Here is a 56,841-nt window from a genome sequence, read left to right on the forward strand (position 1 = left end):
ACGCCCGCCGGATCGCCCCGGTGGCCCTGACCCTGTACGCCTCGGGTCTGGGTGCCGCCGCCTGGGCCGCCTACGGATCGGTCCGGTCGCACGACCGTGGCGGCCTGACCGCCACCGTCGTCGCATGCCTCACCACCGTCGCGGTCCCGGCACTCACCGCCGGGGTCGTCCCGCTCCACATGGGGATCGCCCAGGAACAGGTCACGAGACCCCGCATCCGGACCCTGTTGGCCTCGGACCGGATCCGCACCGGCCTGGCCGCGATCGGGGTGGCGGCCGCCGCCCAGTCACTCAGCAGCTGACGGTCACTGCAACTGACAATCACCCCGCCGCTGACGGTCCACTCCCCCGGCCCGGTGGCCGCATCCGGGCCACCGCCAGCAGAGCACCGACCGCGATCACCGAGACCACCACCGACATCAGGTGGAAGGCGGTGGTGAGGCCGACGACCTCGGACAGCAGGGCCGCCACCACCGCGGGGATCCCCAGCGAGAGGTAGGCCACGACGAACAGGGCGGAGAAGACCTCCCCCCGGGAACTGTCGGGGGCGTTCTGCGCGACGAGCGACGTGCCCATGAGGAACAGCAGCCCCATGCCCACTCCCGTGACCGCCGAACCCACCACGAGCCCGGGCACCGACGCCGCCGCGAGCGCCAGGGAGGCCGTGGCCAGCCCCACGACGAGCGTCACGCCGCCGATCGCGACACCCCTGCGCCACTGTTCCTGACCCGCGCGCAGGTTCCACACCAGCTGGGCCACCGCGGCGGCGGCCTGCAGGCAGGCGACCACCAGGCCGGTCACCAGGTAGTCCGACCGGCCGACGAGGTCCTTGGCGATCGCCCCACCCAGACCGAGGAAGACCCCGCCCACGGACCACGAGGCGATCACGCACACCGCGGCGAGGGCGAAGGCCGGACGAGCCGCGGGGGGCACCGCGATCCGCTGGACGCGCACGGCGTCCCGGAGCGTCTGGGGGCCGGCCCCCGACGTCTCGGGCACCAGGACGACCACGCCCGCGAGCAACGCGGCCAGGGCGACGCCCATCACCACGTACGGGTGGACGAGGGGCGACGACGACGAGGTGGCCACCACACCGGCCAGGAGCACTCCGGCCGCGATGCCGAAGTTGGTCGTGGAGCTACTGGTGAGCGCGCCGACGCGGGCGTTCCTGGTGGGGTGCAGCTCGATGATCGCCGCCGCCGCCGATCCGGTGACCAGCCCGACGCCCAGACCCTGCACCACCCGCGCGGCGATCAGCCAGGCCACCGAGGGCGCCGCCGCGAGCCCGGCCATGCTCAGCACCAGCAGCACCAGGCCGGTGATCACCACCGGCCGGCGGCCGATCGCGTCCGACAGTCGTCCCAACAGAAGTAGCGGGACCAGGACGGCCAGCGCGTACACCGCGTAGACGACCGTGATCATGGCGCCGCTGGTCCCCCAGGCCTCCTGGTAGTCCACGTACAGGGGGGAGGGCGTCGCGCTCGACATCAGCGCCGCCGTCACGACGAGCGCCATCAGGACGAACGGTGTCCACGAGCGGGAAGTGCTGTCCACGGGCGGTCCTGGGGTCGGTCCACCACGGCCCGACACCCGTCGGGCGGGGAGGGGGACGCGGGAGGGAGAGGAGTGGAGCCTAGGGGATTCGAACCCCTGACATCTGCCTTGCAAAGGCAGCGCTCTACCAACTGAGCTAAGGCCCCGTGCCACAAAGCGTGAACGCCGGACCGCGGCTAGCGATCCGGCGTCTGCCATGCGGGGGTGGGCCTAGGAGGACTTGAACCTCCGACCTCCAAATTATCAGTTTGGCGCTCTAACCACCTGAGCTATAGGCCCTCGTACCGAAGCGTTAATCTACCCGACGCGCGCGCCGCCACCCAAATCGGGAGTCCCGCGGCGATGACGGGACCCCCGAACCGGCACCTCAGTTCCGGCGATCGCTCAGCGTCACCTGCACGCCGCCACCGGTCAGCCCGGCGGCGAGGTTGTAGATGAACACCGCGAGGGTCGTCAGGATGGCCAGCAGCAGGACATTGAGCAGTCCCACGCCGCCGCTGTAGAGGAAGATCGTCGACGGCCCGATCGCGGCCGCCGACTCGTCACCCGCGACCCCGGAGAGCAACCCCCCGAGCCGGTCCCACACCCCCATGCCGGAGAGCAGGAGGTAGGTGACACCGATCGCGACCATCCACACCAGGTACAGGGCGAACATCAGCCCGAGCACGGTGGTGAACGCCGACCACGGGTCGATGCGTCGCAGGACTAGCACCGACTCCATCGGCCCCCGCCGCTCCGTCGGCGGAACCATGGGGGCCGCGCGACCGGCCGCGCCACCCGAGTGCGCGGTCGCGACACCGCCGGGCAGTCCCTCGGCGCGGTGCTGGGTCGCCGCGGGGAACGACGCGGTCGCGGTCGCGTCGTCGGGGGTGGTCTCCACGGCGGGGGACTCCGCCCCGGTCGTGGAGCTGGCCGACCCGCCGAAGCCCGGCGCAGGGGTGGAACCCTTGGGTGCCGGGCCGCTCTCGGGTCCGTCGCTCGGCTCGGTCATCGCCTTCTACTCCTTGTCGGACCCGGCGTCGAGCCGGTCGTCGTCGTCGGGCTCGTCGGCGTTGCGGGCGATCGCCAGCAGCGAGTCGCCCTCGGCGAGGTTCATCAGGCGCACGCCCTTGGTCTGCCGGCCCGCTTTGCGCACCTGCTTGGCGAACGTGCGGATCACGCCACCGCTGGACGTGATGGCGTAGAGCTCGTCCTGCAACTCCACGATCGTCGCACCCACGAGCTTGCCGCGCTTGGGATCGAACATGAGCGTGAGCACGCCCTTGCCGCCCCGGCCCTGGGCCGTGTACTCGGCCAGCGCGGTGCGCTTGGAGTACCCGCGCTCGGTGGCCACCAGCAGGAAGAGCTGGTTCTCGTCCATCTCCGAACGGACCACCGACATGCTGAGCAGGGCGTCGCCGTCGTTGAACCGCATCCCCATGACACCGGACGTCGCACGGCCCATCGGGCGGAGCGTGTCGTCGTTGGCGTGGAACCGGATCGACTGTCCCTTCTCGGAGACCAGGAGGAGGTCGTCCTCGGGGCCGGCGAGGGCGGCACCGACGAGCTCGTCGCCGTCGCGGAGGTTGACGGCGATGAGACCGCCCGAGCGAGGCGAGTCGTAGTCCTCGAGACGGGACTTCTTGACCAGGCCGTTGCTGGTGGCCAGGACCAGGTACGGGGCGTCCTGGTACCCCTTGATCCGGATGACCCCGGCGATCCGCTCCTCCGGCTGGAACGCGAGGAGGTTGGCCACGTGCTGGCCCCGCGCGGTGCGGCTGGCCTCGGGCAGCTCGTAGGCCTTGACGCGGTAGACCCGGCCCTTCGTGGTGAAGAACAGCAGCCAGTCGTGCGTGGAGGAGACGAAGAAGTGCCGGACGATGTCGTCCTGCTTGAGCTCCGCACCCCGCACACCCTTGCCGCCCCGCTTCTGGGCGCGGTAGAGATCCGTGCGGGTCCGCTTGGCGTAACCCGTCTCCGTGATGGTGACGACGACGTCCTCGCGGGCGATCAGGTCCTCGTCGGTGACGTCGCCGTCGGCCGGGATGATCACGGTGCGTCGGTCGTCGCCGTACTTCTCGACGATCTCGCGGAGTTCGTCTCCGACGATCGCCCGCTGCCGCTCGGGCTTGGCCAGGATGTCCTTGTAGTCGGCGATCTCGAGCTCGATGGCGGCGAGCTGGTCCACGATCTTCTGTCGCTCCAGGGCCGCGAGGCGGCGGAGCTGCATGTCGAGGATGGCCTGGGCCTGGTCGTCGTCGATGTCGAGGAGGTCCTTGAGACCCTCGCGGGCGATGTCGACGGTCTGCGACCGACGGATGAGCGCGATGACCTCGTCGAGAGCGTCGAGCGCCTTGACCAGCCCGCGCAGGATGTGGGCCCGCCGCTCGGCCTCGTCCAGCAGGTACTGGGTGCGCCGGACGATGACCTCGATCTGATGCGTGACGTACAGCCGCACCAGCTGGTGGATCGGGAGCGTGCGCGGCACGCCGTCGACGATCGACAGCATGTTGGCGCCGAACGACGTCTGCAGCTGCGAGTGCTTGTAGAGATTGTTGAGGACGACCTTGGCCACGGCGTCGCGCTTGAGCGTGATGACGATCCGCAGGCCCACACGATCGGACGACTCGTCGTCGATCCTGGAGATGCCGGCGATCTTGCCGTCGCGCAGCTGCTCGGCGATCGACAGGATCATGTTGTCCGGGTTGACCTCGTAGGGCAGCTCGGTGATCACGATGACGGTGCGGTTGCCGTCCTCCTCGATGGAGGTCTTGCCGCGCATCCTGATCGAACCGCGCCCGGTGGTGTAGGCGTCCTTGATGCCCTGGTCCCCGACGATGAACCCGTGGGTCGGGAAGTCCGGCCCCTTGATGAAGCCCATGCAGGCGTCGAGCGCCTCGTCGTCCCCGGCGTCCGGGTTCTCCAGAACCCAGTAGACGGCCTCGGCGACCTCGCGGAGGTTGTGCGGCGGCATCTTGGTGGCCATTCCCACCGCGATGCCACTGGAGCCGTTGATCAGCAGGTTCGGTACCCGGGACGGCAGAACGACCGGTTCGGATGTCTTGCCGTCGTAGTTGGGCTGGAAATCGACCGTGTTCTTGTCGATGTCCCGGACCATCTCCATGGCGAGCGGGGTCATCTTGCACTCGGTGTAGCGCATCGCGGCCGCACCGTCGTTGCCGCGCGAACCGAAGTTCCCCTGGCCGTCGACCATCGGGTAGCGCATCGCCCACGGCTGGGCCAGACGGACCAGGGTGTCGTAGATGGCCGAGTCACCGTGCGGGTGGTAGTTGCCCATGGTGTCGGCGACGGGCTTCGCGGACTTCACGTAGCTACGGTCGGGCCGGTAGCCGTTGTCCCACATCGCGTAGAGAATGCGACGGTGGACGGGCTTGAGCCCATCCCGGACGTCCGGGAGGGCCCGCCCGACGATGACGCTCATCGAGTAGTCGATGTAGCTTCTCTGCATCTCCGCCTGGATGTCGACCGGTTCGATGCGGTCGTGTCCCCCGGCGTCGGGCGGCAACGTCGTGTCCGTCATGGGCTCCTCTTCGGTTCCTCGTCGCGCTGGCTTCTCTCGCAGACGATGTCGCGGGCACGCGCGTGCTCTGACGGCGGCCGTACGACCCGCCCAGTCTATAGGTCCTGGGGAAACGGGTTCGAGGGCACGCCTCGGGCACCCTATTATCTGCGAATGGAACAGGTCCTCGAGCGGGTGCGCCGCCGGGTCCTCCGGGCGTCACCGCTCCCGGACCCGGTCCTCGCTGACCCTGTCCGCTCGCCTGGTCTCGGGCCGCCTGGTCTCGGGCCGCCTGGTCTCGGGCCGTCTCGACGGATTGCCGTGCCCAGATGATGTGACGCACGTAACATTTCCGTCATGTCGCGCCTCCGTAGTGAACCCGGCCACCGAAACCGTCGTCTTGTGGCCGTGGCGGGAGCCTCTGTCTTTGCGCTCGTCAGCGGCCTTGCAGCCCCTGCCGGCGCGCAACCGGTGACGCAGCCGACCGCGAACCGGGACGGCGTCCAGTTCGACCAACCGGGCGGTTTCTACGACACCCGGGGCCTCGCACCCTCGTCCCCGGGCGCCGTCCTCCGTGCGCAACCGGCCGACCTACCGCTCGCGGTATCCGTCCCCGGACTGCCTCCGCTTCCCTCCCCGCTGCCGGCGGTGGCTCAGCGTGTCGTCTACCAGACCCTCGACGTCGACGGTCGACCCGTGGCCACATCCGGCGCGCTGTACGACTCGACCGCACGGTGGAACGGTCCCGGTCCACGACCCACCATCGTGATCGGGCCCGGTACGCAGGGTCAGGGCGATGCGTGTGCCCCGTCCCGGAATCTTGAGACGGCGCTCGGCGTGAACCCGCAGACCGGGGGCGCGGTGCCCTCGTATGAGCAGGCGTTCGCGCTGGTCCTGGCCGCCCAGGGCTTCCGGGTGATGGTGATCGACTACATCGGGCTCGGCACGCCCGGCGTGCACACCTATTCCGACCGGGTGGAGCAGGCCCACGCCATGCTGGACGGTGCCCGGGCCGCCCGCGCTCTGAGCGGGGACGCTCCCGTGGTGTTCTGGGGTCATTCCCAGGGTGGAGGTGCCTCCGCGGCCGCTGCCGAGCTCGCCCCCGTGTACGCCCCGGATGTCGACCTGCGGGCGGCCTACGCGTCCGCTCCCCCGGCGGATCTGCTGGCGGTGCTCGACCACATCGACGGCTCCACGCTCACCGGTGCGATCGGGTACGCCATCAACGGCATGTCCCAGCGCTTCCCCGCCGTCCAGCAGGTGGTCGACAGGCAGGTCAACGGCGCCGGTCGGGCCGCGCTCGCAGACATCGCCGGCCTGTGCACCCTCGACCTGCGCTCGGCGTACGGGATGCGCACCACCAACGAGTGGACCCACTCGGGCCGCAGCCTCGGAGAGCTGATCCGCTCCGAGCCCGAGGCCTTGCGGGTCCTCGATCACCAGCGGATCGGCCGACTCCGACCCGAGGTCCCGGTGATGGTCGCCGGGGGTGTCAACGACGACATCATCCCGCTCGGTCAGGTCGAGCAGCTCGGCCGGGACTGGTGCGACCAGGGAACGGCCGTGCACTTCCGTTATGAGACGACCCCGCCCGTCGCCGGCGTGACGCACGCCGCGGCGGCCGTGACCAACTTCCCGGCGGCCCTGGACTTCGTCACCCGCCGGCTCGCGGGAGAACCCGCGCCGAACGACTGCGGGAGCCTGTAGCCCACGGGTCGGCGGGCATCTCGCGGGCGATACCGCTGCCCTCCCTGCGAGATGCCCGCCGACCGGGGGCGCGGATCAGACGTCGAGGAAGCGGACGTCCCGCGCGTTGCGGGTGATGAAGTTGCGGCGCGCGTCGACGTCCTCGCCCATGAGGATCGAGAACAACTCGTCGGCGGCCGCGGCGTCGTCGAGCGTGACCAACCGGAGGGTGCGCACCGTCGGATCCATGGTGGTCTCCCACAGCTCCTTGGGGTTCATCTCACCGAGACCCTTGTAGCGCTGGATCCCGTCCTCGACGTTGATCTTGCGCTTCTTCTCCAGACCGATCTTGAGGAGCTCGTCGCGCTCGCGGTCCGAGTACGCGAAGTCGGGCTCGCCCTTGCCCCACTTGAGCTTGTACAGCGGCGGCTGCGCCAGGTAGACGTTCCCGTTCTCCACCAGCGGCTTCATGAACCGGAACAGGAGGGTGAGCAGGAGCGTCGAGATGTGCTGACCGTCGACGTCGGCGTCGGCCATCAACACGATCTTGTGGTAGCGCAGCTTCTCGAGATCGAACTCCTCGTGGATACCCGTGCCCAGGGCGGTGATGATCGCCTGGACCTCCGTGTTCTTGAGGACCTTGTCGATCCGGGACTTCTCGACGTTGATGATCTTCCCGCGCAGCGGCAGGATCGCCTGGAACATCGAGTCCCGACCGGACTTGGCCGAGCCGCCGGCGGAGTCGCCCTCCACGATGTACAACTCGGACTTGGCCGGGTCCTTGGAGCGACAGTCGGCCAGCTTCCCGGGGAGCCCGCCGATATCGGTCGCCGACTTGCGGCGGACCATCTCGCGGGCCTTGCGGGCGGCGACGCGGGCCTGGCTCGAGGCGATGCCCTTGTTGACGATCACCCTGGCCTCGGCCGGGTTGGCCTCGAACCAGTGACCGACGTGCTCCGAGACCTGCCGCTGGATGAAGCCCTTGACCTCGGTGTTGCCCAGCTTCGTCTTGGTCTGACCCTCGAACTGGGGGTCGGAGATCTTGGCCGAGATCACCGCGGCGAGGCCCTCGCGGATGTCGTCACCCGTGAGGTTGGGGTCCTTCTCCTTGAGCAGCTTCTTGTCGCGGGCGTACTTGTTCACCAGTGAGGTCAGCGCGGCGCGGAAGCCCTCCTCGTGGGTGCCGCCCTCATGGGTGTTGATCGTGTTGGCGAAGGTGTGGACCGACTCCGAGTACCCGGAGTTCCACTGCATCGCGACCTCGACCTCGTGGCCCGTGCCCTTGCCCTCGAAGTAGAGGATCGTCTGGTGGATCGCCGTCTTGGACTTGTTGATCGCGGTGACGTAGTCCTTGAGGCCGTCCGGGTAGTGGAAGGTGCGCTTGCGCTCACGGACCTTGACCGGCTCGGCGGGCTCGGTGGTCTCGACGGCCCCCTCGACGAAGGCCTGCTCCGCGTCCACGGCGTGCTCGATGTCCGACCCCTCGTCGGAACCGGGCGCGGAGTCGGATCCGCGACCCTCGCTGTCCGCGATCGCGTCGAGCTCCGCTGCCTGTTCCGCCCGGGACCGTCGATCGGTCAGGGTGATGGTCAGGCCCTTGTTGAGGAACGCCATCTCCTGGAGGCGACGGGCCACCACGTCGAAGTCGTACTCGGTGGACTCGAAGATCGACCCGTCAGCCCAGAAGCGGACCCTGGTGCCGGTTCCCTCGGCGGGCCCGGCGTCGACGAGCTCCTCGGGGACGGCCATGTTGAAGTTCTGCTGCCACAGGCGTCCGTCCCGCTTGATCTGCACCTCGACCCGGGTCGACAGCGCGTTGACCACCGAGATGCCCACGCCGTGGAGACCACCGGAGACCGCGTAGGAGTCGGAGTCGAACTTGCCGCCCGCGTGCAGCTGGGTCATGACGACCTGCACGGTGGGCATGCCCTGCTCGTGCATCTCGACGGGGATGCCACGGCCGTCGTCGATCACCTCGACGCCGCCGTCCTCCAGCAAGGTCACCTTGACACCGGTCGCGTGGCCGGCCATTGCCTCGTCGATCGAGTTGTCCACCACCTCCCAGATCAGGTGGTGCAGACCGCGCGTCCCTGTGGAGCCGATGTACATACCCGGACGCAGCCGGACGGCCTCGAGTCCTTCGAGAACGGTGATCGATGACGCACCGTAGTCGTTCGTGCCCTTCTTGCTGGCCTTGCTCTTGGCGTCCGCCACGTGCGAACTCCTCGCGTCTCGGGGGTCTGGGACCGGCCCAGTCTACCTGCGACAACCCGCGCGCGGCCCCCGGGCTCGCCAGGACGGGCCCGATGGCCACCCGGGTGGCTCCGCCCCTCAGCCGTAGGTGTCCCGCGGCCCACGACCGGACACGTGCAACGGGCCCTTCCGCCAACTGGGTTTCTCGGGGCCCTCGATCTTGAGGCGACGCACGTGACCCGGTCCCATGGCCGCGGCGATCTTGCGGAGGATGTCGGCCGCCACGAGCCGGAGTTGGGTCGCCCACGCGGTGCTGGAGGCGCGGACGTACAGCACGCCCTCCTCGAGTCGCTCCGGGGTGGCGTGCGCGGACATGTCCTCGCCGACGATGCGGTCCCACTCCGCGAACAGCCGACCGGTGGTGACCTTGTCGTCCCAACCCCGTCTCTTGGCGACCTGGCCGACGAGTCGCCCGAGCGGCTGGGGATCCCAGGGGTCGGCACCCGACCCGGTCCAGCCACGTTTGCGCAGCCGCTTCCCGCCTCCCACCGGACCGGTCCGCCCGCGACCGACCTGTTTGCCGTCCGCACGAGCCCGTGTGCGCGCCTCCTCGAGGGCCTGCCTCGCGATGTCATAACCGCGTTGTGGCGGGTCGGACGGTGTTATCGGATCCCTCCGCTGATCGTCGGTCACCTGTGGACCTCCCTGGTCGAGGGTGCGGTGTCGTCGTCTCCGTCGTTCTGGTCGTCGTCCATAACCTCGTCGTGACGTCCGGCGGCGCGGCGCGACACCGTGATGTCCGAGTGACGACCCGCGCCCTCCCCCGTCATCACCACGTCATGACGGACCCCCCGCAATCCGTCCGGGACGTCCTCGCCGACCGCCGCGGTCACCAAGACCTGTTCGACGCCGGTCGCCGCCGCCGCGAGGGCGGCACGGCGGTGGCGGTCGAGTTCGGCGAACACGTCGTCCAGGAGCAGGACGGGCTCGATGCCGTCCGCCCGGAAGAGTTCGAGCGATCCGAGGCGCAGGGCGAGGGCGAACGACCACGTCTCGCCGTGGCTGGCGAACCCCTTGGCGGGCTCGTCACCGAGCGACAGGACCACATCGTCCCGGTGAGGTCCGACGAGGGACATCCCCCGGTCGATCTCGTCCTGGCGTCTCCTCCCGAGCTCGGCGAGCAGGACAGCCTCGACGAGCTCGGGGTCGGCCAACTCGGACTCCTCCGGCGCGGCGCCGACCCGGAACCGGTACGCGAGATCGGCCGGACGGGACTCCGGCGCCAGACCGCGATAGGCATCGACGACCAGTGGTCGCAACTCCTCGAGCAGGAGGACGCGCCCCGCGACGATCCTCGCCCCGAGTTGGGCGAGACGACCGTCCCACACGTCGAGCGTGTCCAGGGCCGCCTCCGCCTCCTCCCCCCTCCCGCGCCGGAGAACGCCGGAGGCGGATTTGAGGAGGGCCGACCGCTGTCGGAGAACAGAGGAGTACTCGGCGAGGTCGCCCCCGTGGGCGGGCCGACGTTGGACCAGGAGCTCGTCGAGCAGTCTGCGACGCTCGGCCGGTTCCCCCCGGACCAGGGCCAGGTCCTCGGGTGCGAAGAGCACGGACTGCACCACCCCGAGGATGTCGCCGAGGCGGCGGCAGGGCGAGGTGTTGAGCCGCGCCCGGTTGGGCCGCCCCGAGTTGAGGGCCAGCTCCACGGTGAGTTCACGTCCGGCGTTGTGGGCGAGGGCGGCGATCATGGCCGTCTCCGCGCCCGTGCGGATCATCGGTGCCTCGGCTGCAACCCGGTGCGATCTCAGGGTGGCCAGCACCCCGACGGCCTCGAGGACGTTCGTCTTCCCGTGACCGTTGCGCCCCACCAGTGTGGTCACCCCGGGCTCCAGCTCCAGCTCGAGCAGAGGCCAGGATCGGAAATCCAGGAGCCTGAGGTGACGCAGGTGCATGCCGGGCGGCTTCGGGAGAGCCGGGTCAGCCCGGCAGGCGGACCGGCATGAGCAGGTAGGTGTGGTTCGAGTCGACGGGGGCGATCGCGCCGTCGGCGTCCGGGGAGGGCAGTTCCTCGGGAGCGGGGCGCAGGACCGCGGGACGGCTGGCCTGGGTGAACCCGAACGCGACGCGCGCCGAGTGCATGCTGCCGAGCCCGTCCAACAGGTAACCGGGGTTGAACGCGATGGTCAGGGGCTCACCGAGGAAGTCGACGGGGAGGGTCTCCGAGGCCTGGGCCGCGTCATCCCCGCCCGCGGAGAGCGCCAACTCGCCGTCGGAGAACGTCATCCGGACCTGCACTCCCCGGTCCGCGACCAGCGCGACGCGCTTGATGGCCTGCACCAGCGCGTCGACCTGGACGACCGCCATCGAGGTGTGTTGGGTCGGCAGCAGCTGGCGGACCTTGGGGAACTCGGCGTCGAGGAGCCGCGTCGTGGTGCGCTGCCCGGAGACCAGCACGCCCATGATGCCGTCCGCCCCGACCTCCGAGCCCGCGCCCAGGCTGAGGTCGACACGCCCACCCTGGCCCGCCGACCGGGTCACGTCGGACAACGTCTTGGCCGGGATCAGGACCTCCACGGCCACGTCCTCGCGAGCGGGTTCCCACTCCAGATCGCGGATGGCCAGGCGGAACCGGTCGGTCGCGATGAGGGTGACCCGGGGTCCCTCGATCTCCATCCGGATGCCGGTGAGCATCGGGAGCGTGTCGTCCTTGCCGGCCGCCACGGCGACCTGGGCCACGGCCTCGGAGAACGCGTCGACCGCGGCCGATCCGGTCACCCCGGGCATCGCCGGCAGCTGCGGGTAGTCCTCGACCGGCATCGTGGGCAGGGTGAACTTGGCGGTGCCGCAGTTGATGTACATCTTCTGGGCGCTCACCGTGACCTCGACCGGACGGTCCGGGAGCGCGCGGGCGATGTCGGCTAACAACCGACCGGACACCAGGGTGCTCCCCGGCTCGGACACCTCGGCCGGGACGGAGACCTGCGCGGAGGTCTCGTAGTCGAAACCCGAGATGGTCAGACCGGAGTCCGCCTCGAGGAGAACCCCGCCGAGGATCGGGACCGACGGTCGAGACGGAAGGGTCCGCGCCACCCAGGCCACCGAATCGGCGAAGTCCTCGCGGGTGACGCGGAACGTCGGATCCGTGATCTCCATCGGTGACCTCTTTCTGGGCGGGGCGCGTACCGCCGGTATCTGGACGAGTGGTCTGTTCGCGGCTGCGGTCTCGGGCGTTCTCTGGCGTCCGACGGGGTCCGCCGGATCATCTCCATGAGAGTAACCGCTCCCGCCGACAGCGGGAACACGGAGTCCTGTAACCCGGTCAAGCAGGCTCGCCGTTCCACATACCTACTTCTTACAAGAACTCTCTAGAGAGATAAGTAGTAGTAGTAGGTCCTGTGAAATTGTGAGCCGACGCCTGTCTACGCAGTTCAGGGTGCGATTGTGGCTGTGGACCGAATCGGCTCATCCTGTGACTTGCGAGCGGCGCGGGTGGAATCACAGATTTCGGTCCACCGTCTGTCCACCGCCGGTCCACAGGAACCCACAGAGTTGTCCACAGGTGTGAAGGGTGTGGCACATGGTATGAGGGGGGTCACATTTACATGTCGGAACGGTCACACGACTCCGCCTCTCGAGAACCGGGGGTGGTCCGTGGGGCGGGCGTGTGCGGCGCCGGGCCACTCGGGGGGCGGCCCGACGAGGAGCCACGCGGAACCGAGCGGTCCGGCCCGACGAGGGCACGGACGAAGGCATCGGCGAGCGCACGGACGAGCCGCCGCAGGAGCAGCAGAGGGATCGCGTGGGTGTGCGGCCGGGGGGACGGGTCGGAGAGCCGTCAGAGAGACCGCGAGCGTTCCTTGATCCGGGCGGTGAGCTCCTGGATCTGGTCGTACATGCGCCGGTCGTCCTTGATCTCCTTGAGGATCTTCCGCTGGGCGTACATGACCGTGGTGTGGTCCTTGCCGCCGAAGGTGACGCCGATCTTGGGTAGCGAGAGGTCCGTGAGCTCTCGACAGAGGTACATCGCGATCTGGCGGGCGCGGGAGAGAGACCGGGTCTTCGACGTCCCGCAGAGCTCGTCGATGCTGGTGGAGAAGAACTCCGCGGTCACCGCCATGATCGTCGCGGCCGAGATCTGGAGGGAATCGTCGTCCGAGACCACGTCGCGCAGGACCACCTCGGCCAACGGGACGTCGATCTCGTGTCCGTTGAGGGAGGCGAACGCGACGACCCTGATCAGCGCACCCTCGAGCTCGCGGATGTTGCGCTGCACGCGTGTGGCGATCAGCTCCAGGACATCGCGGGGGACCACGTAGTTCTCCGACTTGGCCTTCTTGTCGATGATCGCGATTCGCGTCTCGAGCTCGGGCGGCTGGATGTCCGTGATGAGACCCCACTCGAAGCGGGTACGCAGCCTGTCCTCGAGGGGCTGGAGCTGCTTGGGGGGCCGATCGGAGGAGATGACGATCTGCTTCTGGGCGTTGTGGATCGTGTTGAAGGTGTGGAAGAACTCCTCCTGCACCTGCTCCTTGCCGATGAGGAACTGGATGTCGTCGACCAGGAGGATGTCGGCCTCGCGGTACCGCTTCTTGAACATGTTCTGGCGGCCGTCGCGGACGGAGTTGATGAAGTCGTTGGTGAACTCCTCGGTCGAGACGTACTTGACCTTCTGTTCGGAGTACATCCTCAGGGAGTAGTGCCCGATCGCGTGGAGCAGGTGTGTCTTGCCGAGCCCCGACTCGCCCCAGATGAACAGCGGGTTGTAGGCGCGCGCCGGGGCCTCCGCGACCGCGAGCGCCGCCGCTCGGGCGAACCGGTTGGAGTTCCCCTGGACGAACGCGCTGAACGTGTACCGCTCGTTGAGTCCAGGCGCGGTCGCCGCCGACAGGGCCTCGTCGCGGTCGCTGCCGTGCAGCAGTCGTTCGGCCGCGATCTGCTCCTCGGTCATGCGGACCGGGCGCGAGGTGGCCGGTGGATGGGAGGCCTCCGGCTCGGGTCGGTGTATCTCGTCGACGTCGATCCGGGGATCGTCGGCATCGGAGTGGTGGTGCCGGCCGGCGAGGGAGGTGTCGACCTTGACCGCCAGATCGACGGGCTCCCCGAGTTGGGAACTGAGCGCGCGGGTGATCGGCCCGCGCAGGATCGACTCGATGTTGTCCCGGGCGAACGCGGACGGCGCGGCGAGCATCGCGAACCCGTTGACCACGGCGATCGGTTGGACGAGACGCAACCAGGCCTGCTGCTGGCGGGACAACGCGGGATTGTCGTCGCTGGCCAGAGACGGGTCGGTCAGCTTGTCGAGGACCGCGCTCCACACGTGTTCGAGGTCAGGAGACACGGTGGGCGGTCTCCTCTCGTCGGTGTGAAGCGGTTCCGGGTGGCCGACCCTCTCGGCCCGGCCGGGCACCACACTCTATCCACAGGCTCCGACCCAGGTCCAACGCGGTATCCACATGGTTGTCCACAGCTGTGGAAGATAGACCGGCCCCGCGGTGGCGGGTTCGGTCTCCAGTGCGTGAGGGTGGGGTCTGCTGCGTCGTGATTACGTTAGGCGGCCCGGGTGGGGCTCGATGATGAATGACCGTAACAACACCGTGAACTCGTGGGCAACCCTCAAGATCAACTGGAGGGCGGATGTCAAGCATCCGGCGTCCCGGCGTGTTGCCGTGGCCTGCAGGGTGGTACCGATGGTGCGGATGTGATTACACGGTTTGGTGGCGAGGCCATCGTGCGCGTAATCTTGAGCAGTCTGTCGCGCGCCCGTGAGGCGTGCGGCGCGTCGTGGTACCGCCCGTCAGTGGTGTTTCGACGACATCAGGAACTCGATCGGGCGCACGAGTGGCGCCTACTTCACGTGAGGAGCCAATCATGGCCAAGGGCAAGCGGACTTACCAGCCGAACAACCGTCGTCGTGCCAAGGTGCACGGCTTCCGTCTCCGGATGCGCACGCGCGCCGGACGCGGCATCGTCGGCGCTCGCCGCCGTAAGGGCCGCGCCTCGTTGACGGCCTGATCCGGGCCGGGGTGGCGGGTGCTTCCCAGGACCCACCGGCTCCACCGTTCCGCTGACTTCGCGGCGGTGGTGCGGAGGGGTGCGAGGAAGGGCCGCCGGACGATGGTCGTACACGCCCACGTGGACTCTTCGGACGTCCGCGTGGGCGGTCCTCGTTTCGGCCTGGTCGTCAGCAAAGCCGTCGGTGACTCGGTGACCCGCCACCGTGTCAGCCGGCGGCTTCGTCATATCGCCGCCGAGTTGCTGGCGGAGCTCGATCCCGATCTCCTGATCGTGGTCAGGGCCAATCCGGCCTCTGCGGCGGCCTCCCATGACGATCTGGTCCGCGATATGCGTTCCGGTCTGTCCTCCGCGGTGCCGCGTGCTCGTGAGGAGCGGTCATGACCGAGGGCCGCCACGGCCCCGTGGCCCGGGTCCTTCTGTGGATGCTCGACTTCTACCAGAAGGGGATCTCGCCCCTGACCCCACCGAGCTGTCGGTTCGAACCCACCTGCAGCAGTTACGCGGTCGAGGCCGTTCGAGTGCACGGCGCCTGGTACGGGACGTGGCTCTCGGTGTGGCGGTTGTTGAGGTGTGGTCCCTGGACTCCCGGCGGGTGGGATCCGGTCCCGGAATCCCGTTCCTCCGAGCCCCGCGCCCCCGACGATCCCGCGGATCATCCCCACGAGCATCCCGACAACTCCGAACGAAGCTAGGACTCCACCACCGATGTCGTTCATCACCGACCCTCTGGTCTACTACCCGATCTCCGGGATCCTCTGGTTCTGGCACAAGATCTTCGCGTTCCTCGGGGGCTTTCTTCCCTGGGTGGAGTCACCCGACTCCAACGGCGCCATCTGGGCGCTCTCCGTGATCTTCCTCGTGGTCACCCTCCGCATCCTGCTGTTCTGGCCGGCGGCCAAGCAGATCCGCTTCTCGCGGAAGATGCAGGAGATGCAGCCGCGGATGAAGGAGCTGCAGAAGCGGTACAAGAACGATCGCGAGAAGCTCGCCACCGAGACGCGCAAGCTCCAGAAGTCCGAGGGGTTCAATCCGGTCCTCGGTTGTCTGCCGATGTTCATCCAGATCCCCGTCTTCCTGGGTCTGTTCCATGTGCTCCGGTCCTTCAACCGGATGGGCAACAACTTCGGTGCGCTCGGTATGAGCGCGGAGGAGACGCGGAACACCGGCAACTACGTCTTCAACGCGGACGAGGTCCAGAGCTTCCTGGACGCGCGGCTGTTCGGCGCTCCCCTGTCGTCGTTCATCTCCCAGCCGATCGAGCAGTTCCAGGCGTTCGTCGACCCCGGGGCGGCACTGGACTTCGAGCGCTGGAACATCATCATCGTGGCCATCCCGCTGATGATCGTCTCGGCGGTCACCACGCACCTCAACGCCAGGATCTCGCTGTCCCGCCAGTCGCCTGAGGCCGCGGCCAACCCGCAGGCCAAGATCATGAACCAGTTGATGCTGTGGGCCTTCCCCATCGGCATCCTGGTCACCGGCGCGTTCTGGCCGATGGCGATCCTCGTCTACATGGTCACCAACAACCTGTGGACCCTCGGCCAGCAGTACTACCTCTTCGAGAAGATGGCCAAGGAGGACGACGTGGCCGCCCTCAAGCGCCGTGAGGAGCAGAAGTCCCTCGCCCCGAGGGTCGGCGTGAAGCCCGTCAACCCCAAGAGGGGCCGGGGTGCCCCGACAGGTACCGCCGTGGCCTCCCAGGAGACGGTGGCCGGTGTGACGTCGGATGACGACGACGACCCGGACGCCGCCCCGGCGGTCGCTCCCGCGCCCTCTCCGGGCGCGGCTCCTCGGCCGGGTCAGAGACCACAGCAGCCGGGCGGTCAACGGACGCGCCCCGCACAGAAGAGCGGCGGGGGAAGCGGTAAGGGCAAGAAGAAGAAGCGTAAACGCTGACCGCAGGTCAGTCAGACCACCGACAAGGTCCCCGATGCCCCGGCATCGGGGACCTTGTCCCATACTTGGGGTGAGTACTCGCCGGCCAGGACGGGCGCGGCGATCGGCGGCGATGACGGAGGCAGATCCATGTCGAAGAAGAACATCGAGGTGTCGGAGGAGCGTCTTGTCGAGGAGGGCGAGGTGGCCGGTGACTACCTCGAGCAGCTCTTGGACATCCTGGACTTCGACGGGGACATAGATCTGGATGTCGAGGGCGATCGTGCGATCGTCAGCATCGACGGGAGCGAGGATCTGGATCGCCTCGTGGGTTCCGACGGTGCGGTTCTCGACGCCGTGCAGGAACTGACCCGGTTGGCCGTTCAGCAGGAGCTGGGAGATCGCAGCCGGTTGATGTTGGACATCTCCGGGTGGCGCGCTGCCAAACGCGAGGCGTTGACCGAGGCCGGTCGGGTGGCCGCACTGCGGGTGCTCGAGTCCGGCGAACCCGAGGAGCTCGAGCCGATGACCCCGTTCGAGCGGAAGGTCATCCACGATGCGATAGCGGAGATAGAGGGAGTGTCCTCGGACTCGACCGGGGCCGAGCCGAATCGGCGGGTCGTGGTCCTGCCGACCTGACCGAGCTGCCGGACTGACCGAGCCGGTTCGAGTGCCGGACAGCGAGACTAACGGGGGCGCGGGCGTGGAGCCCGCGCCCCCGGCGTCATGTAGGGGTTGAGCGTGGTGCGGACACGGCTACTTACATCGATGTTATTCGGGGGATGTTTCACGTGAAACCAGAGGCGATTCGCGCCGGAAGAGGACGACGGTGACATGAACGAGGACACAGGGCACGAAACGACACGTGACGAGGTCGATGCGTCCACAAGCGATGACGCCCGGGACGATACGAGTGAGACGTCAATGGTCGAGACTCCCCCGGAACCTCCCGCCGGCGCGGGTTCAGTGTTCGGCGACCGTCTCCCCCTCGCGGCCAGGTACGTGGAGATCCTCGCGACCGCCGGTCTGGAGCGGGGGCTGATGGGACCACGCGAGCGCCCGCGGCTGTGGGACCGACATGTACTCAACAGTGCGGCGGCCGCCGTCGGGTTCATGGAGAACGAGTCGGTGGTCGACATCGGCAGCGGCGCCGGCCTACCGGGCATCCCGCTCGCGCTCGCCCGACCCGATCTCCGCATCACTCTGGTCGAGCCCCTCCTCCGTCGGTCGACCTTTCTGCTCGAGGTGGTCGACCAACTGGGACTGGATGTTCGTGTGGTGCGCGGTCGTGCCGAGGAGAAGGGCGTGATCGCAGACGCCGGCGGTGCTGACGTGGTGACGTCGCGGGCCGTCGCTCCGCTCTCGCGGCTCGCCGGATGGTCTGCGCCGTTGCTCAGACCGGGTGGTCGGATGGTGGCGCTGAAGGGTGCCTCCGCCGCGGACGAGATCGAACGAGACGAGCGGGCCCTCCGGAAACTGGGCTTTGATGGTGCGCGCGTCGAGGTCGTGTCCGCGCCGGATGCGGAGGAGACGAGGCTCGTCATTGCGACGCTCGCGACTAGAGTGGGTAGCCGTGGCTCCCGCTCTCGCGCACGCGGTTCACGGCATCGGTGATGTCCGTCGGAATCGCAGCGGGCGATGTCGGTTTCACGTGAAACACTGGCGGCAGGGGCATCGGGACGATGCGCTGAGTTGCTCTGACAGGTAGTTGAAAGGTGACGGATGTCCGAAGACGAGACCCCGATCTTCGCGGCCGCACGGCAGGCGAACGAGGTACTCCACGGCGACGCCCCCGCGTTGCCGAGGCCCCCGCATCCGCGGATCATCACCATCGCCAATCAGAAGGGTGGGGTGGGTAAGACCACCTCGACGGTCAATCTTGCGGCGTCTCTCGCCCTCGGTGGTCTCGGTGTCCTGGTGATCGATATGGACCCGCAGGGCAACGCCAGCACCGCGCTCGGAGTGGATCACCGGGAGGGAACCCCGTCGAGCTACGAGCTCCTCATGTGGGAACACGCCCTGGAAGACCTCATGCAGAGCAGTCCCCATGCCGAGCGTCTGTTCTGTATCCCGGCGACGATCGATCTCGCGGGATCCGAGATCGAATTGGTGGGCCTCGACCACCGGGAGCATCGGCTCGCCGAGGTGCTCAACAGCGAGGACCTCGTGTCGTTGGGCATTGACTATGTCCTGATCGACTGTCCCCCCTCGTTGGGACTGCTCACGGTGAACGCGATGGTGGCGGCGAGTGAGGTGCTGATCCCTATCCAGTGCGAGTACTACGCGCTCGAAGGGGTCGGCCAGTTGCTGCGCAATGTCGAGTTGATCCAGCAGCACCTCAACCGGTCGTTGGAGATATCCACCATCATGCTGACGATGTACGACGGACGGACCAAGCTCGCAGAGCAGGTCGCCGGCGAGGTCCGTACCCACTTCGGTGACACGGTGCTCCGTACCGTCATCCCGAGGAGCGTCAAGGTGTCGGAGGCTCCCGGGTACGGGATGACCATCCTCCAGTACGACGCCGGATCCCGCGGCGCTCTCGCGTACCTGGACGCGGCGAAGGAGCTCAACAGCCGCGCGGATCGTCTGCACTCACACGTGGAGGACGGCCGCGTGTCCACCGGCACGGAGGAGAGTCGATGAGTCAGCAACGCAGGGGTGGTCTCGGCCGGGGGCTCGCCGCCCTGATCCCCACGGGGCCGGACGAGGGTCCACGTCTGGGCAGTGATGCAGCCGACGTGATCCTGGGTCCGAGGGGCGGTGGTCCGCGGACCACTCCCCCCAGGCCGAGGTCCAGCGGTCCGGGGACGTCGGCAGCGAGCAACGTCTCCGTCGACGACGCCTATCGGACACCCCGTCCGGACGGTGCGAGGGACGACGATGTTTCACGTGAAACCGACGACCTCGTGGATCCCGGCGCGGTGTATCGCGAGATCCCTCCGTCGGCGATCGAGCCGAACCCGAAACAGCCCCGAACCCATTTCGACGAAGAGGCGCTGGCCGAGCTGGCTCACTCCGTCAAAGAGTTCGGGCTCCTCCAGCCGATCGTCGTCCGTGAGATCGCGGCCGGCCGATATCAGCTCATCATGGGCGAGCGACGCTGGCGCGCGAGCCAACGGGCCGAGCTCCCGACGGTCCCGGCGATCGTGCGGCAGACCGACGACGAGGATCTCCTCCGGGACGCGCTTCTCGAGAACATCCATCGGGTCCAGCTCAATCCCCTCGAGGAGGCGGCGGCGTACCAACAGCTCCTTGAGGAGTTCGACGTGACGCAGGCCGAGCTCGCGACCCGGATCGGTCGGTCGCGTCCGGCCATCACCAACAGCATCCGTCTGCTCCAGTTGCCGACCGCTGTCCAGCGCCGAGTGGCGGCCGGTGTGCTGTCCGCCGGCCATGCCCGAGCACTGCTGGGCCTCGAGGCCGGGGCGCCCGCCCAGGACGAGCTCGCAGCGCGAATCGTGGCGGAGGGCCTGTCGGTCCGGGCCACGGAGGAGATCGTCACACTGTTGAACCGGGAGGGCGACGGTACGGCGTCGAGGCCCTCCCCCGCGCCACAGGGTCGCCGACGGGATCCTGAGTTGGAGGCGGTGGCGGGTCGACTGTCCGATCGCTTCGAGACGTCGGTGTCGGTCACCATGGGGCGGCGAAAGGGGCGCATCACGATCGACGTGGGCGACGCCGATGACCTGAACCGGGTCCTGACGCTACTCGAGGGCGGGACGCCCGGATCGCCGCGATGAACTCGATCCGGCCGCTCGACCTCTCCGCCGTGGACCAGCTAGGGCCCCGGGCTCGCAAATGTGTGTACTGGCAGACTGACGGGCAGGTCGGCCAGGACGAGCCGGGGGATCCCGAGTTCGAGAAGGAGGCGTGGATCTCCCACGTGTCCCTGGAATGGGGTGTGTGTGGTCAGATAGCCAGCTATGGTGACCGCTCGACCGGGGCGGCGTTCTACGCGCCCCCCGGGATGGTGCCGCGTGCGGCCTGCTTCCCGACCTCCCCGGTGGGCTCGGACGCCATCCTCCTGGCGGGGTTGAGCATCGAGCACGGGGCGCCCGGCGGTGCGCTGACCTCGCTCCTCGATGCGGTGGTGGTGGATCTGCGCCGACGCGGAATCAAGGCGATTGAGGCCTTCGGGGTGACGTCCGGGGACACCGGGGACGTACTGTCACGTGACACGTGTGGTTCGGAGTCGTGCATCGCTCCGACCGGCTTCCTCGTGGAGCACGGGTTCACCGTCGTGGCCGAGCACGAGACCCATCCGAGACTCCGACTCGATATCGAGAGTGAGCATCTCTGGAAGGCCGACGTCGAGAGGGCGCTCGATCAGCTCTTCGCGGAGCGGGGATTCGCCACCAGGAGGCTGGGGGTGTTGTCCGGGGCGACCGCCCGGCACACGGTGGACCCGCGGGCGGGACGTCAGTCCCGCTGACGCTGTTCGTAGTCGATCAGCTCGTTGACGGACATCGACCCGGTGGGGTGATCGTCCTCGTCGAGTAGGTAGAGGCGCTTCACCCCCACGAGGATGGAGTCGATGATGGTGTCCTGTGCGGTGCGGTCCCCGAGGATGGAGAGATCGCGGGGATTGTAGGCGTACCCCAGGACGATCTGGATGGACGGCATCCGGGTCATCCGGAGAAGGGGCCAGCTCCGCCCGTGGGTGCGACAGTCGCGGAGACTGGTGCGACTGACGATCTCGCGCTGGATGAACCCGGACAGCGCCTCCCCGAGCATCGACTCGGCACCCAGGGAGTTGCCGAAGTAGAAGGTGGCGACACCGTTGCCCACCGGGTTGGGATGCCGGTCCAGGCGGAGCGAGATCATGAGATCGGCGTTGAAGGCGTTCGCGATCTCGGCGCGCTCGGGGTCGGTCGGGATCATCGCCTCCGGCCGGGAGAGGAAGACCTCGACCCCCGCCTGGTTCATCCGCTCGGACAACCGCCGGGTGATGTCCCAGAGCAGCTCGGCATCCGTGATGGTTCCGTGCGGGGTGTCCATGCGGATCGGGTTCTCCGAACCGCTGGGGCCGGGGTCCAGGACGATCCGCTTGCCGGCGAGCATCGGGCCGGAGGTCCGCGCCCGCTCGCGCTCGACCAGCGAGGAGACGTCCCCACCCTTGAACAGGGTGGAGAACCTGTTCAGGGTGTCCAGGGTCTCGGCTCCCACGACGCCGTCCGCGGGCAGGCCGCAGTCCCGCTGGAAGTCCGTCGCCGCGGCATGGGTGAGGGGACCGAAGGTGCCGTCGACCAGTCCCGCGTAGAAACCGAGTTCCCCGAGCCGACGCTGGAACTGCGCCACGTCGTCTCCCGCCATGGGCCTGGAGACGATGTAGCTGAGATCGCGGGTCCCGAGGACGTGGGTGGCGTCATGGAGCGCCGCCTGGGTCGACGGACCCACGATGCCGTCCGAGATGAGCCCACGGGCCTGCTGGAAGGCCAGGACGGCCGTCTCCAGGTCGGCGTCGAACACGGCGTCGGTCCGGGCCAGGATCGATCCGGTCTGGGGTTCGGTGACCCCGACGGACTCGATGTTGTGCAACAGGCCCATTCCCGCGAGGGTCGCCCGGATCGAGGCCACCTCGGGCCCACGGTCACCGCGTCGCCACGCCATGGTTCTCCTCCGCTCCACTCGACTGGGTACCCGGATGAACTTACCGCCTCCGGCGCGGACGTGCCCGGAGCGCACCCGAGTGGGCGGGGCGTCTAGAGGACGTCCCCGAGCTCGGTGCGCAGCGCCGACTTGGACTTCGCTCCGGTGATGCGCTTGACCGGCTTGCCCTCGGAGAACAGCAGCATCGCCGGGATGGCGGTGATCTGGTACTCGGCGGCGAGCTCCTGGTTGGCCTCCACGTCGACCTTGGCGACCGTGAGCTTGTCGGACTCGGCTCCGGCGAGCTCGTCCAGGACCGGCGCCATCATGGTGCAGGGGCGGCACCACGTGGCCCAGAAGTCCACCAGGACGGGCTTCGACCCGCTGGCGGCGAGCACGGCCTCGGCGAAGTCGTCCTCGGTCACGTCGATGATGTTAGGGGTGTTCACGGCCATTGTGGTGGGTCCTTTCGGGGTGGGGGTGTGGGCGTCCCGGGTGTCCCGCCCGCGCGGATCGGGTCCGCCCGGTGGGGGTCAGGCCTGCTCGGCGAGCCAACGCTCGGAATCGATCGAGGCGGCGCACCCCGAACCGGCGGCCGTGATGGCCTGCCGGTAGCGGTGGTCCACCAGGTCGCCGCAGGCGAAGACCCCCGGGATCGAGGTCGCGGTGGTCTGGCCGGTGAGGACGTACCCGTCCTCGTCGACCTCCACCTGGTCCCGGACCAATTCGGAGCGCGGGTCGTGACCGATCGCCACGAACATCGCGGCCGTCTCGAGCTCGCTCGTCTCACCGGTGACCGTGTTGCGCAGCTTGAGGCGCTCGACCGATCCACTGGCACCCGAGAGCACCTCGTCGACCGTGGTGTTGAGGACGAACGAGATCTTCTCGTTCTCCTTGGCCCGTTCGAGCATGATCTTGGAGGCGCGGAACTCCTCCCGCCGGTGCACGATGGTCACCGAGGAACCGAACTTGGTGAGGAAGGTGGCCTCCTCCATGGCGGAGTCGCCGCCGCCCACCACGACGATCGGCTTGTCCCGGAAGAAGAATCCGTCGCAGGTGGCGCAGGAACTCACGCCACGGCCGAGGTACTCCTGCTCGCCGGGGACGCCGAGGTAGCGTGCGGCGGCGCCCATGGCGAGGATCACGGCGCGGGCGCGGTGCTCCTCCTCCCCCACGCGGACGATCTTGACCTCGCCGGCCAGGTCCATCGAGGTGACGTCCTCCATGCGGAGGTCGGCGCCGAAGCGCTCGGCCTGCTCCCGCATCTGCATCATCAGGTCTGGGCCCATCATCCCCTCGGCGAAGCCCGGGAAGTTCTCGACCTCCGTGGTGGTCATGAGCGCACCGCCGAACTGCGAACCCTCGAACACCACCGGCTTGAGCTCGGCCCGAGCGGAGTAGATGGCGGCGGTGTACCCGGCCGGGCCGGATCCGACGATGATGACGTCGTGGAGGGTGTCGCTCATGGGTTCTTCGGACTCCTTGGCGGGTGGGGAACGTGGGCCGGGACGATCTGCGGATCCACACGATCTGCGGAACCACTATGCCGATCGATGGATCTACTAAGGCGACAACACCCGGCGGGTCGGTGTTGTTCCCTCAGTCGGTGAGGGTGACCCCCGCGAGCAGCACGCTGAGCTTGGCCCGCCCGCGCGAACACCGGCTCTTGATGGTGCCGGGGCGGGCGTTGAGCAGGTGGCACGCCTCGGCCACCGTGCAGCGCAGCATGTCGACGACGACGACCGCGTCCCGCTGGTCGGTGGGCAGCTCCGCCAGGGCCTCGGCGACGATGATCGCGTAGGCGGGGTCCTGGTAGAAGTGGTCCCGCAGCGAGATCTCCTCGTGGAGTCTGGGAGTGAGCTCGGAGTGGGTGCGCAGGCGTTGTGACCGCATCTTGTCCAGGCAGGCGTTGACCACGATGCGGTAGAGCCAACCCTGGACGGGGCAGGCGTGGCGGAAGGAGTCGGCCTTCCGGTACGCCGAGATGAGGGCGTCCTGGAGCGCCTCGGCGGCGTCCTCACGGTTGAAGGAGGTCCGTATGGCCAGCCGCCACAGGTAGTCGTAGTGGCGCCGGACGAGGGCGGAGAACGCGTCCGGGTCGCCGGCGATGTGCGCGTCGAGCAGTTGGACGTCCGAGAGCGCGGACCCGGCCGTGAGGCGCGACCCGGCGGTGAGCGGGGAGCGTCCCGTGACCGTGGAGAGATCGTCGACGGCGCTGGTGTTCACGGCGGTGACGTTAACGCGGCGGGGACCGCCGTGGGGCTGTCACCTCGGGCCCGGGAGCGGGCAGCCGGCTCGACCTCGCTCGCGACCTCGCTCGCGACGTCGCTCTCGTCGTCGATGCGGCCGGGAGGGCTCGGCCGTGGCCGGGCCGGATCACCGGGTGAGAAGGATCTCGCTGATCGACGCCGCGTACGACTCGGGGCCGGAGGTACCGAGCCGGGTGAACCACACGATCAGGTACCGGGACTCCTCGGGCTCGTCGATCGTCACGGTCCCCGAGCCGTCCCGGATCGTCCCCTCGCCGAGCAGGGTGGTGTCCTCGAGAGAGTCCGGGGACGCACTGTCGGCGACCCGGACCTCGAAGCGCACACCGTCGTCGTCCGAGTGGACCACCACGCGCCGGGTCTCCTGCTCGCCGTCGAGGGTCAACAGGAGGCCCACCCCGGGCTTGTACGCGGCCCCGCCGTCGCCGAGCTGGTTGCGGTAGGTGTCGGTGGACCACGAGGTCGACCTGTCACCGTCCGCGACGTTCGGGGCGCTCGAGGAGTTCTCTGCGACCCCCGCCGACCCGACGGGCTGCCACGAGGTGACGTCCGAGACCGTGACGGGCGTGGACGGTGCCTCACGGGTGGGCTCGGTCTCCCCCGGGCCCGACTCGTCCGATGCGGGCTCGGTGGTCGCGGCGGACCTGCTGGCCTGGGCGGCCCGTTCGATCGCGTCGAGTTGCTGGGACAGGGGGGTCTCGTCGCCGCCACCGGCCAGCGCCCCGAGTAGCCACGCGGACAACAGCGCGATCACCACGACGGCCGCCGCGCTGGTGCCGGCCATGATCTGCCAGCGACGTTTCTGGGTGGCCTCGTCCGGCTGTGGGTAGGCCTCGTCGATTCGGTCCGCGTCGTATCGGTCTGCGCCATACCGGTCCGTATCGAGCCCACCGTGGGACTGCCGGTCCGGACCGACGCCGCGTACCGCGTCCCCCGTCCCGTCCCCCGCCCGGTCGCGCGGACCGGCCACGGGGTCACCGTGTCCGGGTGCTGCCGGAACGGCGTGTCCCCTCGAGGACGCGACGCGGACCGGCCCGCCGACGCGGTCGGAGATCATCGACCGCACGGTGGCGGCCGAGCTCACCGACGACCCGTCGAGGGAGCGCATGGCCAGCACGGCGGACTCGGGCGGGACGCCGGTACCGACCACGGTGGGGTCGAGCGGCTCGTCGTCGTCGTCCACAGGCGCGGACGCGGGGCGACCGTCCCGTGGCTCGTGGAACTCCGACCCCTCGGGCAGGGGTCCCGGCCACCGGCCGGTGAGCAGCGTGTACAGGACCATCCCCAGCCCCCGCACGTCACTCCGGGTGTCGGTGTCGCGGGGGACGCCGGGGAACGCCAGCAGGGCGCGCCCGTCCTCGGTGACCCGGATGCGGTCCGGGGAGTCCACCCCGAGGATCAGGCCGTGCTCGGCCGCGCGGGTGGCGGCGTCGGCCAGACCCCACATCGCGGCCACGGCCGAGTCGGGATCGGGGTCGCCGACGGCGGCGGCGAGGCTGAGCCCGGGGACCCATTCGCTCACCACGATGCCCCCGGCGCGGCCACGGATCACGTCGAGTACGCGGGCGAGGCCGTCCGAGTACACGCTGGTCAGCGCCACGGTGCGGTCGAGGACGCCCGTCGCCGAGCCCGGGGGTTGCTCGCCGGGCAGCGGATCGACGAAGGTCAAGGCGACCTCGCGACCAAGGCGCTTGTCGCGGGCTCGCCAGAACGCCTGACCGGCGACCCCGCCGTGGGGTTCGAGGAGTTCGTACCGCCCACCCGAGACCAGTCCCCCGGCGGTCAGGCGCGGTGGACCCGAGGGCGAACCCTGCGCCGGAACACCGTTGGCATCGCCCACCCGTCGACCTCCTCGATGACGCGGCCGTCCAGCCGATCCGCCCGCTCCTGACCCCCCGAGTGTACGGTTCGCCCGGCCCGGGACGACTATCGCCTCAGACGCCCCACGAGGCCCCGGAGGACGGGCGTGACGGCGTCCAGCTCCGGGAGTCGTGACCGCGACAGGATCAACCCGGTGACCACGAGGGTGATGACCGCGGCGAGCCCGGCCCGGAAGACGTAGCCGATACTGCCGACCGAGTCGGTGAGCAGGTCCAGGGGCAGGAGGGTGTCGACGGCGAGGGCGACGAGCGCTCCGGCAGCCGACGCGCCGAGGGTCCAGACCGCCGACCTCGCGGTCTCCCGCCCTCGCAGGGAGCCGAGCCTGCGGCGCAGCAGGATGTACCCGGCCACCGCGCCCACGACCCAGCCGATCCCGTTGGCCAGGGCGAGGCCGATCACCACGTGGGAGCGTTCGTTCGCGACCAGCGGGACGATGAGCGACAGGACCACGCGGACGATGGTGATCGCGAGGATCATGACGGTCGGGGTCCAGTAGTCCTCGCGGGCGTAGAACACCCGCTGCTGGAGCAGGACCACCGCGTACGGCACCAGGGTGAACGCCCCGAAGGCCAGGGTGAGGCCGAGGATGTCGGCGTTCTGGGCGTCGAAGTTGCCGTACCGGAACAGGCCGGTCGCGATGGTCGGGCCGAAGGCGGTCATGAAGGCGATGATCGGCAACAGACCGAAGAGGGACAGCCTGGTGCCGAGCGAGATGTCGCGCACGACCGCGTCCGTCCGCCCGGCGACGCCGTTGTCGGCCAACCGCGGGTTGATGGCCGTCAGGAGGGTCACACCGATGATCCCGTAGGGCACCTGGAGCAGCAGCCAGTACGTGCCGTAGATGGCGATGGCCGCCTCGTCGGCGGCGGAACCGATGCGGTTGGTCATGACCAGACCGACCTGCGAGATGAACACGTAGGACAACCCGGCGAGGGCGTTGCCCCCGAACTGGCGGATCCGGGGGTCCAGCCCCCACTGGGGACGCAGGACCACGCCGGCACGGCGCAGCGCGGGCAGCAGGACCGCGGCCTGCACCACCACGCCGAGGGTCGTGCCCAGGCCTAGCAACAGGATCGGGGCGCTGAGGAGGTTGACCGGGGCCGCCGGGTCGATGCCGCTCCCGACCACGGCGAACAGGGCCAGGGTCGCGATGGCCACCAGGTTGTTCCAGACCGGGGCCCACGCACCGGGTCGGAAGATCCCGTTGTAGTTGAGCACGGCGAGCATGACCGAGAAGACGCCGTAGAAGAAGATCTGCGGCAGCAGCAGGAAGGCGAACGCCGTGGCGAGGTCCGTGTTGACCTCACCGTCCCCGAGGTTGAGTTCGGTGAGCAGGGGCGCACAGGCCACCGCCACCACCGTGGCGACCAGCGCCAACAGGGAGGTGGCCGTGAGCAGGCGCCGGATGAACGAGACCCCCCCGTCCGGATCCTCCTGGGCCGCCCTGGCGAGCAGGGGCATGAACATGGCGGTGAGGACCGACCCCAGGACGAGCTCGGTGATCATGTTGGGCAGCGTGTTGGCGGTGTTGAACGCCGAGGCCACGGCGGGGCCGAGAATGGTGAGGATGAGGATCATCCGGACGAAACCGGTGATCCGGCTGGCGAGGTTGGCCACGGCCATCGACCCCGTGGACCGCATCACCGAGGCGTCGGACGAGTCCCGCGTGGTGGTGCCGGTCCCCCCGCCCCGGGTCGCCGGGCCCGGTGGGATCGGGACCACGGGGTCGACGGGTACCGAGTCGGGCGCGAACGAGTCGGCGACCGGTGGCGGCGAGACGGGGCGTGGCGAGACGCAGCTCCCGGATTCGCGGCGGCGGCCCCGCAGCCCGGGATCCGGTCTACGCAGCCCGGGTTCGGGGGAACCCTGCTCGTCGTTCACGGTCGGTGCCCTTCGTCCGCGGGGTCGAGGATCCCCCGACGGTAGCGCAGGTACCGGCGGCCTCCCAGGACGAGGGCGAGTGCGGCCGCGGCGATCGCGAAGCCCTGCGCGACGGGATACCCACCGGACTGGACCGAGAGTTCGACCGGGTCGGACAGTCGCGTCCCGTCCGGCCCGTGGAGGGCGAAGACCACGGTGTGGCGGACCCCGCCCTCGGAGTCGGACTGGGTGGGGACCTGGAGGGTGCGGGAGCCCGCGGCCGGGATCTGGATGAGACCGACCGGGTCGACGGTGATGTCCTCGGGCGCGGTGACGGTCACGTCCACGCGCACGGGGAACGGCAGCGCGTTACGGGTCACCAGCATGAGCGGACTGTTGGGACTCGCCATGGTGAACACGCTGCCCGGGGTCAGGAGATCGACGCGCGCCAGCGAGGCGGTCACCGTCTCCCCGAGCCGCGCCAGGCGGGTCGCGCCGCGGTCCCGGGCGGCAACACCGGTCCCCGTCTCGAAGGTGAGACCGTCCCCGCCGGCGCGTCGACCGGTCTCCGAGATCGCCCGGAGGGCGTCACCCACCAGCGGGTCGAGGTGTGCGGCCGCATCCGCCGAGGTCGGGTCGGAGGTGTCCACCAGCGATCGGAGGGTCCCCGTCCCCGAGAGCGCCCCCGCCAGTCGTCGGACGGTGTCCCCCCCGGGGTCGTCCGCGAAGGGATCGGCGAGTCCGGGGTCCACCGCTCCGGTGGGGTCCTCGGCGAGGCTCCCCTCGGGGATCGTGACGGGACCGGTCAGGCGTTCGGACAGCGGCACCGCACGCATCCGGCCTGTGGAGAGCTGGTCGCCGAGGGTCTCGAGCAGTGAGTTCGCGGACTCCTCGTCGACGCCCCAGACCTGGGGGGGAACCGCGAGGACCCCCTGTCCGGCCACGGCGGTGTCGTCTCCCGCGGCGGCGGAGGAGTTGGTGGCCGAACCGGTGGCGGCGTCGATCACCGGGGCCAGCAGGGCCGCCCGGGCGTCCTGCAGGCGGGCGACCGGGGAGTCGGCGGCGAGCCAGTACCGGGTGGCCGGGTCCGAGTAGCGGGGGTTCTCCGGCATCTCGCCGGTCGCGGCGAGCGAGGCCCCCACGGTGGCCGAGTAGGTGAGCGCCCGCCCGCCGTCGGGCCCGGCCAACCCGACCACCCCGGTCGGCGGGACCAGCCCGGTGTCGGTGCGGGTCGACGGCGCGGCGACGATCGCCGTCCCCCCGCTGGCACCCAGCCTCTGCGCGGTGCCGGGAGCGAGCGTTCCCGAGGCGGGGATCAGCACATCCGGGACCGGGGCCACGTCGAGGATCCGCTCCACCGAGGCCGATCGATCGAGCGCGGCCGAGGTCAGGGAGGTGGAGCCGACGGCGGAGACCACGTCGAGATCGGCCTGCGCGGCCGGCAGGGTCACCACGCACCCGCCCTCGGCCAGTGCCCGCAGCTCGTCCAACCACCGGGAGGCATCCCCCACCACGGCCTCGTCGACGGTGGCGGACCCGGCCTCGCCGTCGACCGGTTCGCCGCCCCCGGGATCGCGGGATCCGTTCCCCTCGTCGATCACGACCGGGCGACCCTCCGCGATCTCGGTCACGGTTCCGAGGAGATCGGGGTCGACCGCGAGACAGGTCGCCCGGCGCAGGTCCCCACCCCCGGGACCGTCGAAGGCGGCCGACGCCGCCCGGACCAGCCCGCTGAGCCGCCCGTCCTCCGAGAGGTCGCGGAGCAGCGATCCGTCGGTGAGGGCCACCACCGGTTCGGGGCCCGCCTCGCCGGGGACGAGGGCGATCCGGGAGGGCGAGGCCGCCAGCGGCCACAGCACGGTCAGCGGGAGGGGTGCCGGGCCGGGCACGTCCGCCGGCGCGGCGGCGCCCACCTCGTCGTCGTCGTCGGGGAGCGGCGCGGGAGGTGGCGCCTCCAGGACGGGGAGCAGCGTGCGTGCGTCGTCGAGACGCGCCGGCGACCCGCCCTCCGGGGTGCCGTTGACGTTGACGAGGAGCGGGTAGACGCCCGGCTCCGTGAGCTGCAGGTCCGGACCGGGGTCGCCGGGGATCTCGCGCGCGGGCAGGGAGACCCGGTACGGCACCGACTCCCCCGGGGCGAGGGTCACCGCCGCCCTCAGGAACTCCCCCTGGACGGGGAACGACGGTTCCGACCACACCAGGGGCTCGCGGACGGACTCCGCGTCGGGAGCGCGGGGGCCTCGTTGGAGACGGACGTCCACCGACTCGAGCGGGACGTCGCCGACGTTGATGATCGTGCCCGACACGGTGACGGTGGGCACCCCGGCCACCGTGCCGACGGCCAGCTGCCCGCCGGCCCCTGCGCCGTCGAGGACCCGGGGCGTGACGTCGTCGATCGTGATCCGCGCGAGCGCCGGAGCCGGGTTGGGGACGTACCCCGCGTCGATCGCCTGCTCGGGGGTGACGGCGCGGACCGGTGGGACACCCCACAGCGGGGCCGATGCCAGAGCCGCGCACAGCGACACGGGGACGACCGCCCTGAGGAGCCGTCCACCCGGCCGCCGGTTCACGGCCGTGACTCCTCCGGATCGTCCCCGCGTGGCCGGCCACCGCGCCCGCGACCCGACCCGGGTCGGATCTCGCCTGCCTCCGCCGGGGTCCCGGCGCTCGCGGATCGGCGGACCGGTTCGGGGCCGCCCGCGCGTCGGGACGGGTCCACGACCTGAGAGTTCTGCGGCACAGGGGACTCCCCCGCCAGCTCGGCTCGGGCGAGGTCCGGCAGCAGCGACCGCGCGGACTCCACCAGCCGCCGTTCGTCGGGATAGGCGAGCCGCCTGGGGAGATGGTCGAAGGCCACCCAGGCGACCTCGGTGATCTCCGGGTCCTCGTCGCACAGCTCGCCGTGGTCGTAGCGGATGAGGTGGTGGTGGACGGTTTTGTGGATCCGGCGGCCCTCGGCGACGAACCAGTAGTCGATGGTGCCGAGCGGGGCGAGCACCGTCCCGTCCACGCCGGTCTCCTCGAGAACCTCGCGACGGGCGGTCTCCTCCACGGTCTCGCCCGGCTCGATGTGCCCCTTGGGCATCGACCACAACATGCGGTTACGTCGGTCGAGGCGTCCGATCAGCGCGACCTCCAGGCGCGAGAGGTCGGGCTCCGATCCCGCGGCGGCCGCCTGTTCGAGCCCACGCACGACGAGGCCGCCCGCCGAGGTCTCGAGCACCGTCCGCAGACGTTGACCGTTCCGCGGGTGCCGTCCGCCCGCGCGACCGCCCCGGGGGTTCTTGGTTCCGGTTCCCTTCGCGCCGGGCACCTTCGACCCGGGCACCTTCGACCCGGGCTTCCCGCCCGGCTTGGACCCGGACTTGGCCGAGTTCTTGGTCCCCGACTTGGCCGGAGCGGCGGCGCGGGAGGGGTTCGAGGTCGCGGACTGGGCGGGTCCGGTCCTGGGTCGGTTCTGGGTGCGGGGGTGTCGCGGGGACTGGCGGGCCGAGGTGGCGCCGGCGGTGCCGTCCCCGGACCTGACCGTCTGGATGGACTGCGTGGGGGTGTCGTCGCCCTGACCGGTGTTGTTCTGCTGGGTCTCGGGGGTCCTACCCTGGCCGCCCCGCCGGCCCCGCCCACCACGACGCCGGCGCCGACCCTGACGGGCCTGACCGCCACCGGGCTGGCCGGACTGGCCGGACTGCGCGGGTTGACCGGACTGGCCTGACTGGCCTGACTGCGCGGGCCGGCCCGACTGGCCCGATTGGCCCGACTGCGCGGGCCGGCCCGACTGGCCCGATTGGCCCGATTGGCCCGACTGCGCGGGTTGACCGGATCTGCCGGACTTCTGGCCCTGGCCGCCCTGGCTGCTCCGGTGGTGCTGGGGCTTGTCCTGTCCCTGCGCGGTCCGCTGGCCGTCGGAGCGCTGGCCGGAGCTGCGCTCGGAGCCCTGACCAGCGGAATCCGAGGTGGGCGTCACGGATCCGGCGGCCCGCCGTGCACGACGCCGCCGCGGCGGGTTAGCGCGCGGTTCGACGGGGCGTTCGGCTTCGGACACCCATCGATGCTACCGGCCGATGTCGCGTGTTCCGTAAATCGTCGGCGTGCCGCCCGCGGATACGGTCAGGTCAGGTGTCAGCGGGCGGGCCACGGCTAGAGTCCGCGACATGAGCTCAGGATCCGCAGGCCACGCCCTGGTCCTCCGTCACCGGGCCAAGCCGGGGCGGCGGGACGAGCTGGTCGAGGTGTGGCGCCGGCACATGCCGGACGCGGTGCAGGCGAACGACGGGCACCGGGCGTACGTGTTCTGCGCGTCCCACGCCGACCCCGATGTCCTGCTGGTGTTCCAGCAGTACCGCGACGCCGCCGCGGCACAGGAGTTCCTCGGAAACCCCGCGTACCTGGCGTACCTGGAGGAGTCGGGTGACCTGTTGACCGGCCCCCCGGAGGTCGAGGCCGTGGAGCCGCTGTGGTCCAAGGTGGCCGGACCGACTCGGTAAGGTCTCCGCTGTGACAGCCCGCAACCCCCACCCAGACCCGCGCGCCTCATCGGACCGCCACGACGCGGCGGTGTTCTCCGGACTGCAGGACGGACCGGGGACCCCGCCCGACCCGGCGGAGTACGAGGCGCGGCGGGTGCGGCTCCTGGCGGGCGCCCAGACGACTCTCAACGACCACGCGGACGTGGTGGCCCCTCTCGCGGCCGCGTTCGGCGAGGCCGGCCACGAGCTCTACCTGGTCGGCGGAAGTGTGCGCGACGCCCTCCTCGGTCGACTCGGCACCGACCTGGACTTCACCACCGACGCGCGACCCGACACGGTCCGCGGCATCCTCGAGTCCTACGCGGACACCGTGTGGGACACCGGGATCGAGTTCGGCACCCTCTCGGCGGTCAAGCACGACGCCTCCGGTATCGAGCAGCAGATCGAGATCACCACGTACCGCGCGGACTCCTACGACGGGGTGACCCGGAACCCCGAGGTGGTCTTCGGCGACACCCTCGAGGGCGACCTGGTCCGCCGCGACTTCACGGTCAACGCCATGGCGGTGCGCCTGCACCCCGACGGGCGTCACGAGTTCTGCGACCCGCTCGACGGGATGGACGCTCTGCTCGCCGGGGTGCTGGACACCCCTGCCGCCCCGGAGCAGTCGTTCTCCGATGATCCGCTGCGCATGCTGCGCGCCTGCCGGTTCGTCTCCCAGCTGGGCTTCTCCCTCGCGCCGCGGGTGTTCCGGGCGATGACGGAGATGACCGCCGAGATCGACAGGATCACCGTCGAACGGGTCCGCGCCGAGCTGGACAAGACCATCCTCGGCGACTACCCGATCGACGGGATCAACATGCTGTGTGAGGCCGGACTGGCCGACCGCGTGCTCCCCGAGGTGCCGGGGATGAAGCTGGAGCGCGACGAGCACATGCAGCACAAGGACGTGTACTGGCATTCGCTCACCGTCCTCAAGCAGGCCATCGACCTGGAGCCCGAGGGGCCGGACCTGGTGCTGCGCTGGGCGGCGCTGCTGCACGACGTGGGCAAGCCCGCCACGCGTGCGGCCAAACCCGGCGGCGGTGTGACCTTCCATCACCACGAGGTGGTGGGCGCCAAGATGGTGCGCAAGCGGATGCGCGCCCTCAAGTACTCCAAACAGATGATCGAGGACGTCTCGGGACTGGTGTTCCTCCACCTGCGCTTCCACGGGTACGGCGAGGGGCAGTGGTCCGACTCGGCCGTGCGCCGGTACGTCTCCGACGCGGGCGATCTGCTCCCCCGCCTCCATCGGCTGGTCCGGGCGGACTGCACCACCAGGAACAAGCGACGCGCGGCCAGGCTCCAGGCCAGCTACGACTCCCTGGAGCACCGCATCGCCGAGATCGAGGAGAAGGAGGACCTGGCCCGGGTCCGGCCGGATCTCGACGGCAACGAGATCATGACGCTGCTCGACCTCAAGCCCGGGCCCGACGTCGGCCGCGCCTGGGCGTTCCTCAAGGAGTTGCGCCTGGACCGCGGCCCGCTGGACCGTGACGAGGCCGAGGCCGAGCTCCTCCGCTGGTGGGCCGGGCAGAACGACCGCCCGGAGAACGGCGACCCGGCGTGATCGGCGGCGCGGTCGACCGCTATCTCGCCTCGACCGCGGGCAGGGCCGTGGCCGCCGTCCTGGCGCTGGTCGGCACGTTGCTCCACACGATCGGCATCCCGGGCCTCCAGCAGATCCCCCCGTACCGCATCGACCTGGACGTGTACCGGGTCGGCGGGCAGGTCTTCCGCGACGGAGGCGAGCTCTACGGCGAGCTCCCCCAGCTCGCGCGGGGTGACATGCTCCCCTTCACCTATCCCCCGCTGTCAGCGCAGATCTTCTCGGTGTTCACGCTCGTCCCGCTGGCCGCGGCGTCGGTCATCATCACCCTGGCGACCATCGCGGTGCTCGCCTATGTGGTGCAGCTCGTCCTCACGCGCACCTGTGATCGCCCGATCCGTGAGCTGTGGTGGGTCACGGTCGCGGTGATGGCCGTGGCTCTGTGGTTCGGCCCGGTGCGCGAGACCATCGGGTTCGGTCAGGTCAACGTGTTCCTCATGGCGTTGGTGTTGGTCGACGTCATCCGCGGCCGGGGCCGCTGGTGGGGTGGGAGCCTCACCGGTCTTGCGATGGCGATCAAGCTCACCCCCGCGGTGTTCCTGCTGTACTTCGCGCTGCGTCGCGATTGGCGGGGCCTGGGGACGGCGGTCCTCGCCGCCCTGGCCTTCACCGGCATCGGACACCTGTTGACCCCGGACGATTCGGCCCGCTACTGGTCGTTCGCCATCCGGGATCCCGCCCGTATCGGCGGGTTGTCCTTCACGTCCAATCAGTCGGTCAACGGGCTCGTGCACCGCCTGGGTCTCGAGGACACGGCGGCAACGGTGGCGTGGTTCGTGGTGTCCGCCCTGGTGGGACTCGGTATCGCCTGGGTGGCGTGGCGGTTGCTGCGTCGCGGCCACGAGGTCGCGGCCGCGGTCGCGGTGGGGTTCGTCGCCCTGTTCTGCTCGCCGGTGTCCTGGGGACACCACTGGGTGTGGTCCGTGCCGGCCGTCGTGCTCACGATGGTGTGGGCGGCACGCGCCGCCGGGAGGGACGACGACGACGAGCGCGGCTGGCTCGTCCTGGCCGGGTCCGGCATCGTGGTCTTCCTGACCACACCGCAGTGGTGGTTCCCCCACGACGAGGGGCGTGAGCTCGCGTGGGGGCCGATCCAGCACCTGGTGGGTGACGCCTACCTCGTCTGGGCGGTGGCCTTCCTCGTCGTCGTCGGCGTCCGGGCCGCCCGGCTCGGCGACCCCGACCGGTACGGCGATCCGGACACGCCGGCGCTCCTCGTGCGCGGCGGCACCCGCTGACCGAGTCCGTCAAGGTCAGGGGCGGCTCTGTGGAGAGCGGATCGGTTGTCCACAGATCGCCGTTCGGCACTGGTCCGGCGCGGCCGTCCGCGACACCATTCCGGGCATGGACTACTTCTTCGGAGACGGCGTCGGTGAGCCGACGCAATGGCAGGGTGCGCCCGAACTCGCCCTCGGGACCGGTGCCGCGGACGCGCTGTGGCTGGATTTCGACGGCGACGGGTACGCCGACGACGCACTGTGGGACTCGGACCTCGACGGGGTCGCCGACCGCGTGGTGACCGATGTGGGTACTGATGCCCAGGCGGTCTACTCGGACGCGGGCGGCCGCGGGGTGTGGAACGTCTTCGCGGGTGGGGCCGGTGCCCTGGCGGCGGGGTCCGTGGGGGCGGGTTCGCTCGGCGCGGGCTCCGCCGGTGGTGGTTCTGTCGGCGCGGGGTCCGTGGGCGGGGGCTCTATCGGTTCGGGTTCCGTGGGCGCGGGCTCGGTCGGCGGGGGTTCCGTGGGCGCCGGTTCCGTCGGCGGGGGGTCCCTGGCGGCGGGGTCACTCCTGGCCGGTGCCGCGGGGGCGGGCGCGCTCGTGGACGGCGCGGTGACGGCCGGTTCGGAGGCGCTCGGTGCGCTCCCGGACTGGGGAGCTCTGCTCGCGGACGCCGTCGGCTCCCTCGATCACGGTTCGCTCGAGTCGGAGTGGGCCAGGTGGACCGCTCCCCCGGTGGTCGAGCCGGCGCCGGGGCCGCCGCCTGCGCCCGCCGATCCGGTTCCGCCGTCCGCGCCCGGGCCCGGGCCGGCAGGTCCTGTGCAGGGGGGAACGGCTCCCGATCCCGCTCCCCCTGTGGTCGAGGTGGACGGCTCGCTCACGGTGGACACCGGCAGTGGGTTGATGTCTGTCATGGACGCGAACGGTGACGGCCACCTCGACATGGCGCTCCCCCACGGTTCGGTCGACGTGGGCACCATCGACGCCGGAGCGCTGGGGGCGGGGTCCGCCGCCGGGTCCGCGGCAGCCGGGTCAGCGGCGGCGGGCTCGGTGGGTGCCGGGTCGGTCGGCGGAGGCTCGGTGGGAGCCGGGTCTGCCGGAGCGGGTTCTGCCGGAGCGGGCTCTGTGGGAGTCGGTTCCGTCGGGATGGGCTCGGTGGGTGTGGGGTCGGTCGGCGGCGGGTCGGTCGGCGGCGGGTCCGTGGCCGCCGGATCGCTCGGACTGGGGTCCTGACCGGAGTCCCACCGTCACGGCGACCGCGGCCGCGACGGCGTACAGGGCGACCGGCACCAGCATGAGAGGGACCGACCGGCCGTCGGCGGGGACGAACGGCAGGACGGCGACCATCCCCACGACGAACGCCGAGTTGAACAGGGCGTCCTGTAGCGCGAACACCCCACCGCGGCGGGCGTCCGGGACGTCGGTCTGCATGGCGTTGTCGGCGACCAGCTTGACCACCTGGGCGCCGAGCCCCAGCGCCAGGGCCCCCGCCACCAGCGCGGTGGGGTCGAGGGTCGGCCCCACCGCGAGCTGGGCCACCGCGGACACGGCGGCGCCGGACGCCACGACCAGGATCCGGCGGGTCCGGGCGATGGCCCACGGGGTCACCACCGCGGCCAGTCCCATTCCGCCTGCGACGGCGGCGGAGAGCAGGCCGAACCCACCCATCCCGGCCACCACCGGGCCACCTCCCCCGTCGGACTCGACGTCGCGCAGCAGCAGGACCGCGAGCATGGTGGTGATGCCGAACGCGGCCCGACCGAGCGTGACCCCGGCCAGCGCGACCCAGACCAGGGCTGTGGAGCGGGCGGCCCGCACGCCCTCGGCCAGACCCCCGGCGAACAGCGTCACGGCATCCCGGGCCACGCCGGATCCGGGGTCGGTGCCGGATTCGTCGTCGTCGGGCCCGAGGTGCCGTGGGGGAAGCGCGAGGATGGCCCACACCCCCAGGACGGCGGTGATCACGGCGGGCACGAGGGTCCACGAGACGGCGGCGTCGCCGGCGCCGAGCACCGCCAGCACCGCGAACGCCGCGACCGCACCGACCGCGGTCACCACCGACCCGACAGTGACCAGGACCGAGTTGGTGGCGGCGAGGATCCGGTCGGGCACCACCCGTGGCATGGCCGCGGTCATGCCGGTGTTGATGAGCCGGCCGAGTCCGATCGCGACCAGGGACAGCCCGAACAGCGCGGCCAGTCCCGCTCCCGAATGGACGGCACCGGCGGCGATGAGCGCGATCGTGGCGACGATCGCCAGGGTTCTGACGAGTGCCGCCACCGCCACCACGACCCGCCTGTCCCAGCGGTCCAGGGCGGCGGCGGCGAACGGGCCCACGATCGAGTACGGCAGCAGCATCACGGCGAACCCGCCCGCGATCGCCGCCGGTGTCGTGGCGGTCTCGGGGCTGAAGAGCACGATCCCGCCGAGCGCGGCCTGGTGGATCCCCTCGCTGAGCAGGGCGGCCAGGCGCGCGGTGGACAGGCGGCCGAGACCGTCGGACTCGCGCAACGCCGTGGCCAGGCGCCCGCGCGTCGGATCGGCCGGTCCTGCGGACAAGGAGGTCACGGGAGCCACCGTAGCGAGACCCGATCGAGGGGACGCGGATGTGGGCGGGCGGTGGCGCGGGCATCATGGGGACATGGACACGGGACCGGACGATCTGAGTGGCGGAGGCCTCTTCGGCGACCGCCTCTACGACGCGATGGACAAGCGGGATCCCGTCGCGGGCTCGCTGCTCATCGCGGCGCCGGACATGCCGGACCCCAACTTCCGGCGCGCCATCATCTACGTGATCGAACACGACCATTCCGGTTCACTCGGCGTGGTGATCACCCGCCGGAGCGACACGCCGGTCGAGACGATCCTGCCCGGCTGGGCGGAGATGTGTGCGCCACCGGCCGTGTTCCACATCGGAGGCCCGGTCAAGCCGGACACCGGGATCGCGTTGGTGGTGCTCGGGTCGGGTGTCGACGGCGAGATGCACCAGGGGTTGCAGCAGATCGAGGGCAGGGTCCACGTGGTGGACCTCGACAGCGAACCCGACCTGCTCCGCGACTCCGTGGAGGGGATGCGCGTGTTCGTGGGGTACACCGGCTGGGCGCCCGGGCAGTTGCAGGGAGAGCTCGACCGCGGCGACTGGTACGTGGCCCCCAGCCTGCCGAGCGATCTGCTCGCGCCGGCGCACGTGGACGTCTGGGGAACGGTGCTGCGTCGCCAGGAGATGCCTCTCCCCCTCTACGCGACCTTCGTGAACGACGGGGACGTGAACTGATCCGACCCGACCGGTCGGGTGTCTCATTATGTGAGACGAAGTAGTCAGATAGTAGGACCGCGAGTATTCTCCCGCTGGTGGACGCAGGAGCGAGCGGCGAGACCCGGGTGGGCCCACGACAGTGGGCGATCCTCGGCGTCGGTACGCTCGCCGCGTCCTCCGCCTCGGCGTTCGTGGCCGGTGTGGCCTTCCTGCTCCCCTACCTCCACTCGGTGGCCGGTCTGTCGCTCCCCGCCGCGGGTGCGCTCGTGGCCATGCCCTCGGTCGGGACCGCACTCACTCTCGTGGCCTGGGGCTGGCTCGTCGACCGCGCCGGAGAGCGGCTCGTGCTGGTGAGCGGATCCGTTCTCACCACGGCCGCCCTGGCAGGCGCTCTCATCACCCCGTCACTGACCCTCCTCGGCGTGTGCTTCCTGCTCGCGGGAGCGGCCTCGGCATCGGCGGCCTCGGCGAGCGGTCGACTGGTGGTGGGATGGTTCCCCGCTGGACGACGGGGCATGGCGATGGGCGTCCGGCAGATGTCGCAACCCCTCGGAGCGGCGGTCGCGGCGATGTCCATGCCGGCGCTGGCCGCCTCGCAGGGTCTCCGGGCCGCGCTGGCGGTCCCCGTGGTCATGGCTGCGGTCTCCGCGGTCGCGGCGCTCGTCGTCGTCACCGATCCTCCCCGGCCGGACCGTCACGACCCCGGGTCCACCACACTCGCCACCTCGCCGTACCGGGCGTCGCGCTACCTGCACCGGATCCACGGCGTCTCGGTGCTGCTCGTACTCCCCCAGGCGCTCATGCAGTCGTTCATGCTCGCGTGGTTGGTCCTCGGGCACGGCTGGTCGCCCGTCTCGGCCGGCGCGGTCGTGACGGTGGCGCAACTGCTGGGTGCGGTCGGACGCATCGTCGTCGGCGTGATCTCCGACCGCGTGGGCTCGCGGCTGACTCCGCTTCGCGCGGTTGCCGTGTCGGTCTCGGTCGGCCTGGCGGTCCTGGCTGCCGCGGAGGTGTTCGGGGCCCCCGGTGTCGTCGCCGTGGCCCTCGCCGTGATCGCGACGGTCCTGTCCGTGGCGGACAACGGACTCGCCTTCACCGCGGTCGCCGAACACGCCGGACCCCATTGGAGCGGGCGGGCCCTCGGAGTCCAGAACACCGCGCAGTTCCTCGCGATCTCGGCGATCACCCCGGTGTTCGCGGCGGGAATCGACCGGTGGGGTTACGGGCCGGTCTTCGCCGGGGCCGCGGTGGTGGCCGCGCTGGCGGTGCCCGTCGTGCCGCGTGCCGACCGGGTCCGGTGATCCCGACCGGTGTGCCCGGTCGTCACCCGGTGGCCGCGCCGGGCGCCGGGTGTCCCCGGTACTGCCCCACCGACCACACGTTCCCCTCGGGGTCTCGGGCGGAGAAGGTGTGGTCACCGTAGTCGGTGTCGTGAATCTCCATGACGATCTCGGCCCCCGCCGCCCGGGCGCGCTGGTAGACGGCGTCGGACTCGGCCGTCACCACGTAGGCGAGACCCGTCCCGGGTGGTGTGGCGTGCGGGTCGTCGTCCCCTCTCCCGCCGTCCCCGAGCATGACGCCTCCGCCCTCCGGCCAGAGCAGTTCGGCGTGGACGATCCGCCCGCCCTCGGTGTGCGAGACGGTCTCGACGAAGCCCAGGGCCTGGACGAGCCAGTCGATCACGACCCGGGAGTCGGTGCAGCGGAAGCAGTGCCAGACGGTGGGCGCGGGTTCGGCGCCGGGTTCGTGCGTACTCATGCCGGTGAGTCTCCCCCGGGGTCGGGCGGCCAGGCTTGGATGTGTCGGAACTCCTCCTCGATCCAGTTCGTCGGCGACGTGCCCGCGTACCGCCGATAGGCGGCGTTGAGGTGGGCGTGGTCGGCGTACCCGTGGTCGTGGGCGAGGTCGGCCAGTCGGAGCCCGTCCGGCCGTGGCCCCGAGGCCCTGCGGACGGCCTCACGCAGGGCCGAGTGAGTTGACTCGAAGCGCAGCAGGTCGGCGAGTGCCTTGGTCCCGATCCCCAGTTCGGCCCTGCAGAGCGTCGACAGGTGGCGGGGCGTCACCCCGACCTCCGAGGCCACCCGGGACACCCGCATGCGACCACCGGAGGCCTCGAGCAGTCGCCACGCGCCCACCACCTCCCGGCGCGGACCGGGTACGAGTTCGTACCTGTCCGCCGCCGAGGCCAGGCCCGCGGCCACGAGGTCGGCGCGGTCACGGGCGGGTGCCGAGGCCACCCGCGAGTGAAGCGCCCGGACCCGGGAACCGAGGACGTCCTCGCCCTCGTGCGTGAGCTCGGAGAGAGCGGACGCCGGCATCCCGAACAGGCGCCGCGCGGCGAGGGGGTGCACCGCGACCTGGACGCCTTCCTCGCGGTCGGGCCGTTGCAGGTAGACGGGTCGGGTGTGGAACCCGCCGAGGCAGACGTCGTGGCGTACCCCCTCCCGGCGGGCCCAGTCCGCGAAGGAATACGAGCACAGCAGAGGAGCGTCCGTGGCGACGACGAGGGTCAGGGTGGAGGAGGGCAGCCCCCGGTGTGGTGGCCGCTGCGGCCGCGGGCCGATCCCCTCCACGGCATACGAGATGAGCCGCCTCACCCCGGGCGGCGGAGTGGCCTCGCGCACGCTCACGCCACCAAGTGTGCCCCGTCCCGTCGGGGGTGACCAGACCCCCGCGGTCGCTACACTGCTCCGCGTGCCGTCCACCCCCTCTACCAGCGCAGAGATCCGCAAGGGTCTGGCCGACTGCTCCACGGTCGGACTCGGTCTGGTCCCCCTGGGACTGGCGTTCGGGGTCCTGCTCACCCAGGCGGGATTCGCGTGGTGGTGGGCCCCGGTGTTCTCCGTGGTGATCTACGCGGGGTCCATGGAGTTCCTGGCGATCGGTCTGCTCACGGCCCTCACTCCCTTGTACTCGCTGGCCGCGGCGGCGTTCCTGGTCAACTTCCGCCACGTCTTCTACGGACTGAGTTTCCCGTTGGACGCCATCCGCTCGCGTCTCGGCCGCCTCTACGCCGTCTACGCGCTCACCGACGAGGTCTACGCGATCACCGCCACCAAGCGGCGCACGGAGATGACGGGGGCGCGGACGTTGACCATCTCCCTCACCTGTCAGACGCTGTGGGTGGTCCCCGGCATCGTCGGCGCGCTCGTCGGGGCCGCTCTGCCCGCCGGGCTCGACGGTCTGCAGTTCGCGCTGACCGCGCTGTTCGCCGTCCTCGCGGTGGACGCGTGGCGTGCCTCGGGAGACCTGCCGGCCCCCGTGATCGGCCTGGTGTGCGGTCTGGTGGCGGCGTGGCTGGCCCCGGAGCAGATGCTGATCGTGGGGCTGTGCGCGTTCGTGGCCGTGTTGATCGCGCGGTACGCGTGGGCGACCCGCGAGGGGCGGGAACCGGCGTGAGCTCACCGTTGACCGGTGCCCCGGTGCCGGGAGCCGGCTATCTGCTCGCCGGGCTGGGAGTGATGTTCGTCGTGACCATGGCCCTGCGCGCCGCCCCGTTCGTCGCGCTCACCCGGCTCCGCGACTCGCGGGTCGTGCGCTATCTGGGCCGCACGATGCCGGCCGGCGTGATGGTGGTGCTGGTGGTCTACACCCTGCGCGACACCACCGCCGCCCTCGGCTCCTGGCTGCCCGCCGGAGCCGCGTTGGCTCTCACCCTGGCGGTGCACCTGGTGTGGCGACGGGCGGCGGCGAGCATCATCGTGGGTACCGCCACCTACATGCTGTTGGGAGCCTGGCTCGGGTGAGACCGGCACGCGCGTCCCCCGATGCACTGCCGCACGAGCAGGGGGGCAGGCGAGAGTTCACCGGGAGGAGCGGCTCCGCGGAACCACGGCGGCCCGGCCGATTCCTGCAGCTCAGTGGGCCACAGGACAGGTGCCCAGGTCGACCTTCCACTCGGTGAGGCCGTTGAGCCAGCCGGACCGCAGCCGCGTGGGTTCGCCCAGCGCGGTGAGGTCGGGGAAATAGTCGGCGACGGCGTTGAAGATGATCTCGAGCTGCATCTTCGCCAGATTGGCGCCGAGGCAGTAATGGGGACCCTGCCCACCGAAGGTCACGTGGGGGTTCGGGTCGCGGAGGATGTTGAACGTGAACGGGTCCTCGAAGACGTCCTCGTCGAAGTTCGCCGATCCGTAGCAGATCAGCACGCGATCCCCCTTGGCCATGGACACGCCTCCGATCTCGACGTCCTCCATGGCGGTCCGCTGGAACTGGGTGATCGGTGAGGCCCACCGGAGGATCTCGTCGTAGGCGGTCTCCGGGCGCTCGCGCTTGAACAACTCCCACTGGTCGGGGTTCTCCAGCATGGCCACCATGCCGTGGGTGGTGGCGTTGCGGGTGGTCTCGTTGCCGGCGACGGACAGCAGGGTGACGAACCAGCCGAACTCCTCGGGCGACAGGTGCTCTCCGTCGACGTCGGCCTGGACGAGCTTGGTCACGATGTCGTCCCGCGGGTTGGCGGCGCGGTCCTCGGCCATGGTGTTCGCGTACCCGATGAGTTCCATGGACGCGATGGCGGGAGCGTCGGGGTCGCCCCCGGCGTCGTAGCTGGTCATGATGTTGGACCACTCGAAGATCTTGTGGCGGTCCTCCTGCGGAACGCCGAGCAGATCCGCGATCGCCTGGAGCGGGAGCTCGGAGGCGATCGCGGTGACGAAGTCGTCGGCGTTCGACTCCGCGGCGGCGGTGACGATCTTGCGCGCGCGGTCGGCGAGTTCCTCGCGCATGCCGGCCACGCCGCGTGGGGTGAAGCCGCGGGAGATGATCCGGCGGTGCTTCTTGTGGATCTCACCGTCCTCGTTGACCAGCATCGACCGCTGCGCCTCGATGATCGAGCGGTCGGTTCCCTCGGAGAACCGAGGGATCATCGTGTTCTCCCCCGCGGAGAACAGTTCGCCGGTGAGGCGCGAGATCTCCTTGACGTCGGCGTGCCTGGTGACGAGCCAGTAGTGGTCGTCGTCGAAGCCGTCCGACCCGGGACGCTTGTCGACGCGGTGGATCGGTTCGGTCTGCCGCAACTGGCGCCACTCCTCATGCGGGAGTCGTTTCTCGAACAGGTCCGGGTCGGTGAAGTCGAATCCTGCTGGGATGGTCACGTTCACGATGTCTCCTGCGCCTCGTCCACCGCCGGTCGGCAGGTGTGGGAAAGGTGAATAGTGGTAACTATATACGCGTGGCACTGTCTGGGAGTGAGATTCTCGATCGCGCGTTGATGCTGGCCGAGGAGATGTCGGGTTCGATCGAGCGCGCTGCGGCGAACTACGGCCTCACGGTGCCGCGACTGGAGTTGCTGTTCGTCCTGGGGCTCGAGGGCGAGTGCAAGCAGGTGGAGCTGGCGACCTTCCTGGACTGCTCGCCGCGCCAGGTCACCGCACTCGTCGACGGGCTGGTCGCCAGCGGACACGTGGTCCGGACCATGCCGCCGGACGACCGGCGGGTCCGTCTGGTCAACCTCACCGACGAGTCGCGTCGGATCGTCGAGGAGGTCGTGTCGGCGCGTGTCGCGCTGGCGGAGTGGCTGTTCGACGGGCTCGACGACGACGAGCTGCAGGCATTCGGTGCCGTCTCGGAGAAACTGGTCTCGCGAATGGGTGGACGGTCACTGAGCCGGCTGGCCGAGCAGTGAGTAAGAGCGGCGAATCAGTCCCCTGACACCAGCATGTGAACGATGCTTGCCCTATGGGTCTTCGACACGTTGTGGCCGCGGTGGCTTCCGTTCTGGTGCTCGGCGCGTGTGGGTCCGGGGAGGGCGCGCCGGACAGTACAGCGACGTCGTCATCATCGCCATCGGTCCCGACGACCTCTGCGGAAGCGGAACCGGCCGAAGAGCAGGTGGAAGAAGGCAACGCAATCGACGAAACCCCGGTCGAGGAGACTGCCGAGACGGTCGCGCAGCCGCACATCATCGACTGTCAGAGGGGATTGGGCCCCGTCGAGACGTATTGGTCAGACGGAACTGTGACCGGCTACTCCGAGTACTGTCAGTCGGTCAGCGATGCCACGCTCCGGGAAGAGCGCGAGGCCAACACTCCTGTGTGCGACGGAGCCGTCTGCCGCTATCCGAGTGGCGCAGAGATGCCCGATCCCAATGCTCAGCCGGCGTTCGATGTGCCCTACACCTGCAACTATGACGTCCTGTGCGACGACGCGGGCAACGTGATTCCGGGGCCGGGAGGGCCGGAAGTCGGGGTGCTGCTGGGCAACGGGCAGACGTGTGCGGGCAACGGCTGCACTCGACCTCGATGAGTGGGGTTCAGGTCGTGCAGGCCGCGCAGCCGGTCTCGTCCCGGGCGTATTCGACGAACCCGCGAGACAGGTAGTTCGGGATCGCGGCCGGGGAGTCGTCCCCGCACGTGTGCAGCCATACCCTGCGGCACCCCGGGACCTGCCAGGCGATCCGGACGGTCTCGGAGAGGAACCATCCGCCGAGACCCAGGCCGGCGAAGCGCGGGAGCAGGCCGAAGTACACGATCTCGACATCGACACCGTCAGCCGGGTCCCCGTGGCCCGAACCCGGCTCGTCCCCGAGCGGGCTCATGCGAAGTTCGGCGAACCCGGCGACCTCGCCGCCCCGGGTCGCCCGGAAGGTGGTGACGCAGGGGTCCGCGCAGTAGGAGGCCCAGCGTCCGTCCGACCACTCGAGTCGGTCGGTCCACTTCCAGTCGGCGCCGATCTCGCCGTACATCTGCGAGTTGAAGGCGGGCTCGGCGGGGAAGACCCGGGAGATCGTCAGGTCCGCGCGGCGAGCCGGGCGCAGCCACGACGCGGAGGTCTGCTGCAGATAGGTCACGCTGGTCATCGCGCTATTCAAGCACCGGAGCCCTGCGGCGACCCAACCGGAGCCGGGGCGCAGCAGGGTGCGGTGGACGCCGGGCGTCAGTTGACGGTGAGGTGTACTCCCGGAATGTTCAGCCCATTGACAGCTCCCGCAACAGCGGCCGCGCCGTTGTTGAAGCCATCCGCACTCGCACTCTGCAGGCCCGCGCCGGTGAACGGATTGGCTGCGGCGGCTCCGCCGAGACCGAGAGCAGAGACGGCGCTGCCGGTGCCGAGTCCGGCGGCACCGATACCGGCGGCGAGTGGAGAGATGCCGAGTGCCGCGGCGGGACCGAGGTACGGGAGGATCGCCGCGCCCAGGCCGATGAGAAGGGTGATGGGGTCCATGGTGGGTCCTTTCGTTGATTCTCTGGAACGTCAGCCGATGGTCACGTGCTTCGGCTGCACGACTGGTGGAGGCTGCACCGGGATCAACGGGATGGTGATGGCCGGCGGTGCGGGCGCTGGTGGAGGAGCAGGTTCGGGTGGCGGCGCGGGAATCGGCGCAGGAGCACGACCTGGCGCCGGAGCCGGCCGATGGGGCTGCGCGGCCGGTGCGGGAGCCGGGGCTACGCGAACGGTCGCGGCGGCCCCAGCCGGAACGGCACGAACCGCGGGCACCTCTGGGGTGGACGATGCCAGGGGCTCCCGCGTGACCGAGGCGGTCGACGTGGCTGGGACGGGTGGCTGCGGAGTCGTCGTCGTGGGGTGGTCCGTGGTGACCGTGGCGACGGTGGTGGTCAACCCGGCCTGGGCGATCGGGGCGTCGGACGAGGCCCCATCGAGGACCTCGGATCCCCCGGCGGTGAGGACCGCGGCAGCGGCACCCGCGGTGATGCCGAGGAGGACCAGTCCGGCGAGGGCAAGCGATGCCGTCATCGGACTCGGCGCTCTCCGCGCGGTATCGCCGTCCATTCCCGCCCTCCCGGTCACTCGAACGGAACACTGTGGTCGTTCACACACGTGCCACTCAGCTCGTGCGGCGAGAACGTTCAGGGGAGCCTCCGCGGCTGGCAATTGCTTCGTCGACTAAGGATGAGAGCCCGGTTTCGAGGGGTTGACCTGCTGATACATCGTCAACATGGGTGTTATTCGCATTGCCGCTGGTAGGGCGCGGGGAACGGTCGGGGAGCACGTGGTCGGAAGTCAGACGAACATTCGCTTACATCATGCCTGCTGTGATACGGAACACGGCCGACGCGTTCAGTTGCGGTTCAGCGTGACCTCCGTAGTGTCGCGGCATGGCTACCGTCTTGATGATCATGTCCGCCGCCGACCACTGGACCCTCAAGGACGGGTCGGCGCACCCCACCGGTTTCTGGGCGGAGGAGTTCGTCGCCCCGTACGAGGTGTTCACCGACGCCGGCTGGTCCGTCACCGTCGCGACCCCGGGTGGGCGTGCTCCCACCGTTGACCAGGCAAGCCTCGGCGAAGGCGCCGGCGACCCGGAGACTCTCGACAAGGTCAAGGCCTCGCTCGATCGGCTCGCGCCCGTCCTGAACGCGCCGGCCGACCTGGCCTCCGTCGACCACAACCAGTTCGACGTGGTGTTCTACCCGGGCGGTCACGGCCCGCTGGAGGACCTCGCCGTGGACAAGACCTCCGGGGCGATCCTCGCCGAGCGGGTGACCGCGGAGAAGCCGCTCGCCATGCTGTGCCATGCCCCGGCGGCCGTCCTCGCGGCGTCGGATGACGCGTCGACCTCGCCGTTCGCGGGATTCAAGATGACCGGGTTCTCCAACGTCGAGGAGGAGCAGGTCGGGCTGGCGGAGAACGCGCCCTGGTTGCTGGAGGACAAGCTCGTCGAGCTGGGGGCCGAGTACTCCTCGGCCGCCGAGCCGTGGGGCTCGCATGTGGTGGTCGACCGCAACCTCTACACGGGTCAGAACCCCCAGTCCTCGGAGGAGCTCGCCAAGCGGATCGTCTCCGACCTCGGCTGACTCCGTGCCGGTGAGTCCCATCGTCGACCGGAACGCCGTCGTCGACGATCACCGGATCTCGTTCGGCGTGCACGGCGAGGGCGACCCCGTCGTCCTTCTCCACGGAACGCCCATTCCTCGACGCCCACCGGGGCTGACCGGGCCCGGAGCGCTCGGGGTGCTTCTGTACATCCTGCTGGAGAGCCGGGCCAGGGCGGCGGGCAGGCCACCGGCGCGGTGACCCTCGGCGGGGTCGTCATGCGCGCGGCGCCTCACGCCGCGGGCGCCTCGGTTCCCTCCGCACGGCCGTAGTGGCCCGCCAGCCACGCGCACACGATCAGCTGGATCTGGTGGAACAGCATCAGCGGGAGCACCAGGAGTCCGACGGGCTGGCCGACGAATAGCACGGCGGCCATGGGCAGCCCCGTGGCCAGCGATTTCTTGGAACCGCAGAACTGCACGACCCGCTTGTCGCGGTCGGCGAACCCGAGCGCGCGGGAGATCAGCCCGGTCAGGCCCAGCACCACCGCGAGCAGGACGCAGCACGCGGCGATCAGCCACGCCAGCTGGGCCGGCCCGACCCTGGACCAGCTGCCGTCGGCGACCCCGTCGGAGAACGCCGCATAGACGATCAGCACGATCACCGACTTGTCGAACAGCGCCAGGCGCCTGATCCTCGCGGTGACCGGCAGGACCCACCGCCGCAGCAGCTGGCCCAGGACGAACGGCAGGAGCAGCTGCAGTGCGATCTTCCCGACCGAGTCCCACGTGATGACCACCGATCCGTCCCTGGTCATGAGCGCGAAGACCAACAGGGGAGTGATGACCACCCCGAGCAGGTTCGACACGGACGCGGAGACCACGGCGGCGCTGACGTGGCCGCGGGCGATCGCCACGAAGGTGATCGAGGACTGCACGGTCGAGGGTACGAGCGTCAGGAAGAGGAAACCGGCGGCCAGTTGCTCACCGAGGACCGGGGTGAGCGCCCATCTGCCCAGGAGTCCCAGGGCCGGGAACAGCAGGAACGTCGCCGCCAGCACCACCGAGTGCAACCGCCAGTGCTTCACACCGGCCAGCAGTTCACGGGGTTCCAGCCGCGCGCCGTAGAGGAAGAACAGGACCGCGATCCCCACTGTCGTGACCCAGCCCAGCGCCGTGGCCGCGCCTCCGGTGGCCGGCAGCACCGCCGCCACCACGACGGCGGCCAGGATCGCCAGGATGAACGGCTCGATCCGGAGGCGACGCAGAAAGCTCATCGACCCATTTCATCACCCCGGTCCGCGGGCGGTCCGCACGAGGCCCGCAGGGGCGGCCGATAGGCTCGGGGGATGACGGAGCGAGTCGGACAGGGGTGGCGGCCCAAGTCGCTGCGGGACGGCGAGGAACCGGACCCGCGGTTCACGCTCGCCAACGAGCGCACGTTTCTGGCGTGGATCCGGACGAGCCTCGGTCTGATGGCCGGCGCCGTGGCGATGGAGGCCTTCGCCGGCGACGAGATCCCTGAGATCATCCGGACCCCGCTGGCCTGCGTACTCCTCGTGATGGCGGCGCTGCTGGCCACCGTGTCGTTCCGACGCTGGATCCGGATCGAGGCGTCGATGCGTCACAACAGGCCGCTTCCGGTCCCGCAGGCGTCGATCCTCCTGGTGCTGGGCATCGCGACCGGTGCGATCCTGCTGGTCGTCGCGATCCTCGGCGGCACCATCGCATGAGCGCAGGCGCCCCGCGGCGGCGGATCGGCGTGCGCCCGGAGGCCGTCCCGCCCGACGTCGGACTCCAGGCCGAGCGCACCAGCCTGTCGTGGGCGCGGACCTGGGCCGTGGTGACGGTGAACATCATCCTGGTGGCCAAGTTGATCGCCGAGACCTCGTGGGTGTGGGCGGCGGTCTTCGCGACTCTCGTCGTGGTCCCGCTGCTCGCGCTGCTCAGGGTGCAGCTGCACCACGAACAGCGGGTGGGGCGGTTCGTCCGGGCCGGAGAGGTCCAGCAGACCCAGGTCCGCTACAACATCGGCCTGGTGGCGATGGTGCTGGTGATGGCCGGATGCGGCCTCACCGCCGTCCTGATCCGGGTGCTGTTCTAGCTGTACAGACCAGTCGCACGGACGCCCGCGATTGCAGACGCCCGCGCCCGGACCAGGACCGGTCGGGTCAGGTGTTCTTGAGGCGACCGCTCAGGGCGTCGCGGAGCCTGTCCACCATGCCGACACCGGGCCCCAGGGTCATGTGGAACAACTCGGAGTGCGGGGATCCGGGGTGCGGACGGGTGGGGGCGATCTTCTTGGCCGCCTCGACCTTCCGGCCCAGGTCGAGCAGGTCCTCGGCGGAGACGGCTGCCCGCAACTTGGGGAACTGGTCGCTCTCCTCGTCGTCCGCGTGGTGATCGAGGAGTTCCTTGAAGCGCTTCACGGTGGCGATGAACTCGGCGCTCTCGGAGTCCAGGCCCTCGAGCTCCTTCATCACCTCTTCGATCTCCTGGTGCTCCTCCTTGTCGTGCTCGACCTCGTCGCCGCCGTCCGGGACCTCGCGCTCGTAGACGGGGTAGACGAACAACTCCTCGGCCACCGAGTGCCGCGTCACCTCGGCGATCACGGAGTCGGCCAGCGAACGGCGCTCCTTCGGGTCGGAGGTCTCCTCGATCATCTCGATCAATCCGATCATCTCGCGATGGTCGGCGGTGAGGATGTCGACGACGTCCTGGTCGGACTCTGACGTGGACTTCTGGGCCATGGCGAGCTCCTTGACGGTGTGGGTCGGATGGACCTCTGACCGTAGGCAGCCTGTTGGGAGCGGGCCACCGGTCGGGCGGGGACGCGCGCCCCCACCTGGGCCCCCCGCGCGGGCCCCACACAGGCCTCCCCGCGGTGTCTTACCGGGTGGTGGTGCTCTCCGAGTCGCACATGCCCTGCAGGGCGCACGATCCGCAGCCGCCGGTCACGCCGCAGTCGGCGGCGGGGTCCGCCGGGTCGGCGGGGGAGTCGCCGCAGGAACCCGCGCCGGGTGCGTCGGAGGTCCCGGGGTCGCCGGCGGAGTGGCCGCCGCAGCCGCCCTCGGAGCCGCAGCCGCAACCGCCCTCGTCGTCGTCCTGCGCGTCCTCCCACAGCGCCGCGGCGCGGGAGCCGGCGAGGCCGGCGACGCTGAGCAGGGCGAGCGAACCCAGAAGAGCGACGACGACGACGAGGCCACCGACCCAGCCCCCGATCAGTCCCACGCCCAGCGCACCGAGCATGAGCATGAGGCTTGAGCCGAGCAGGGCGGGCCCGGCAGCCCGGTTGGCGAGCGTCCAGGCCTCGGGGGAGCGGCGGGTCTCCGGGGTGCGGACGCCCAGGACGCCGTTACCCGGCAGTCGACCGAGCAGTCCCAGCAGGCCGGTAACCCCGACCACCAGGGCGAGACACGCCAGGAGCACCACGACCACCACGAGCACTGCGTTCACGCCCCCGAGGGTACGCCCGCGACGGGGGATTTCCGATTCGCCTCATCCCCCGTCGGCCCCTCCCCGGTGGAACCCTCGACCAGCGCGAGAAGTCGGGCGAGTTCGCGCTTGTCCTGCTCGCTGAGCCGGTCCAGGAACTCCCGGCGCACCGTGGCGACGTGATCGGGTGCGGCCTCCCTGATCTCACGCATGCCCTCCTCGGTGGCGGAGACGAACGCGCCCCGGCCGTCGGTGGGGCAGCTCGTCCGCTGCACCAGTCCACGCCGGACCATCCGGGTCACCTGATGGGAGAGCCGGCTGCGTTCCCACTGCAGGACGTCGGACAGCGCGGTCATCCTCAGCGGGCCGTCGGCCTCGCTGAGGTACACGAGCACCTCGAACTCCGGCTCCGTCAGGCTCGACGTGGCCTTGAGGTCGCGCTGGATAGCCAGGTGCAGGCGGCCCTGGATCGCGAGGTAGTCGCGCCAGAGCGCCTTCTCCTCGTCGGTCAGCCATTGCACGTGGTCGGTCGGCAGGGGTTCGCTCATGACCCCACACTACGCTCATAGTTGACACGACATCTAGTACGGGGATAGAAGTGTGTGACGCATCATCCGGATGCGTGACCCGAAAGGACCACAGACATGAGCACCACGACGACCGTCCCCTCTTCCCGTGCCGCCGGGGCCGAGACCCGCCTGATCCCCGTGCGCGGGATCGTCCGCGACATCGGCCTGCTCCTTACCCGGGTGCTGCTCGGGGTGGTCCTGATCGCGCACGGCTGGGAGAAGCTCGTCACCAACGGCGCCGGGGCCACCGGCCAGTTCTTCGACTCCGTCGGGGTCCCCGCCGCCCAGGCCGCCGCGGTGTTCGCGGGCGTCGTCGAGCTGGCCGGAGGGATCCTGCTGGTGCTGGGGCTGCTCACCCAGGTCGTCGCGGCCCTCGTCGTCGTCGTCATGGTCGGCGCCTATGTCTTCGTCCACCAGGGCGCGGGGATCTACGCCACCAACGGTGGCTGGGAGCTCGTCGCCGTGATCGCGCTGGCCGTCGCCGTCTTCGGCCTGGTCGGCACCGGTCGCTACAGCCTCGACGCGCTGATCGCGAACCGTCGCGCCGCCCGGGGCTGACTCCACGCAGGCCGGCTGCACCCGGCCCGCCCCCGCGGCCCCGCGGCCTCCGGTCGAGAGCGCATCGAGACCAGCGCATCGAGTAGGCCACGTCACCGAGGCCACGTCGACAAGGCCGCATCGAAAAGAGCGTTCCGCACACCCCACACTCGGGAAACGTGGTCGGAACCGTCTTCTCAACGAGTGGGTGGCCCGGTTCTCGACGGGGCGGGGCCCCGGTTCCCGGGGCGCGGTGCTCACACGCTGGCGAGGCCCGACCCGGTCCAGGGTTTAGGCTTGACCGAAGCCTGCGTGTGGGCACCGGCGAGGATCCAGAGAGAGCAGACAACCGTGAGCAGCAGCGACGAGACCGTCACCGCAGATCAGTCCGTCACCGGCGCGCAGACCGACCAGTCCGGGCAGACCGACCAGGCCGGGCCCGCCCACCGCTACGGCGCCGACCTCGCCGGCCGGATCGAATCCCGCTGGCAGCGCGAGTGGTCCGAGCACGGGACGTTCGAGGCCCCCAACCCCGTCGGCCCCCTCGCGGCCGCCGACGGGTCGTCACCGCCCGAGGACAAGCTCTTCGTGCAGGACATGTTCCCGTATCCCTCCGGCGCCGGCCTGCACGTGGGTCACCCGCTGGGGTACATCGCCACCGACGTCTTCGCCCGATACCACCGCATGCTCGGGACCAACGTCCTGCACACCCTGGGTTATGACGCATTCGGCCTGCCCGCCGAGCAGTACGCCGTCCAGACCGGCCAGCACCCGCGGGTCACCACCGAGGCCAACATCGTCAACATGGAGCGCCAGCTCGGGCGCCTGGGGCTCGGCCACGACCGCAGGCGCGTGGTGGCCACCACCGACACCGAGTTCTACCGCTGGACGCAGTGGATCTTCCTGCAGATCCACGGCGCCTGGTACGACCCGGACGCGCCCGCCCGCACCACCGACGGCGGCGAGCACCCCACGCGCACCGGCCGCGCCCGGCCCATCGCCGAGCTGCGCGAGCAGTTCGTCTCCGGTGCCCGCCCGCTGCCGGCCGGGTTCGCCGGACGGGAGTGGCCCGATCTGACCGCGGCCGAGCAGGAGAAGGTCCTCGACTCGCACCGGCTGGTGTATCTGTCCGACTCCCAGGTCAACTGGTGCCCCGGGCTGGGCACCGTGCTGGCCAACGAGGAGGTCACCGCCGAGGGGCGCTCCGAGCGCGGCAACTTCCCCGTGTTCCGCAAGAACCTCTCCCAGTGGATGATGCGGATCACCGCGTACGCCGATCGGCTGGTCGACGACCTGGACCGTCTGGACTGGACCGACAAGGTCAAGTCCATGCAGCGCAACTGGATCGGCCGCTCGCAGGGCGCACGCGTCCGCTTCGCCGTGGCGGAGAAGTCCATCGAGGTGTTCACCACCCGCCCCGACACGCTGTTCGGCGCCACCTACATGGTGCTCTCGCCCGAGCATCCGCTGGTCGACGAGCTGGCCGGGCCGTTCTGGCCTGAGGCGGGCGACGCTCCCGGCGGGGTGGACGGTGTGGGCGGCGCCGTCGACGGGCTGGACGAGCGCTGGACCGGCGGGCACTCCTCGCCGGCCGAGGCCGTGCAGGAGTACCGCCGCCGGGCCGCCACCAAGTCCGATCTGGAGCGCCAGGAGAACAAGGACAAGACCGGCGTCTTCACCGGCTCCTACGCCGTCAACCCGGTCAACGGCGAGCAGGTCCCGGTGTTCGTGGCCGACTACGTGCTGATGGGCTACGGCACCGGCGCGATCATGGCCGTGCCCGCCCACGACTCCCGCGACCACGAGTTCGCCACGGCCTTCGGTCTGCCGATCGTGCAGGTGGTCGCGCCGGCAGACGGGCGTGAGCTGGACGTGCGTGCCGAGGCGTACGCGGGCGACGGCGTGGCCGTGAACTCGACCAACGAGCGCGGGCTGTCTCTCGACGGTATGGACGTGGACGAGGCCAAGGCCGCCACCATCGCCTGGCTGGAGGGCGAGGGCACCGGCGAGGGGACCGTCCAGTACAAGCTGCGGGACTGGCTCTTCGCCCGCCAGCGCTACTGGGGCGAGCCGTTCCCCGTGGTCTATGACTCGGACGGCGTCCCGCACGCGCTTCCCGACGAGATGTTGCCCGTCGAGCTGCCCGAGGTCGAGGACTACAAGCCCGTGTCCTTCGACCCCGACGACCCCGACTCGATGCCCTCCCCGCCGCTGGCCAAGGCCACCGAGTGGATGACCGTCGAGCTGGATCTCGGCGACGGCGTGCAGACCTACACCCGCGACGCCAACGTGATGCCCAACTGGGCCGGCTCCAGCTGGTACCAGCTGCGTTACATCGATCCCACGAACCCGGACGAGCTGTGCGCGCTGGAGAACGAGCGCTACTGGACCGGTCCGCGGCCCGAGATCCACGGCGAGGGCGACCCCGGGGGAGTGGACCTCTACGTCGGTGGAGTCGAGCACGCCGTGTTGCACCTGCTCTACTCGCGGTTCTGGCACAAGGTCCTGTTCGACCTCGGGCACGTGACCAGCGAGGAGCCCTACCGCAGGCTGTTCAACCAGGGGTACATCCAGGCGTTCGCGTACACCGATGCACGCGGCGTGTACGTGCCTGCTGCAGATGTAGAGGAACGGGACGGGAAGTTCTACCTGGACGGTTCCCCGGACGCCCCCGAGGTGTTCCAGGAGTACGGGAAGATGGGCAAGTCGCTCAAGAACTCGGTCTCCCCCGACGAGATCTGCGACGAGTACGGCGCCGACACGCTGCGTGTGTACGAGATGTCCATGGGCCCGCTCGACACCTCACGGCCCTGGGCCACCAAGGACGTCGTGGGGGCGCACCGCTTCCTGCAGCGGCTGTGGCGCGTGGTGATCGAGGAGTCCACCGGGCAGGCCCGGGTGACCGAGGAGGAGCCGCCGCAGGACGTGCTCAAGGCGTTGCACAAGGCCATCGCGGGGGTCCGCGACGACTTCGCGGGCCTGCGCGACAACACCGCGATCGCCAAGCTCATCGAGTACGTCAACCACCTGACCAAGGCCTACCCGACCGAGGGGCCGGGAGCGCCGCGGTCGGCCGTCGAACCTCTGGTGCTGATGGTCGCCCCCGTCGCCCCGCACCTGGCCGAGGAACTGTGGTCGCGGCTCGGGCACGCCGGCTCGCTGGCCCACGGCCCGTTCCCCGAGCACGACGAGTCCTACCTGGTCGAGGACTCGGTGGAGTACCCGGTGCAGATCAAGGGCAAGGTGCGCTCGCGCATCACCGTCCCTGCGGACGCGACGCCGACCGAGGTCGAGGCGGCGGCCCTGGCCGACGAGAAGGTGCAGGCCAACCTCGCCGGAGCGACCCCCAAGAAGGTCATCGTGGTGCCGGGGAAAATGGTCAACATCGTGCCGTGAGAGGGCCGGGCGGTGAGAGAACCGGGCGGTGTGAGGTCCCGGTCGGGGGGAGGGGTCAGCCCACCTGCACGAACACCGCCGAGGACGAGCCGATCAGGTAGGTGGTGGTGATCATCCACATGGCGTAGCTGGCGAACAGCCACGGCCGCCACCTGATGTGCTGCTTCCACCGCCGGTAGGTCTTGACCCCCGCGGTCACGGACAGGATCACCGACAGCAGAAGCGGCAGCAGCACCACCTCGACCCGGTCGGAGGTCAGGCACGTGCCGCCGGGTTCCGTGCACTCCTCGCCGATGCCGCCGCCCACCGCGACGAGCGCGACCGCGAAGATGACCACGGCCGAGGCGGACAGCAGGACGTAGCGGATGGCCTGGCTGGCCTGGCGTTCGTTGCGTTCGAGGCGCTCCAGCGGGTCGTCGAACTCGCCGATCCCTCGGGGAGACACCGTCACCTCCCCACGAATCCGTTGTGCCCGCCGGCCTCGGCTACCTCGTCGACCGTCGTGATCCCCAGCTGCTCGTCCGTCACCGGCGGGAAGAGCGGACCACCGCCGAAGGCGCCCCGGTGCGACAGCGGTACCTCGCCGTCGTCGTTCGTCACCCCGTGTTCGCGACCGTATTCGGCCGTGATCACCGTGGACCCGCTCAGCGCCGGCAGCGACGGATCGTCGGCCAGTGCCACGATCACGCGGCCGACGAAGGTCGGGTCCTCGGCCCGGTCCAGGGGGAAGCCGTTGAAGTCGTCCATCCCCAACGACAGGATGAGTTCGGTGCGGATGAGGCCGAGCCACAGCGACAGGGTGGACACGCCGGTCCCGACGAGCTCGTGCGCCATGTCCGAGGCCATCTTGTCCAGGGCGGTCTTGCTCATCCCGTAGAGCACGGTGTGGAACGGCGAGCGCGACCCGAAGGACGAGATGTTGACCATCAGGCCCGACCCCTGCGGGACCATCACCTTGGCGGCCTCGCAGCTGGCGACGTAGTGCGCGCGCAGACCGACGCCCATGAGGGCGTCCCAGTCGCCGGCGGGCCGCTCCCAGAACTTGCCGTTGAACCCCATGAAGCCCTTGGGGTTGGTCCACACGTTGTTGACCAGCAGGTCCAGGCGTCCGGCCTGCTCGGCGATCCGGGCGACGACGGCGACGATCTCGTCGTCCCGGGAGTGGTCGCATTCGAGT

Annotated in this window: 54 protein-coding genes and 2 tRNA genes (2 of these 56 running past the window's edge); 26 read left to right on the forward strand and 30 right to left on the reverse strand. The window is 70.2% G+C overall.

Features of this window, described 5'->3' with window-relative positions; genetic code table 11:
* Positions 1-302: the 3' portion of a hypothetical protein gene (locus ABD250_RS17025; protein ID WP_182658639.1), read on the forward strand. The gene continues 169 nt to the left of window position 1, outside the view; the window shows 302 of its 471 coding nt (coding positions 170-471); the start codon falls outside the window, past its left edge; the stop codon is at positions 300-302.
* A 19-nt stretch (positions 303-321) separates the two neighbouring features.
* Here ABD250_RS17025 and ABD250_RS17030 read toward each other — a convergent pair whose 3' ends face one another.
* The 5 genes from ABD250_RS17030 to gyrA form a co-directional block, all read right to left on the reverse strand.
* On the reverse strand, positions 322-1,554 hold the full coding sequence (locus tag ABD250_RS17030; RefSeq protein WP_344393451.1) for an MFS transporter: 1,233 nt from the start codon (positions 1,552-1,554) through the stop codon (positions 322-324).
* 73 nt (positions 1,555-1,627) lie between these two features.
* A tRNA-Ala gene (locus ABD250_RS17035) sits at positions 1,628-1,700 on the reverse strand.
* A gap of 59 nt (positions 1,701-1,759) precedes the next feature.
* Positions 1,760-1,833, reverse strand: a tRNA-Ile gene (locus ABD250_RS17040).
* Positions 1,834-1,921: 88 nt separating this feature from the next.
* A complete protein-coding gene (locus ABD250_RS17045) occupies positions 1,922-2,545 on the reverse strand; it encodes a DUF3566 domain-containing protein (protein WP_179524016.1) in 624 nt (207 codons plus the stop codon).
* Between the two features lie 6 nt (positions 2,546-2,551).
* A complete protein-coding gene (gyrA, locus tag ABD250_RS17050; protein ID WP_182658032.1) occupies positions 2,552-5,074 on the reverse strand; it encodes a DNA gyrase subunit A in 2,523 nt (840 codons plus the stop codon).
* Between the two features lie 450 nt (positions 5,075-5,524).
* Between gyrA and ABD250_RS17055 the strand changes: the two genes are divergently transcribed.
* Positions 5,525-6,760 (forward strand): alpha/beta fold hydrolase, encoded by a 1,236-nt coding sequence (locus ABD250_RS17055; protein ID WP_338404137.1) that lies wholly within the window; start codon positions 5,525-5,527, stop codon positions 6,758-6,760.
* A gap of 75 nt (positions 6,761-6,835) precedes the next feature.
* Here ABD250_RS17055 and gyrB read toward each other — a convergent pair whose 3' ends face one another.
* The 5 genes from gyrB to dnaA all read right to left on the reverse strand — a co-directional run bounded on the left by gyrB (position 6,836) and on the right by dnaA (position 14,270).
* A complete protein-coding gene (gene gyrB / locus ABD250_RS17060; protein ID WP_179524014.1) occupies positions 6,836-8,953 on the reverse strand; it encodes a DNA topoisomerase (ATP-hydrolyzing) subunit B in 2,118 nt (705 codons plus the stop codon).
* A gap of 117 nt (positions 8,954-9,070) precedes the next feature.
* Positions 9,071-9,625 carry a DciA family protein gene (locus tag ABD250_RS17065; RefSeq protein ID WP_179524013.1) on the reverse strand — a complete coding sequence of 185 codons (555 nt, stop codon included), beginning with the start codon at positions 9,623-9,625 and terminating at the stop codon, positions 9,071-9,073.
* Positions 9,622-10,884, reverse strand: coding sequence for a DNA replication/repair protein RecF (gene recF / locus ABD250_RS17070; protein WP_182609573.1), 1,263 nt, complete (start codon positions 10,882-10,884; stop codon positions 9,622-9,624). The genes ABD250_RS17065 and recF overlap by 4 nt, the downstream gene beginning before the upstream one ends.
* A gap of 25 nt (positions 10,885-10,909) precedes the next feature.
* Positions 10,910-12,085 carry a DNA polymerase III subunit beta gene (gene dnaN / locus ABD250_RS17075; protein WP_182609574.1) on the reverse strand — a complete coding sequence of 392 codons (1,176 nt, stop codon included), beginning with the start codon at positions 12,083-12,085 and terminating at the stop codon, positions 10,910-10,912.
* Between the two features lie 682 nt (positions 12,086-12,767).
* Positions 12,768-14,270, reverse strand: coding sequence for a chromosomal replication initiator protein DnaA (gene dnaA, locus ABD250_RS17080; protein ID WP_179524011.1), 1,503 nt, complete (start codon positions 14,268-14,270; stop codon positions 12,768-12,770).
* A 530-nt stretch (positions 14,271-14,800) separates the two neighbouring features.
* On the opposite strand from dnaA, the gene rpmH reads away from it, so the two are divergent.
* From rpmH to ABD250_RS17125, 9 genes are all read left to right on the forward strand, one after another.
* Positions 14,801-14,944 carry a 50S ribosomal protein L34 gene (gene rpmH, locus ABD250_RS17085; RefSeq protein WP_179524010.1) on the forward strand — a complete coding sequence of 48 codons (144 nt, stop codon included), beginning with the start codon at positions 14,801-14,803 and terminating at the stop codon, positions 14,942-14,944.
* Positions 14,945-14,962: 18 nt separating this feature from the next.
* Positions 14,963-15,328, forward strand: a complete 366-nt coding sequence (gene rnpA / locus ABD250_RS17090; protein ID WP_182609575.1) for a ribonuclease P protein component — start codon at positions 14,963-14,965, stop codon at positions 15,326-15,328.
* Positions 15,325-15,639 carry a membrane protein insertion efficiency factor YidD gene (gene yidD, locus ABD250_RS17095; RefSeq protein WP_182609576.1) on the forward strand — a complete coding sequence of 105 codons (315 nt, stop codon included), beginning with the start codon at positions 15,325-15,327 and terminating at the stop codon, positions 15,637-15,639. Before rnpA ends, yidD begins: the two co-directional genes overlap by 4 nt.
* 13 nt (positions 15,640-15,652) lie before the next feature.
* A complete protein-coding gene (yidC, locus tag ABD250_RS17100; RefSeq protein ID WP_182609577.1) occupies positions 15,653-16,843 on the forward strand; it encodes a membrane protein insertase YidC in 1,191 nt (396 codons plus the stop codon).
* A gap of 129 nt (positions 16,844-16,972) precedes the next feature.
* Complete coding sequence (locus tag ABD250_RS17105) at positions 16,973-17,461, forward strand: Jag family protein (protein ID WP_179524006.1); 489 nt, start codon at positions 16,973-16,975, stop codon at positions 17,459-17,461.
* Positions 17,462-17,746: 285 nt separating this feature from the next.
* A complete protein-coding gene (gene rsmG, locus ABD250_RS17110; RefSeq protein WP_241730504.1) occupies positions 17,747-18,436 on the forward strand; it encodes a 16S rRNA (guanine(527)-N(7))-methyltransferase RsmG in 690 nt (229 codons plus the stop codon).
* Positions 18,437-18,544: 108 nt separating this feature from the next.
* On the forward strand, positions 18,545-19,468 hold the full coding sequence (locus ABD250_RS17115) for a ParA family protein (protein WP_182609579.1): 924 nt from the start codon (positions 18,545-18,547) through the stop codon (positions 19,466-19,468).
* A complete protein-coding gene (locus ABD250_RS17120; RefSeq protein WP_182640458.1) occupies positions 19,465-20,565 on the forward strand; it encodes a ParB/RepB/Spo0J family partition protein in 1,101 nt (366 codons plus the stop codon). Before ABD250_RS17115 ends, ABD250_RS17120 begins: the two co-directional genes overlap by 4 nt.
* Positions 20,562-21,257, forward strand: a complete 696-nt coding sequence (locus ABD250_RS17125; RefSeq protein WP_182609581.1) for a hypothetical protein — start codon at positions 20,562-20,564, stop codon at positions 21,255-21,257. Before ABD250_RS17120 ends, ABD250_RS17125 begins: the two co-directional genes overlap by 4 nt.
* Here ABD250_RS17125 and ABD250_RS17130 read toward each other — a convergent pair.
* The 8 genes from ABD250_RS17130 to ABD250_RS17165 form a co-directional block, all read right to left on the reverse strand.
* Positions 21,245-22,435, reverse strand: coding sequence for an N-acetylmuramoyl-L-alanine amidase (locus tag ABD250_RS17130; protein ID WP_179524001.1), 1,191 nt, complete (start codon positions 22,433-22,435; stop codon positions 21,245-21,247). The two genes, ABD250_RS17125 and ABD250_RS17130, sit on opposite strands and share 13 nt — an antisense overlap.
* Before the next feature lie 92 nt (positions 22,436-22,527).
* Positions 22,528-22,869, reverse strand: a complete 342-nt coding sequence (gene trxA, locus ABD250_RS17135) for a thioredoxin (RefSeq protein WP_179524000.1) — start codon at positions 22,867-22,869, stop codon at positions 22,528-22,530.
* Between the two features lie 78 nt (positions 22,870-22,947).
* Positions 22,948-23,880: a thioredoxin-disulfide reductase gene (gene trxB, locus ABD250_RS17140; protein WP_179523999.1), complete on the reverse strand. Its 933-nt coding sequence runs from the start codon at positions 23,878-23,880 to the stop codon at positions 22,948-22,950.
* A 133-nt stretch (positions 23,881-24,013) separates the two neighbouring features.
* Positions 24,014-24,640 (reverse strand): RNA polymerase sigma factor SigM, encoded by a 627-nt coding sequence (gene sigM, locus ABD250_RS17145; RefSeq protein WP_182658030.1) that lies wholly within the window; start codon positions 24,638-24,640, stop codon positions 24,014-24,016.
* A 150-nt stretch (positions 24,641-24,790) separates the two neighbouring features.
* A complete protein-coding gene (locus ABD250_RS17150; protein WP_182658029.1) occupies positions 24,791-26,521 on the reverse strand; it encodes a protein kinase family protein in 1,731 nt (576 codons plus the stop codon).
* Positions 26,522-26,607: 86 nt separating this feature from the next.
* A complete protein-coding gene (murJ, locus tag ABD250_RS17155; RefSeq protein WP_182641031.1) occupies positions 26,608-28,443 on the reverse strand; it encodes a lipid II flippase MurJ in 1,836 nt (611 codons plus the stop codon).
* Positions 28,440-30,992 carry a hypothetical protein gene (locus tag ABD250_RS17160; RefSeq protein ID WP_344393468.1) on the reverse strand — a complete coding sequence of 851 codons (2,553 nt, stop codon included), beginning with the start codon at positions 30,990-30,992 and terminating at the stop codon, positions 28,440-28,442. Before ABD250_RS17160 ends, murJ begins: the two co-directional genes overlap by 4 nt.
* Entirely contained in the window at positions 30,989-32,386 is a 1,398-nt protein-coding gene (locus tag ABD250_RS17165) for an NUDIX hydrolase (RefSeq protein ID WP_344393470.1), read from the reverse strand. The genes ABD250_RS17160 and ABD250_RS17165 overlap by 4 nt, the downstream gene beginning before the upstream one ends.
* Positions 32,387-32,573: 187 nt before the next feature.
* Between ABD250_RS17165 and ABD250_RS17170 the strand changes: the two genes are divergently transcribed.
* The 3 genes from ABD250_RS17170 to ABD250_RS17180 all read left to right on the forward strand — a co-directional run bounded on the left by ABD250_RS17170 (position 32,574) and on the right by ABD250_RS17180 (position 35,777).
* Positions 32,574-32,906, forward strand: coding sequence for a putative quinol monooxygenase (locus ABD250_RS17170; protein WP_179523994.1), 333 nt, complete (start codon positions 32,574-32,576; stop codon positions 32,904-32,906).
* 70 nt (positions 32,907-32,976) lie between these two features.
* The gene (locus ABD250_RS17175) at positions 32,977-34,500 is read left to right on the forward strand and encodes a CCA tRNA nucleotidyltransferase (RefSeq protein ID WP_182616599.1); all 1,524 of its coding nucleotides are present in this window, start codon (positions 32,977-32,979) and stop codon (positions 34,498-34,500) included.
* Positions 34,497-35,777 (forward strand): glycosyltransferase 87 family protein, encoded by a 1,281-nt coding sequence (locus ABD250_RS17180; RefSeq protein ID WP_182658322.1) that lies wholly within the window; start codon positions 34,497-34,499, stop codon positions 35,775-35,777. The genes ABD250_RS17175 and ABD250_RS17180 overlap by 4 nt, the downstream gene beginning before the upstream one ends.
* A 1,012-nt stretch (positions 35,778-36,789) precedes the next feature.
* Here the strand turns inward: ABD250_RS17180 and ABD250_RS17185 are convergent.
* A complete protein-coding gene (locus ABD250_RS17185; protein WP_344393473.1) occupies positions 36,790-38,325 on the reverse strand; it encodes an MFS transporter in 1,536 nt (511 codons plus the stop codon).
* Positions 38,326-38,398: 73 nt separating this feature from the next.
* On the opposite strand from ABD250_RS17185, the gene ABD250_RS17190 reads away from it, so the two are divergent.
* The gene (locus ABD250_RS17190; RefSeq protein ID WP_179523990.1) at positions 38,399-39,031 is read left to right on the forward strand and encodes a YqgE/AlgH family protein; all 633 of its coding nucleotides are present in this window, start codon (positions 38,399-38,401) and stop codon (positions 39,029-39,031) included.
* A 77-nt stretch (positions 39,032-39,108) separates the two neighbouring features.
* A complete protein-coding gene (locus ABD250_RS17195) occupies positions 39,109-40,314 on the forward strand; it encodes an MFS transporter (RefSeq protein WP_304816730.1) in 1,206 nt (401 codons plus the stop codon).
* A gap of 22 nt (positions 40,315-40,336) precedes the next feature.
* On the opposite strand, the gene ABD250_RS17200 is transcribed toward ABD250_RS17195, so the two are convergent.
* The gene (locus ABD250_RS17200) at positions 40,337-40,771 is read right to left on the reverse strand and encodes a VOC family protein (protein WP_182658364.1); all 435 of its coding nucleotides are present in this window, start codon (positions 40,769-40,771) and stop codon (positions 40,337-40,339) included.
* Entirely contained in the window at positions 40,768-41,643 is an 876-nt protein-coding gene (locus ABD250_RS17205) for a helix-turn-helix domain-containing protein (RefSeq protein ID WP_182658363.1), read from the reverse strand. Before ABD250_RS17205 ends, ABD250_RS17200 begins: the two co-directional genes overlap by 4 nt.
* Before the next feature lie 64 nt (positions 41,644-41,707).
* Here ABD250_RS17205 and ABD250_RS17210 point away from each other — a divergent pair, with 64 nt between their 5' ends.
* Positions 41,708-42,412: an AzlC family ABC transporter permease gene (locus ABD250_RS17210; protein ID WP_179523987.1), complete on the forward strand. Its 705-nt coding sequence runs from the start codon at positions 41,708-41,710 to the stop codon at positions 42,410-42,412.
* 62 nt (positions 42,413-42,474) lie between these two features.
* Positions 42,475-42,759, forward strand: coding sequence for a branched-chain amino acid transporter permease (locus ABD250_RS17215; protein WP_179526069.1), 285 nt, complete (start codon positions 42,475-42,477; stop codon positions 42,757-42,759).
* A gap of 111 nt (positions 42,760-42,870) precedes the next feature.
* On the opposite strand, the gene ABD250_RS17220 is transcribed toward ABD250_RS17215, so the two are convergent.
* Complete coding sequence (locus ABD250_RS17220) at positions 42,871-44,118, reverse strand: cytochrome P450 (protein WP_182644720.1); 1,248 nt, start codon at positions 44,116-44,118, stop codon at positions 42,871-42,873.
* A gap of 68 nt (positions 44,119-44,186) precedes the next feature.
* Between ABD250_RS17220 and ABD250_RS17225 the strand changes: the two genes are divergently transcribed.
* Both ABD250_RS17225 and ABD250_RS17230 read left to right on the forward strand, forming a co-directional pair.
* Positions 44,187-44,639 (forward strand): MarR family winged helix-turn-helix transcriptional regulator, encoded by a 453-nt coding sequence (locus ABD250_RS17225; protein WP_338404158.1) that lies wholly within the window; start codon positions 44,187-44,189, stop codon positions 44,637-44,639.
* A 53-nt stretch (positions 44,640-44,692) separates the two neighbouring features.
* A complete protein-coding gene (locus ABD250_RS17230) occupies positions 44,693-45,259 on the forward strand; it encodes a hypothetical protein (protein ID WP_182658362.1) in 567 nt (188 codons plus the stop codon).
* A 7-nt stretch (positions 45,260-45,266) separates the two neighbouring features.
* Here ABD250_RS17230 and ABD250_RS17235 read toward each other — a convergent pair whose 3' ends face one another.
* Both ABD250_RS17235 and ABD250_RS17240 read right to left on the reverse strand, forming a co-directional pair.
* Complete coding sequence (locus ABD250_RS17235) at positions 45,267-45,812, reverse strand: GNAT family N-acetyltransferase (protein ID WP_182615414.1); 546 nt, start codon at positions 45,810-45,812, stop codon at positions 45,267-45,269.
* A gap of 77 nt (positions 45,813-45,889) precedes the next feature.
* Complete coding sequence (locus ABD250_RS17240; RefSeq protein WP_182615412.1) at positions 45,890-46,177, reverse strand: hypothetical protein; 288 nt, start codon at positions 46,175-46,177, stop codon at positions 45,890-45,892.
* 893 nt (positions 46,178-47,070) lie between these two features.
* Here ABD250_RS17240 and ABD250_RS17245 point away from each other — a divergent pair.
* Positions 47,071-47,769: a type 1 glutamine amidotransferase domain-containing protein gene (locus ABD250_RS17245; RefSeq protein WP_182658361.1), complete on the forward strand. Its 699-nt coding sequence runs from the start codon at positions 47,071-47,073 to the stop codon at positions 47,767-47,769.
* A gap of 10 nt (positions 47,770-47,779) precedes the next feature.
* A complete protein-coding gene (locus tag ABD250_RS17250; RefSeq protein ID WP_182658360.1) occupies positions 47,780-47,989 on the forward strand; it encodes a hypothetical protein in 210 nt (69 codons plus the stop codon).
* A 31-nt stretch (positions 47,990-48,020) separates the two neighbouring features.
* Here ABD250_RS17250 and ABD250_RS17255 read toward each other — a convergent pair whose 3' ends face one another.
* The gene (locus ABD250_RS17255) at positions 48,021-49,004 is read right to left on the reverse strand and encodes a bile acid:sodium symporter family protein (RefSeq protein ID WP_182658359.1); all 984 of its coding nucleotides are present in this window, start codon (positions 49,002-49,004) and stop codon (positions 48,021-48,023) included.
* 72 nt (positions 49,005-49,076) lie between these two features.
* Between ABD250_RS17255 and ABD250_RS17260 the strand changes: the two genes are divergently transcribed.
* On the forward strand, positions 49,077-49,460 hold the full coding sequence (locus ABD250_RS17260; RefSeq protein WP_179523980.1) for a YidH family protein: 384 nt from the start codon (positions 49,077-49,079) through the stop codon (positions 49,458-49,460).
* Positions 49,457-49,831 carry a DUF202 domain-containing protein gene (locus ABD250_RS17265; protein ID WP_179523979.1) on the forward strand — a complete coding sequence of 125 codons (375 nt, stop codon included), beginning with the start codon at positions 49,457-49,459 and terminating at the stop codon, positions 49,829-49,831. The genes ABD250_RS17260 and ABD250_RS17265 overlap by 4 nt, the downstream gene beginning before the upstream one ends.
* Before the next feature lie 67 nt (positions 49,832-49,898).
* Here ABD250_RS17265 and ABD250_RS17270 read toward each other — a convergent pair whose 3' ends face one another.
* The 3 genes from ABD250_RS17270 to ABD250_RS17280 form a co-directional block, all read right to left on the reverse strand.
* Positions 49,899-50,477, reverse strand: a complete 579-nt coding sequence (locus ABD250_RS17270; RefSeq protein WP_182658358.1) for a hemerythrin domain-containing protein — start codon at positions 50,475-50,477, stop codon at positions 49,899-49,901.
* A gap of 139 nt (positions 50,478-50,616) precedes the next feature.
* Positions 50,617-51,183 (reverse strand): SdpI family protein, encoded by a 567-nt coding sequence (locus ABD250_RS17275; protein WP_259844060.1) that lies wholly within the window; start codon positions 51,181-51,183, stop codon positions 50,617-50,619.
* On the reverse strand, positions 51,180-51,710 hold the full coding sequence (locus ABD250_RS17280; protein WP_182658881.1) for a MarR family winged helix-turn-helix transcriptional regulator: 531 nt from the start codon (positions 51,708-51,710) through the stop codon (positions 51,180-51,182). The genes ABD250_RS17275 and ABD250_RS17280 overlap by 4 nt, the downstream gene beginning before the upstream one ends.
* Positions 51,711-51,806: 96 nt before the next feature.
* Here ABD250_RS17280 and ABD250_RS17285 point away from each other — a divergent pair, with 96 nt between their 5' ends.
* Positions 51,807-52,289 carry a DoxX family protein gene (locus tag ABD250_RS17285; RefSeq protein ID WP_182641161.1) on the forward strand — a complete coding sequence of 161 codons (483 nt, stop codon included), beginning with the start codon at positions 51,807-51,809 and terminating at the stop codon, positions 52,287-52,289.
* Between the two features lie 330 nt (positions 52,290-52,619).
* Complete coding sequence (locus ABD250_RS17290; protein WP_344393481.1) at positions 52,620-55,664, forward strand: leucine--tRNA ligase; 3,045 nt, start codon at positions 52,620-52,622, stop codon at positions 55,662-55,664.
* 55 nt (positions 55,665-55,719) lie between these two features.
* Here the strand turns inward: ABD250_RS17290 and ABD250_RS17295 are convergent, their stop codons facing one another.
* Both ABD250_RS17295 and ABD250_RS17300 read right to left on the reverse strand, forming a co-directional pair.
* Complete coding sequence (locus ABD250_RS17295) at positions 55,720-56,109, reverse strand: hypothetical protein (RefSeq protein WP_179523973.1); 390 nt, start codon at positions 56,107-56,109, stop codon at positions 55,720-55,722.
* A 2-nt stretch (positions 56,110-56,111) separates the two neighbouring features.
* On the reverse strand, positions 56,112-56,841 hold the 3' portion of the coding sequence (locus ABD250_RS17300) for an SDR family NAD(P)-dependent oxidoreductase (RefSeq protein WP_182658317.1). 167 nt of this gene lie beyond the right edge of the window; only the last 730 of its 897 coding nucleotides appear in the window; its start codon lies off the right edge, out of view; it ends in the stop codon at positions 56,112-56,114.

Source organism: Dietzia cercidiphylli, from assembly GCF_039531545.1.
Classification (GTDB): domain Bacteria; phylum Actinomycetota; class Actinomycetes; order Mycobacteriales; family Mycobacteriaceae; genus Dietzia; species Dietzia natronolimnaea.

Excerpts from the sequence above, each read along its gene's own strand:
- ABD250_RS17045 (WP_179524016.1), bottom strand. The coding sequence starts at position 2,545 with ATGACCGAGCCGAGCGACGGACCCGAGAGCGGCCCGGCACCCAAGGGT.
- gyrA (WP_182658032.1), bottom strand. The coding sequence starts at position 5,074 with ATGACGGACACGACGTTGCCGCCCGACGCCGGGGGACACGACCGCATC.
- recF (WP_182609573.1), bottom strand. The coding sequence starts at position 10,884 with ATGCACCTGCGTCACCTCAGGCTCCTGGATTTCCGATCCTGGCCTCTG.
- dnaN (WP_182609574.1), bottom strand. The coding sequence starts at position 12,085 with ATGGAGATCACGGATCCGACGTTCCGCGTCACCCGCGAGGACTTCGCC.
- rpmH (WP_179524010.1), top strand. The coding sequence starts at position 14,801 with ATGGCCAAGGGCAAGCGGACTTACCAGCCGAACAACCGTCGTCGTGCC.
- yidD (WP_182609576.1), top strand. The coding sequence starts at position 15,325 with ATGACCGAGGGCCGCCACGGCCCCGTGGCCCGGGTCCTTCTGTGGATG.
- yidC (WP_182609577.1), top strand. The coding sequence starts at position 15,653 with ATGTCGTTCATCACCGACCCTCTGGTCTACTACCCGATCTCCGGGATC.
- ABD250_RS17105 (WP_179524006.1), top strand. The coding sequence starts at position 16,973 with ATGTCGAAGAAGAACATCGAGGTGTCGGAGGAGCGTCTTGTCGAGGAG.
- rsmG (WP_241730504.1), top strand. The coding sequence starts at position 17,747 with ATGGTCGAGACTCCCCCGGAACCTCCCGCCGGCGCGGGTTCAGTGTTC.
- ABD250_RS17115 (WP_182609579.1), top strand. The coding sequence starts at position 18,545 with ATGTCCGAAGACGAGACCCCGATCTTCGCGGCCGCACGGCAGGCGAAC.
- ABD250_RS17120 (WP_182640458.1), top strand. The coding sequence starts at position 19,465 with ATGAGTCAGCAACGCAGGGGTGGTCTCGGCCGGGGGCTCGCCGCCCTG.
- ABD250_RS17125 (WP_182609581.1), top strand. The coding sequence starts at position 20,562 with ATGAACTCGATCCGGCCGCTCGACCTCTCCGCCGTGGACCAGCTAGGG.
- ABD250_RS17130 (WP_179524001.1), bottom strand. The coding sequence starts at position 22,435 with ATGGCGTGGCGACGCGGTGACCGTGGGCCCGAGGTGGCCTCGATCCGG.
- trxA (WP_179524000.1), bottom strand. The coding sequence starts at position 22,869 with ATGGCCGTGAACACCCCTAACATCATCGACGTGACCGAGGACGACTTC.
- trxB (WP_179523999.1), bottom strand. The coding sequence starts at position 23,880 with ATGAGCGACACCCTCCACGACGTCATCATCGTCGGATCCGGCCCGGCC.
- ABD250_RS17170 (WP_179523994.1), top strand. The coding sequence starts at position 32,574 with ATGAGCTCAGGATCCGCAGGCCACGCCCTGGTCCTCCGTCACCGGGCC.
- ABD250_RS17190 (WP_179523990.1), top strand. The coding sequence starts at position 38,399 with ATGGACACGGGACCGGACGATCTGAGTGGCGGAGGCCTCTTCGGCGAC.
- ABD250_RS17200 (WP_182658364.1), bottom strand. The coding sequence starts at position 40,771 with ATGAGTACGCACGAACCCGGCGCCGAACCCGCGCCCACCGTCTGGCAC.
- ABD250_RS17215 (WP_179526069.1), top strand. The coding sequence starts at position 42,475 with ATGTTCGTCGTGACCATGGCCCTGCGCGCCGCCCCGTTCGTCGCGCTC.
- ABD250_RS17230 (WP_182658362.1), top strand. The coding sequence starts at position 44,693 with ATGGGTCTTCGACACGTTGTGGCCGCGGTGGCTTCCGTTCTGGTGCTC.
- ABD250_RS17235 (WP_182615414.1), bottom strand. The coding sequence starts at position 45,812 with ATGACCAGCGTGACCTATCTGCAGCAGACCTCCGCGTCGTGGCTGCGC.
- ABD250_RS17240 (WP_182615412.1), bottom strand. The coding sequence starts at position 46,177 with ATGGACCCCATCACCCTTCTCATCGGCCTGGGCGCGGCGATCCTCCCG.
- ABD250_RS17245 (WP_182658361.1), top strand. The coding sequence starts at position 47,071 with ATGGCTACCGTCTTGATGATCATGTCCGCCGCCGACCACTGGACCCTC.
- ABD250_RS17255 (WP_182658359.1), bottom strand. The coding sequence starts at position 49,004 with ATGAGCTTTCTGCGTCGCCTCCGGATCGAGCCGTTCATCCTGGCGATC.
- ABD250_RS17260 (WP_179523980.1), top strand. The coding sequence starts at position 49,077 with ATGACGGAGCGAGTCGGACAGGGGTGGCGGCCCAAGTCGCTGCGGGAC.
- ABD250_RS17265 (WP_179523979.1), top strand. The coding sequence starts at position 49,457 with ATGAGCGCAGGCGCCCCGCGGCGGCGGATCGGCGTGCGCCCGGAGGCC.
- ABD250_RS17270 (WP_182658358.1), bottom strand. The coding sequence starts at position 50,477 with ATGGCCCAGAAGTCCACGTCAGAGTCCGACCAGGACGTCGTCGACATC.
- ABD250_RS17280 (WP_182658881.1), bottom strand. The coding sequence starts at position 51,710 with ATGAGCGAACCCCTGCCGACCGACCACGTGCAATGGCTGACCGACGAG.
- ABD250_RS17285 (WP_182641161.1), top strand. The coding sequence starts at position 51,807 with ATGAGCACCACGACGACCGTCCCCTCTTCCCGTGCCGCCGGGGCCGAG.